48 protein-coding genes (1 of these 48 running past the window's edge) are annotated in these 57,671 nt (G+C 49.9%); 18 read left to right on the top strand and 30 right to left on the bottom strand.

Features of this window, described 5'->3' with window-relative positions:
• Nucleotides 1-251, bottom strand: the 5' portion of a protein-coding gene (yegQ, locus tag U868_RS0120155) for a tRNA 5-hydroxyuridine modification protein YegQ (RefSeq protein ID WP_025154851.1). 1,141 nt of this gene lie to the left of the window's left edge; the window shows 251 of its 1,392 coding nt (coding positions 1-251); the start codon lies at nt 249-251; its stop codon lies beyond the left edge, outside the window.
• A gap of 218 nt (nt 252-469) precedes the next feature.
• On the opposite strand from yegQ, the gene U868_RS0120150 reads away from it, so the two are divergent.
• Nucleotides 470-1,231: a hypothetical protein gene (locus U868_RS0120150; protein ID WP_025154850.1), complete on the top strand. Its 762-nt coding sequence runs from the start codon at nt 470-472 to the stop codon at nt 1,229-1,231.
• A 71-nt stretch (nt 1,232-1,302) separates the two neighbouring features.
• Here U868_RS0120150 and baeR read toward each other — a convergent pair whose 3' ends face one another.
• From baeR to U868_RS0120125, 5 genes are read right to left on the bottom strand one after another with little or no spacing between them, the layout of a single operon-like run.
• Nucleotides 1,303-2,022 (bottom strand): two-component system response regulator BaeR, encoded by a 720-nt coding sequence (baeR, locus tag U868_RS0120145; RefSeq protein ID WP_025154849.1) that lies wholly within the window; start codon nt 2,020-2,022, stop codon nt 1,303-1,305.
• 4 nt (nt 2,023-2,026) lie between these two features.
• Complete coding sequence (baeS, locus tag U868_RS0120140) at nt 2,027-3,397, bottom strand: two-component system sensor histidine kinase BaeS (RefSeq protein WP_025154848.1); 1,371 nt, start codon at nt 3,395-3,397, stop codon at nt 2,027-2,029.
• Nucleotides 3,394-6,486, bottom strand: a complete 3,093-nt coding sequence (gene mdtC, locus U868_RS0120135) for a multidrug efflux RND transporter permease subunit MdtC (protein ID WP_025154847.1) — start codon at nt 6,484-6,486, stop codon at nt 3,394-3,396. Before mdtC ends, baeS begins: the two co-directional genes overlap by 4 nt.
• Entirely contained in the window at nt 6,483-9,623 is a 3,141-nt protein-coding gene (locus U868_RS0120130) for an MdtB/MuxB family multidrug efflux RND transporter permease subunit (protein ID WP_025154846.1), read from the bottom strand. The genes mdtC and U868_RS0120130 overlap by 4 nt, the downstream gene beginning before the upstream one ends.
• Nucleotides 9,623-10,840, bottom strand: a complete 1,218-nt coding sequence (locus tag U868_RS0120125; protein ID WP_025154845.1) for an MdtA/MuxA family multidrug efflux RND transporter periplasmic adaptor subunit — start codon at nt 10,838-10,840, stop codon at nt 9,623-9,625. The genes U868_RS0120130 and U868_RS0120125 overlap by 1 nt, the downstream gene beginning before the upstream one ends.
• A 286-nt stretch (nt 10,841-11,126) precedes the next feature.
• Between U868_RS0120125 and U868_RS0120120 the strand changes: the two genes are divergently transcribed.
• Entirely contained in the window at nt 11,127-11,486 is a 360-nt protein-coding gene (locus U868_RS0120120; protein ID WP_025154844.1) for a hypothetical protein, read from the top strand.
• A gap of 48 nt (nt 11,487-11,534) precedes the next feature.
• On the opposite strand, the gene phoC is transcribed toward U868_RS0120120, so the two are convergent.
• Nucleotides 11,535-12,284 carry an acid phosphatase PhoC gene (phoC, locus tag U868_RS0120115; RefSeq protein ID WP_025154843.1) on the bottom strand — a complete coding sequence of 250 codons (750 nt, stop codon included), beginning with the start codon at nt 12,282-12,284 and terminating at the stop codon, nt 11,535-11,537.
• A gap of 402 nt (nt 12,285-12,686) precedes the next feature.
• Between phoC and U868_RS0120105 the strand changes: the two genes are divergently transcribed.
• Nucleotides 12,687-13,109, top strand: coding sequence for a DoxX family protein (locus tag U868_RS0120105; RefSeq protein WP_025154842.1), 423 nt, complete (start codon nt 12,687-12,689; stop codon nt 13,107-13,109).
• A gap of 64 nt (nt 13,110-13,173) precedes the next feature.
• Here U868_RS0120105 and U868_RS0120100 read toward each other — a convergent pair whose 3' ends face one another.
• From U868_RS0120100 to speG, 5 genes are all read right to left on the bottom strand, one after another.
• Complete coding sequence (locus U868_RS0120100; protein ID WP_025154841.1) at nt 13,174-14,523, bottom strand: MFS transporter; 1,350 nt, start codon at nt 14,521-14,523, stop codon at nt 13,174-13,176.
• A gap of 670 nt (nt 14,524-15,193) precedes the next feature.
• Nucleotides 15,194-16,657 (bottom strand): magnesium transporter, encoded by a 1,464-nt coding sequence (mgtE, locus tag U868_RS0120095; RefSeq protein WP_025154840.1) that lies wholly within the window; start codon nt 16,655-16,657, stop codon nt 15,194-15,196.
• A 58-nt stretch (nt 16,658-16,715) separates the two neighbouring features.
• Nucleotides 16,716-18,248 carry an exopolyphosphatase gene (gene ppx, locus U868_RS0120090; RefSeq protein ID WP_025154839.1) on the bottom strand — a complete coding sequence of 511 codons (1,533 nt, stop codon included), beginning with the start codon at nt 18,246-18,248 and terminating at the stop codon, nt 16,716-16,718.
• 11 nt (nt 18,249-18,259) lie between these two features.
• A complete protein-coding gene (gene ppk1, locus U868_RS0120085; RefSeq protein ID WP_025154838.1) occupies nt 18,260-20,332 on the bottom strand; it encodes a polyphosphate kinase 1 in 2,073 nt (690 codons plus the stop codon).
• A gap of 65 nt (nt 20,333-20,397) precedes the next feature.
• Complete coding sequence (gene speG, locus U868_RS0120080; RefSeq protein ID WP_025154837.1) at nt 20,398-20,988, bottom strand: spermidine N1-acetyltransferase; 591 nt, start codon at nt 20,986-20,988, stop codon at nt 20,398-20,400.
• Nucleotides 20,989-21,193: 205 nt separating this feature from the next.
• Here speG and U868_RS0120075 point away from each other — a divergent pair, with 205 nt between their 5' ends.
• Complete coding sequence (locus tag U868_RS0120075) at nt 21,194-21,496, top strand: helix-hairpin-helix domain-containing protein (protein ID WP_025154836.1); 303 nt, start codon at nt 21,194-21,196, stop codon at nt 21,494-21,496.
• Nucleotides 21,497-21,534: 38 nt separating this feature from the next.
• On the opposite strand, the gene purN is transcribed toward U868_RS0120075, so the two are convergent.
• Both purN and purM read right to left on the bottom strand, forming a co-directional pair.
• Nucleotides 21,535-22,167 (bottom strand): phosphoribosylglycinamide formyltransferase, encoded by a 633-nt coding sequence (purN, locus tag U868_RS0120070; RefSeq protein WP_025154835.1) that lies wholly within the window; start codon nt 22,165-22,167, stop codon nt 21,535-21,537.
• A complete protein-coding gene (purM, locus tag U868_RS0120065; protein WP_025154834.1) occupies nt 22,167-23,207 on the bottom strand; it encodes a phosphoribosylformylglycinamidine cyclo-ligase in 1,041 nt (346 codons plus the stop codon). The genes purN and purM overlap by 1 nt, the downstream gene beginning before the upstream one ends.
• A 253-nt stretch (nt 23,208-23,460) precedes the next feature.
• On the opposite strand from purM, the gene upp reads away from it, so the two are divergent.
• A complete protein-coding gene (upp, locus tag U868_RS0120060) occupies nt 23,461-24,087 on the top strand; it encodes a uracil phosphoribosyltransferase (RefSeq protein WP_025154833.1) in 627 nt (208 codons plus the stop codon).
• A gap of 68 nt (nt 24,088-24,155) precedes the next feature.
• Nucleotides 24,156-25,448, top strand: a complete 1,293-nt coding sequence (gene uraA, locus U868_RS0120055) for a uracil permease (RefSeq protein ID WP_025154832.1) — start codon at nt 24,156-24,158, stop codon at nt 25,446-25,448.
• Nucleotides 25,449-25,493: 45 nt separating this feature from the next.
• Here the strand turns inward: uraA and U868_RS0120050 are convergent, their stop codons facing one another.
• The 3 genes from U868_RS0120050 to U868_RS24195 all read right to left on the bottom strand — a co-directional run bounded on the left by U868_RS0120050 (nt 25,494) and on the right by U868_RS24195 (nt 29,111).
• Entirely contained in the window at nt 25,494-26,417 is a 924-nt protein-coding gene (locus U868_RS0120050; RefSeq protein WP_025154831.1) for a filamentous hemagglutinin N-terminal domain-containing protein, read from the bottom strand.
• A 123-nt stretch (nt 26,418-26,540) separates the two neighbouring features.
• A complete protein-coding gene (locus tag U868_RS0120045; RefSeq protein ID WP_025154830.1) occupies nt 26,541-27,311 on the bottom strand; it encodes a filamentous hemagglutinin N-terminal domain-containing protein in 771 nt (256 codons plus the stop codon).
• Between the two features lie 495 nt (nt 27,312-27,806).
• Nucleotides 27,807-29,111: a filamentous hemagglutinin N-terminal domain-containing protein gene (locus U868_RS24195; RefSeq protein WP_025154829.1), complete on the bottom strand. Its 1,305-nt coding sequence runs from the start codon at nt 29,109-29,111 to the stop codon at nt 27,807-27,809.
• Nucleotides 29,112-29,364: 253 nt separating this feature from the next.
• Between U868_RS24195 and hda the strand changes: the two genes are divergently transcribed.
• Entirely contained in the window at nt 29,365-30,081 is a 717-nt protein-coding gene (gene hda / locus U868_RS0120035; RefSeq protein WP_004239923.1) for a DnaA inactivator Hda, read from the top strand.
• Between the two features lie 3 nt (nt 30,082-30,084).
• Here hda and U868_RS0120030 read toward each other — a convergent pair whose 3' ends face one another.
• From U868_RS0120030 to U868_RS0120010, 5 genes are all read right to left on the bottom strand, one after another.
• Nucleotides 30,085-30,477: a hypothetical protein gene (locus U868_RS0120030; protein WP_025154828.1), complete on the bottom strand. Its 393-nt coding sequence runs from the start codon at nt 30,475-30,477 to the stop codon at nt 30,085-30,087.
• Nucleotides 30,470-31,801: a dual specificity protein phosphatase family protein gene (locus tag U868_RS0120025; protein ID WP_025154827.1), complete on the bottom strand. Its 1,332-nt coding sequence runs from the start codon at nt 31,799-31,801 to the stop codon at nt 30,470-30,472. Before U868_RS0120025 ends, U868_RS0120030 begins: the two co-directional genes overlap by 8 nt.
• A gap of 65 nt (nt 31,802-31,866) precedes the next feature.
• Complete coding sequence (locus U868_RS0120020; protein WP_025154826.1) at nt 31,867-33,633, bottom strand: bifunctional alpha/beta hydrolase/class I SAM-dependent methyltransferase; 1,767 nt, start codon at nt 33,631-33,633, stop codon at nt 31,867-31,869.
• A 2-nt stretch (nt 33,634-33,635) separates the two neighbouring features.
• The gene (locus U868_RS0120015; protein ID WP_025154825.1) at nt 33,636-34,265 is read right to left on the bottom strand and encodes a CDP-alcohol phosphatidyltransferase family protein; all 630 of its coding nucleotides are present in this window, start codon (nt 34,263-34,265) and stop codon (nt 33,636-33,638) included.
• Between the two features lie 190 nt (nt 34,266-34,455).
• Nucleotides 34,456-35,013 carry a filamentous hemagglutinin N-terminal domain-containing protein gene (locus tag U868_RS0120010; RefSeq protein WP_025154824.1) on the bottom strand — a complete coding sequence of 186 codons (558 nt, stop codon included), beginning with the start codon at nt 35,011-35,013 and terminating at the stop codon, nt 34,456-34,458.
• Nucleotides 35,014-35,274: 261 nt separating this feature from the next.
• Here U868_RS0120010 and U868_RS0120005 point away from each other — a divergent pair, with 261 nt between their 5' ends.
• Together U868_RS0120005 and U868_RS0120000 are read left to right on the top strand one after the other, a co-directional pair.
• Nucleotides 35,275-40,566: a DUF637 domain-containing protein gene (locus U868_RS0120005; RefSeq protein ID WP_025154823.1), complete on the top strand. Its 5,292-nt coding sequence runs from the start codon at nt 35,275-35,277 to the stop codon at nt 40,564-40,566.
• Nucleotides 40,567-40,568: 2 nt separating this feature from the next.
• A complete protein-coding gene (locus tag U868_RS0120000; RefSeq protein ID WP_025154822.1) occupies nt 40,569-41,075 on the top strand; it encodes a contact-dependent growth inhibition system immunity protein in 507 nt (168 codons plus the stop codon).
• 39 nt (nt 41,076-41,114) lie between these two features.
• Here the strand turns inward: U868_RS0120000 and arsC are convergent, their stop codons facing one another.
• Together arsC and U868_RS0119990 are read right to left on the bottom strand one after the other, a co-directional pair.
• Nucleotides 41,115-41,468, bottom strand: coding sequence for an arsenate reductase (glutaredoxin) (gene arsC / locus U868_RS0119995; RefSeq protein WP_025154821.1), 354 nt, complete (start codon nt 41,466-41,468; stop codon nt 41,115-41,117).
• Between the two features lie 11 nt (nt 41,469-41,479).
• Nucleotides 41,480-42,943: a tetratricopeptide repeat protein gene (locus U868_RS0119990; RefSeq protein ID WP_025154820.1), complete on the bottom strand. Its 1,464-nt coding sequence runs from the start codon at nt 42,941-42,943 to the stop codon at nt 41,480-41,482.
• A gap of 134 nt (nt 42,944-43,077) precedes the next feature.
• On the opposite strand from U868_RS0119990, the gene U868_RS0119985 reads away from it, so the two are divergent.
• Nucleotides 43,078-44,202, top strand: coding sequence for an AI-2E family transporter (locus tag U868_RS0119985; protein ID WP_025154819.1), 1,125 nt, complete (start codon nt 43,078-43,080; stop codon nt 44,200-44,202).
• A gap of 113 nt (nt 44,203-44,315) precedes the next feature.
• On the opposite strand, the gene bcp is transcribed toward U868_RS0119985, so the two are convergent.
• Nucleotides 44,316-44,786: a thioredoxin-dependent thiol peroxidase gene (gene bcp, locus U868_RS0119980; RefSeq protein ID WP_025154818.1), complete on the bottom strand. Its 471-nt coding sequence runs from the start codon at nt 44,784-44,786 to the stop codon at nt 44,316-44,318.
• A 37-nt stretch (nt 44,787-44,823) separates the two neighbouring features.
• The gene (locus U868_RS0119975; protein ID WP_025154817.1) at nt 44,824-45,366 is read right to left on the bottom strand and encodes an ACT domain-containing protein; all 543 of its coding nucleotides are present in this window, start codon (nt 45,364-45,366) and stop codon (nt 44,824-44,826) included.
• A 317-nt stretch (nt 45,367-45,683) separates the two neighbouring features.
• On the opposite strand from U868_RS0119975, the gene dapA reads away from it, so the two are divergent.
• From dapA to U868_RS0119950, 3 genes are all read left to right on the top strand, one after another.
• A complete protein-coding gene (gene dapA, locus U868_RS0119965) occupies nt 45,684-46,583 on the top strand; it encodes a 4-hydroxy-tetrahydrodipicolinate synthase (protein WP_025154816.1) in 900 nt (299 codons plus the stop codon).
• A gap of 17 nt (nt 46,584-46,600) precedes the next feature.
• Complete coding sequence (bamC, locus tag U868_RS0119960; protein WP_025154815.1) at nt 46,601-47,650, top strand: outer membrane protein assembly factor BamC; 1,050 nt, start codon at nt 46,601-46,603, stop codon at nt 47,648-47,650.
• A 264-nt stretch (nt 47,651-47,914) separates the two neighbouring features.
• Complete coding sequence (locus U868_RS0119950; protein WP_025154813.1) at nt 47,915-48,943, top strand: glycosyltransferase; 1,029 nt, start codon at nt 47,915-47,917, stop codon at nt 48,941-48,943.
• A 21-nt stretch (nt 48,944-48,964) separates the two neighbouring features.
• On the opposite strand, the gene U868_RS0119945 is transcribed toward U868_RS0119950, so the two are convergent.
• Nucleotides 48,965-50,119 (bottom strand): MFS transporter, encoded by a 1,155-nt coding sequence (locus U868_RS0119945; protein WP_025154812.1) that lies wholly within the window; start codon nt 50,117-50,119, stop codon nt 48,965-48,967.
• A gap of 134 nt (nt 50,120-50,253) precedes the next feature.
• Between U868_RS0119945 and U868_RS0119940 the strand changes: the two genes are divergently transcribed.
• The 5 genes from U868_RS0119940 to U868_RS0119920 all read left to right on the top strand — a co-directional run bounded on the left by U868_RS0119940 (nt 50,254) and on the right by U868_RS0119920 (nt 55,572).
• A complete protein-coding gene (locus U868_RS0119940) occupies nt 50,254-51,084 on the top strand; it encodes a YwqG family protein (RefSeq protein WP_025154811.1) in 831 nt (276 codons plus the stop codon).
• A 153-nt stretch (nt 51,085-51,237) separates the two neighbouring features.
• Nucleotides 51,238-51,951 (top strand): phosphoribosylaminoimidazolesuccinocarboxamide synthase, encoded by a 714-nt coding sequence (purC, locus tag U868_RS0119935; RefSeq protein WP_025154810.1) that lies wholly within the window; start codon nt 51,238-51,240, stop codon nt 51,949-51,951.
• A 161-nt stretch (nt 51,952-52,112) separates the two neighbouring features.
• Nucleotides 52,113-53,000 carry a KPN_02809 family neutral zinc metallopeptidase gene (gene ypfJ, locus U868_RS0119930; protein ID WP_025154809.1) on the top strand — a complete coding sequence of 296 codons (888 nt, stop codon included), beginning with the start codon at nt 52,113-52,115 and terminating at the stop codon, nt 52,998-53,000.
• A 103-nt stretch (nt 53,001-53,103) separates the two neighbouring features.
• A complete protein-coding gene (locus U868_RS0119925; protein WP_025154808.1) occupies nt 53,104-53,556 on the top strand; it encodes a DUF441 domain-containing protein in 453 nt (150 codons plus the stop codon).
• 9 nt (nt 53,557-53,565) lie between these two features.
• Nucleotides 53,566-55,572: a tRNA(Met) cytidine acetyltransferase TmcA gene (locus U868_RS0119920; RefSeq protein WP_025154807.1), complete on the top strand. Its 2,007-nt coding sequence runs from the start codon at nt 53,566-53,568 to the stop codon at nt 55,570-55,572.
• Here U868_RS0119920 and U868_RS0119915 read toward each other — a convergent pair.
• The 3 genes from U868_RS0119915 to U868_RS24815 all read right to left on the bottom strand — a co-directional run bounded on the left by U868_RS0119915 (nt 55,559) and on the right by U868_RS24815 (nt 57,052).
• Nucleotides 55,559-55,756 carry a YpfN family protein gene (locus U868_RS0119915; protein WP_004239956.1) on the bottom strand — a complete coding sequence of 66 codons (198 nt, stop codon included), beginning with the start codon at nt 55,754-55,756 and terminating at the stop codon, nt 55,559-55,561. The genes U868_RS0119920 and U868_RS0119915 overlap by 14 nt on opposite strands.
• Before the next feature lie 80 nt (nt 55,757-55,836).
• Nucleotides 55,837-56,901, bottom strand: a complete 1,065-nt coding sequence (locus U868_RS0119910) for a site-specific integrase (RefSeq protein WP_025154806.1) — start codon at nt 56,899-56,901, stop codon at nt 55,837-55,839.
• Nucleotides 56,858-57,052, bottom strand: coding sequence for an excisionase (locus U868_RS24815; protein WP_240182747.1), 195 nt, complete (start codon nt 57,050-57,052; stop codon nt 56,858-56,860). Before U868_RS24815 ends, U868_RS0119910 begins: the two co-directional genes overlap by 44 nt.
• Between the last annotated feature and the right edge of the window lie 619 nt (nt 57,053-57,671).

Here is a 57,671-nt window from a genome sequence, read left to right as displayed (position 1 = left end):
GGTTCCAGATCACGGATAAAGGTTTTCAGTTTGGCGTTATGCGGAGCGATATTGACCACGACATAGAATTTTTTACCCAGTTCGTGGGCTTCCTGAATGCCTTTGGCGAGGTTTTCGTGGTTAAATTCGTTGTTACGGACACGCAGGCTGTAACGCGGCTGTCCGGCATAGACGGCATCCGCACCATAGGCGAACGCATAGCGCATATTCTTCAGCGAGCCTGCCGGAGAGAGTAATTCGGGTGTAAACATAATGTATTCCGATCTGAGTTCAAGTCAGAACCTTCCCCGGAGGGGGAGGCGTAATCAAGGCGTTGGATTCTAGCGCGTCGTCCGCCCGGTATCAAATGAATTACTGAAAATGGCATGAATATCGGATAACGATTTGATATAGTTTCGTTAAATTCAGTGGCGCGGCGGATAATCACCGTTGCGTTATCATTTACTATAGCCTGTTACAGCGTGGACACATGGAAAAACGTCATATTGCAGTCTGGATTGGTCTGGTTCTTAACCTGATTTTCCTGGGAATTATCGCTTATATTCCGGCGGCACTTGAGCCGTACCGGGATGAACTGGATTATCAGACACAGCAGATGATTGAAATCTTACCTTACGTGAAAATTCTGATGACCGGCGGGATAGCGGCTCAGCTGGCCAGCCTGGCATTTTTGCGTAACCAGCCGAAACTGGGTCTGGTTCTCGCCATGATCGGCGGTATTATTTTTATTCCGCTGGGCTTTATCTTTATCGTCGGTTACCTCTACGACTACAACCGTGTGATCTACCGTTCACTGAAAACAGTACCGAAACTGGCACAACTGCCATTTGAGGTTCTGCTGAAATTCAATAAACAGCGCCAGATCAATATGGTGATGCTGTACGGTGCGATCGGTGTGGTACTGCTGGTGATGGGGATGGATATCGGCGGGATCATGGTTGCTATGAGTATTGTCCTGCTGATTAACGCACGGCGTATCCAGTATTATCCGATGCTGGCAATTGCCGGTGATAACCTGCTGTTTACCCCGGGGCAGTATGCGGTCTGCTATGAAGCGCCGCTGAGTGCTTTCACCGTGATGACAAACAGCCGCTCTGTGCTGAAACTGCATATTAAGACCGGCGAACTGAACCGCGTCTTCCGTATTGCCAAATCCGATCTGGCAGAAGATGAAAATAACACGCTGGATAAAATCCTGGCACGGCTGGAACGTTCCACGCTGATACAGTAATCAGGAACCATAAATAAAAAACGGCGGTCACGTCAGTTTCCGCCGTTTTTTACATCTCACCTCAGTCAGATTCAGATAATCGTGGCGGCAATAATCTCAGCCGGTCCGCCTTCCCAGCGGTAACCCAGCCCGTAGACAGAATGAATAAAATCGCGGTCACCATCTAACTGCCCGAGCTTGCGGCGCAGATTTTTGATATGGCTGTCAATCGTGCGGTCAGTCACCACACGGTAATCGTCATACAGATTATCCAGCAACTGATTGCGTGACAGCACGGTGCCCGGCTGTGATACCATGGTGCGCAGCAGACGGAATTCAACCTGGGTGAGATCCAGACTCTGTGCCCCGAAACGCACCTGATAATTCACCTCATCAATAATCAGGGTGTCACGTCTATCCTCTGCGGTATCGTTACTGCGCTGACAACGGCGCAGAATAGTTTTGATCCGCGCCACAACCTCACGCGGGCTGTAAGGCTTGCAGACATAATCATCCGCCCCGATTTCCAGCCCCAGCAGACGGTCAATCTCTTCGGTTTTGGCCGTGACTATCATGACGGGCACATCACTGAACTGACGGATTTCGCGGCAGAGTGTCAGGCCGTCTTTCTCCGGCAGCATCAGATCCAGCAAAATCAGATCCGGTCTGTTTTCCTGCACCCAGGCCGTCACCTCACCGCCGCGTGCCAGCCAGTGCGTACGGTAATGGGCTGCGTGCAGATAATCTGTCAGTAACTGAGCCAGTTTCGGCTCATCTTCCACAATAAGGATCAATTCAGCATGTTGTTCCATGCAGTCAACTCCTGTCAGTCAGGCGGGGCAGGATCAGAGTAATGGTCACGCCGCCGAGCGGGGACGCTGATGCACTTATCTGCCCGTGATGTGCTTCCGCGATTTTATCACAAATCGCGAGGCCGAGTCCGGATCCGCCGCTGGCCCGGTTGCGGGAGGATTCGCTGCGGTAGAAACGCTCAAAAATCTGTGAAAACTGCGCTTCGGTCAGCCCCGGTGCACTGTCTGACCAGTCAATCCGGATCTGTGTTTCATCCTGCTGCCCGCGTACCACAATCTGTCCGCCGCTGTCGGTGTAGCGCAGGCTGTTTTCCAGCAGATTATGGAACAGCTGACCGAGCCGCGCGTCATCCCCGAAAACCATCAGGGTGTCCGGCAGTTCTGCCGTAACAGCGATATTTTTTTCCTGTAACCGGTGGCGGAATACACCGATTGACCGGCTGATCACATCGCTCAGGTTACATAATTCTTTGCGGTAAGAGAGTGAACCGCGATCGGATAATGAAAGCTGATGCAGGTCACTGACCAGTTTTGTCAGGGTCTGCACTTCCGCCAGCAAAGACGCCAGCGTTTCCGGTGTCGGCTGACGTATTCCGTCCTGAAGGGCTTCAAGCTCACCCTGTAACACCGCCAGCGGGGTGCGCAGCTCGTGTGAGACATCCGCCATATAATCGCGGCGCATCAGCTCATTTTTTTCCAGCGTGGAGGCGAGCTGATTAAAATCATCAGCCAGCCGGGCAATTTCATCTTTGCCGTGAACCGGCACGCGGCTGCTGAAGTTACCTGCTGCCAGCTGGTGTGTGCCTTCCGCCAGCCGTTTGACCGGACGCAGGAAGCCGCGCGTCAGCAGCCAGGTGACCACCAGAGTGACCAGCAGCACCAGCGCCGAGACTATCCAGCTGGTGCGTGCCTGCTGATGTGAAAAGCTTTGGTCGGCGGCACGGTTGATCTTGTCATCCGCCGGCATCACCACCCAGCCGACGATATTATCATTGTATTTTACCGGTTTGCGGTAGAGCTCGCCGGGTGGTACCGGACCGTGCCCGAACAGGCGGCGGTCATCCTCATCCAGCAGCCAGAAGCGCATTTTCCAGCCGCGTTCCATATGCTGCATATGGCGGTCGGTATCCAGCGCCCGCAGTGCCTGCATAAAACCGCGCTGATTATTACGCAGAAAAGACCAGCTGCCGTAATCGGCATACTGCTCAGCGACAACATCGGCGATCATCTCCGTCCGGTCTTCGGCGGAACGCTGAAGATAGCCGAGAAAACCCTGTTCAAAGCTGAAACGGATAGCCAGATGCATGGTCAGTACCACCAGCATACAGGTGGCAAAAATAGCAAGAAACAGTTTGTGACCTATGCCGGTTTTCATACATTTCCCTCCGTACTGATAACGGATTGTCCGGCGGATTCGCCGGTTTTTTTGCGGCGCAGCCGGTCAAAGAACAGGTAAATCACCGGCGTGGTATAGAGTGTCAGAATCTGGCTGACCAGCAGCCCGCCGACTACGGTTATCCCGAGCGGCTGTCGCAGTTCCGCGCCGTCTCCGCTGCCGAGCGCCAGCGGCAGCGCACCGAACAGGGCGGCCAGGGTAGTCATCAGAATCGGACGAAAGCGCAGCAGACAGGCCCGGAAAATGGCATCCCGCGCACTCTGCCCGCCGCGCTGGGCGGCAATGGCGAAGTCCACCATAATAATGGCGTTTTTCTTCACAATCCCGATCAGCAGCATAATCCCTATCAGGGCGATCAGACTGAACGGCGTATCAAAGAAGCGCAGCGCCAGCAGTGCGCCGACCCCCGCTGAGGGCAGGGTGGATAAGATGGTCAGCGGATGAATAAAGCTCTCATACAGCATACCGAGCACCAGATACACCGTGATAATGGCAGCGATAATCAGCAGCACCTGAGACTGTAATGTCTCCTGGAACAGCTGTGCGGTCCCGGCAAAAGTGCCGCGAACTCCGGACGGCACACCCAGCTCCACCATGGTGCGTTCGACCGCAGTTACCGCATCTGACAGAGAATACCCCTGTGCCACGTCAAAGCCGATTGTTGAAGCCGCCGACAGCCCCTGATGGTTAACACTCAGCGGTGCATTCGCCGGGCGCCATTGTGCGAAATACGCCAGCGGAACCGGTTGTCCCTCTTTATTGATGACAAACATTTTGTCCAGCGCGCTGACATCCTGTGTATATTGAGGCGCGACTTCCATCACTACTTTATACTGGTTCAGCGGCTCATAAATGGTGGAGATCTGCCGCTGACCGAAGGCGTTATTCAGCAGGTTATTGGCATCATTAACACTGATCCCGAGCTGCGCCATCACATCGCGGTCATAAGTCAGCGCCATCTCCGCGCCTTTATCTTCTTTATCCGAGTTTACATCGGTCAGCTGAGGCAGTTCACCAAGGGCTTTGCGGATTTTCGGTTCCCATTCACGCAGCAGGGATAAATCGTCTGCGAGCAGGGAATACTGATAACTCGAGTTGGACTGACGACCACCCGCCCGCACATCCTGAACCGGGATCAGGAACAGATTAGCGCCCGGTTCATCCGCGAGAGTAACACGCAGCCGGTTGATCACATCCTGGGCGCTGTCTGTCCGTTCATCCAGCGGATTGAGCGAGATAAACATAAACCCGCTGTTAACCCGGCCGCCGCCGGTAAAGCCGGTGACACTGGCAACATCTTTATCACTGTGAATGCGCTGCATAAAGGTGCGCATTTTCTGCTCCATCGACTGGAACGAAATGCTCTGATCAGCGCGGACAAAGCCCAGTAACCGCCCGGTATCCTGATCCGGGAAAAAGGTTTTCGGCACAGAGATATAGAGCCAGACCGCGAGAGCAATGGTGCCGGTGAAAATCAGCAGTACCCAGCGGCTGTGTGCCAGCACCACGGTCAGGCTGCGCCCGTACCATTGCTGGATGCGGAACAGGATCCGGCCTGCGCCGCGTTTGCGCTCCCGTGCCGGTGCCGCGCGGTTTTTCAGCAGATGAGCACAAAGCATCGGGGTGAGTGTCAGGGAGATCACCAGCGAGATAGCAATGGCGGTGGTCAGGGTGATGGCAAATTCGCGGAACAGCCGCCCGACGAGGCCATCCATCAGCAGGAGCGGGATAAACACCGCCACCAGGGAGATGCTCATGGAAAGCACGGTAAACCCGACTTCGCTGACCCCTTTGAGCGCGGCTTCTTTCGGTTTCAGGCCGTTTTCAATATGGCGGGCGATATTCTCCAGCACCACAATCGCATCATCCACCACAAAGCCGGTGGCGACGGTCAGCGCCATCAGTGACAGGTTATTGAGGCTGAACCCGCACAGATACATAGCACTGAAGGTGCCGATAAGAGAAACCGGCACGGCCAGCGCCGGGATAATGGTGGCGCGTCCGGAACGCAGAAACAGGAACACCACCAGGATCACCAGCCCCACTGCAATGGTCAGTGCGCGTTCCACTTCGGTCAGTGAGGCGCGGATGGTCGGTGTGCGATCCTGCGCGACCTGCAAATCCACACTGGCGGGAATGGCATCCTGTAATACCGGCAGCTGTTCGCGGATACGGGCCACGGTGGCGATAATATTGGCACCGGCTTCACGGCGGATCACCAGCAGGATCGCAGGCTTGCCGTTGCTCATCCCGGCGGCACGGACGTTTTGTACCGAGTCTTTCACAGTGGCGACATCCGCGAGCCGTACCGCCGCGCCGTCATTGTAATGCACAATCAGCGGACGATAATCCTCCGCCGTTTTCAGTTCACTGTTACTGTCAATCTGCCAGCGGCGTTCATTGTCAGACAGCGAGCCCTGCGGACGCAGTACGTTGGCATCAGTAATCGCTTTGCGCACGCTGTCGAGGGAAACCCCCTGGTTAAACAGCTGTGACGGATTAAGCTCCACACGCACGGCAGGCAGCGAGCCGCCGCCGACTGAAACCTCACTGACGCCCTCAATCTGTGACAGGCGCTGTGCCAGCCGGGTGGAGGCGATATCATAGAGTTTGCCGGTATCGAGGGTGTCCGATGTCAGCGTCAGGATCATAATCGGTGCATCGGACGGGTTGGATTTATAGTAGCGCGGGCGTGACGGCATTCCGGACGGCAGCAGGTTCTGCGCAGCATTGAGAGCCGCCTGCACATCGCGGGCGGCACCGTTGATGTCGCGGTTAAGCTCAAATTCCAGGGTAATACTGGTACTGCCGAGCGAGCTGGAGGATGTCATTTCCGACACCCCGGCTATCTGCCCGAGTGAGCGCTCCAGCGGCGTGGCGACAGAGGAGGCCATGGTTTCCGGCGAAGCACCCGGCAGTGATGCCGTGATATTAATCACCGGATAATCCACCTGCGGCAGCGGTGCCACCGGCAGGAACAGGAAGCTGATCGCCCCGCACAGGGTGATGGCGAGGCTTATCAGCGTCGTCGCCACCGGGCGGGCGATAAACAGGGCGAACAGCCTCATGATGAGGCTCCTGTGTTGTCACTTTCCGGGGTAAACCGGGCGTTATCGCGCCAGTGAGACAGGCGGTCAAACAGCAGATAAATTACCGGAGTGGTAAAGAGGGTCAGGATCTGGCTCATAATCAGTCCGCCGACCATACAGACCCCCAGCGGCTGGCGCAGCTCGGCACCGACCCCGGTACTGAGCATCAGCGGCACCGCACCGAACAGCGCGGCCATGGTGGTCATCAGGATCGGGCGGAAACGCAGAAGACACGCCTGATAGATCGCATCATACGGTGACAGCCCCTGTTCGCGTTCTGCGGCGAGGGCGAAGTCAATCATCATAATGGCGTTTTTCTTCACTATCCCGATCAGCAGAATAATACCGATAATCGCAATCACATCCAGCTCATTACCCGCCATCATCAGCGCCAGCAGGGCACCGACTCCGGCGGTGGGCAGGGTGGAGAGGATAGTAATCGGGTGAATAAAACTTTCATACAGAATGCCGAGCACAATATACATCGCCACGACAGCGGCAAGGATCAGCCACAGGGTGTTGGACAGGGCATTTTCAAAGGCGAGAGTCGCGCCCTGGAATTGTGTGGTGATATCTTTCGGCAGGCCGATACGCTGCTCCGCTGATTTCACCGCATTAACAGCCGCTTCCAGCGACCCGCCCACCGGGATATTAAAGGAGAAGGTAGCGGACGGGAACTGAGCCAGATGATTAATCGCCAGCGGCCCGAAGCGCTGCGAGACAGTGGCAAAAGCTGACAACGGCACGGAATTGCCGTCTTTGTTGGTCAGACGGATGCTGCTGAGCGCATCCGCGCCCGGTGTCAGCGCGGTGTTATTTTCCAGCACCACGCGGTACTGGCTGGCCTGGGTATAAATTGTGGAGATCAGACGCTGACCGAACGCATTGTACAGCGCGTTATCAATGTTGGTCATGGTCAGCCCCAGCCGTGACGCAGTGTCGCGGTCAATATCAATATAAGCCACCAGTCCCTTGTTCTGCCAGTCATTGCCGGTGTCGGTCAGGGCATCGCTGCTCTCTAATTCCGTCATCAGACGCGGTACCCACAGATCAAGCTCCTCAAGGGAATTCGCCTGTAAGGTAAACTGATACTGAGTACGGGACGTCTGGGTATCAATTGTCAGATCCTGAGACGGCTGGAGATACAGTTTCACGCCGGGCAGGGTACCGGCTTTTTCCTGTAACCGGGTGATGATAGCTTCCGCGCGGTCAGCCCGCTCAGATAACGGTTTCAGAGTGATTTGCAGGCGTCCGGTATTCAGTGTGGCATTGCTGCCGTCGATACCGGCAAACGCGGCGATATTGGCGACTGCCGGGTCATCCGCCAGCAGACGGCTGACCGCCTGTTGTTTTTCACTCATGGCCTGAAACGACACGGACTGCGGCGCTTCCAGAGTGCCCTGAATCAGTCCGTTATCCTGGATCGGGAAAAAGCCTTTCGGAATAAACAGATAGAGGATGACGGTGAGTGCCATGGTACTGAACGCAACCCCGAGTGTCAGCCACTGATGGCGCAGCACCCATGTCAGCCAGCGGCCGTAACCGGCAATCACCCGCTCAAAAAAGCGTTCAGTGGCGCGGTTAAAGCGGTTATGACGGTGAGCGGATTCGGGTTTCAGGAACCGGGCGCACATCATCGGTGTCAGTGTCAGTGACACGATACCGGAAATCAGGATCGCCACCGCAAGGGTGATGGCAAACTCACGGAACAGGCGGCCGACAATATCCCCCATAAATAACAGAGGGATTAACACGGCAATCAGCGAGAAGGTCAGAGAGATAATGGTAAAACCAATCTCACCGGCACCTTTCAGGGCAGCGGTCAGCGGTTTGTCGCCTTTTTCCAGATAGCGGGCGATGTTTTCCACCACCACAATTGCATCATCCACCACAAACCCGGTGGCGATAGTCAGCGCCATCAGTGTCAGGTTATTGACGGAAAAACCGCAGAAATACATCACCGCGAACGTACCGACCAGTGAGAGCGGCACCGCCACGCCCGGGATCAGGGTCGCGGCCATATTGCGCAGGAACAGGTACATCACCATGATCACCAGCGCAATCGCCAGGAACAGTTCAAACTGCACATCTTTGACCGAGGCGCGGATAGCATCTGTCCGGTCAGTCAGAACCGTCACGGTCACGGATTCCGGCAGGGTTTCCACCAGCTCCGGGATCAGGGCGCGGATGGTATCGGTGGTGGCAATCACGTTCGCGCCGGGCTGGCGCTGTACATTGATGACAATGGCCTGTTTATCATTAACCCAGGCACCGAGCTGGGTGTTTTCCGGCCCTTCCTGTACGGTTGCCACATCCCGCAGACGGATCGGGGCATTGTTTTTGTAGCTGACAATCAGGTTCTGATAATCTTCCGCCGATTTCATCTGGTCGTTGGCGGACAGGGTTACCGAGCGCGCCGGGCCGTCAAGGCTCCCTTTGGCGGAGTTGACGTTGGCATTGTTAATCGCGGTGCGGATAGTTTCACTGTCCAGCCCGTAAGCGGCAACCGCATTGGCATTTAACTGCACCCGCACGGCAGGACGCTGACCGCCCGCGAGTGTCACCAGACCGACCCCTTCCACCTGGGAGATTTTCTGTGCGATACGGTTCTCCACCATGTCCTGTAACCGCGTCATCGGCATGGCATCAGAGGTGACGGCAAGAGTCAGCACCGGCGGATCTGCCGGGTTCACTTTGCTGTAAATCGGCGGATAAGGCAGGTCATTCGGCAGCAGATTGGTTGCTGCGTTGATGGATGCCTGCACTTCCTGCACCGCCACATCAAGCGGCAGGGAGAGCTGGAACATCAGGGTAATCACAGAGGCACCGCCCGAGCTTTGCGATGACATCTGTTTCAGACCGGACATCTGCCCGAACTGACGCTCCAGCGGTGCGGTCACGGCGGAGGTCATCACATCCGGACTGGCGCCGGGATAGAGCGTGACTACGCGGATAGTCGGGTAATCCACTTCCGGCAGCGACGAGACCGGCAGCATGCGGTAGCCGACAATCCCTGCCAGCAGGATCGCCAGCATAAACAGGCTGGTGGCAACCGGACGCAGAATAAACAGGCGGGACGGGCCGCCTGCACGGGTTTCAGGATTATGTCCGGACATCAGGCCTTATCTCCGGCTGCGGCTTTTTTTTCACCGGATACGACTTCCACCTGTGCGCCGTCAGTCAGGCGGTCGATTCCGTCGGTCACCAGGGTATCACCGGCGCTGACGCCGCTTTTGATCACCACGCGCTCCGGGGTCTGTAATTCCACATCCACAATCTGTTTGCGGACTTTATTTCCGGCTTCAAGCAGCCAGACATAGTTGCCTTCGGTGCCCATCTGCAGTGCGGCATTCGGGATCGCCACGGCATTTTCCAGCTGGCCGACCTGCAGCAGTACATTGACAAACTGGTTCGGGAACAGCAGGTCATCATCATTGGCAAACCGCGCTTTGGCTTTTACTGTGCCGGTGGCGGCATCTATCTGGTTATCCAGTGTCAGCAGTTTGCCCTGTGCCAGGCGGACGCTGTTATCTTTGCTCAGTGCGGTGACGGTAAGTGCCGGCAGGGTGCGCTGCGCCATGCGGATCAGCGGGATATCATTTTCCGGAACAGTAAACAGTACATCGGCAGGTGCGGTCTGGTTGATCACCACCAGCGGCATGGCGGTTCCGGCAGTAATAAAGTTGCCGGTATCCACCTGACGCAGTCCCATTTTTCCGCTGATAGGCGCGGTGATTCGGCTGTAGGTCAGTTGCAGTTTCGCGCTGTCGATAGCCGCCTGATCCACCTTGATACCGGCTTCTGCCGATTTGACGGTCGCCTGCTGGGTATCCAGCTCCTGTTGTGAAATGACATTGGTGGCCGCGAGTTTCTGATAGCGGCTCAGATCACGGCGGGCATTGGCGAGCGTGGCCTGGTCTTTGGCGAGCTGTCCCTGTGCCTGGGCCAGCTGGATCTCAAACGGACGCGGGTCGATAGTGAACAGCAGATCACCGGCATTCACTTTCTGACCTTCCTCAAAATGGATCTGCATCAGCTGGCCTTCCACGCGGCTGGTCACTGTCACGGAATTTGCCGCCTGTACCGTACCGAGTGCTGACAAGGTGCGGGGAATGGTCTCCGAAACGGCGTTGGCTACCTGCACCGGTGCCAGCGGCGGCCGGCCGGGACGGTTGCTGTTTTTGCCTGCGGAAGCCCCCGGCTTGCCGGCAGCAGGCGGGGTAGCCGGTGCCGCAGAGTGAAAGTAATGATAGGTGCCGTAACCGGCTGCGCCCAGAAGGAGAACGGCTATCGTAATGCCTGTGCGTTTCTTTCTCTTTTGTACATTATTCATTTTGGGATTACTCATCATTCCTTTTTACCCGGTGCTGCCGGGGTACACGTAAGGGCGCAAAACAGCCTGAATTATGATAGGGATAGTGTACTGGTAAATCTGATTGTAAAAATGGAAGAATTGTGAAAATAACGTTGATACAGGTAAATATATGTGGTTTCAGCGGAGTCTGTCTTTATGTCAGTCGCTTTATCATCCCTTAAGGAAATATTACCGGTGCGGTTTACTCAATTTATGATGTGCAGTAATATTACGCATTCTTAACAAACTTATAATACGCACCATAATGATGAAAAACAGGCTTATTCTTATCTCTGCGCTGCTGCTTTCCGGCTGTTCTTCTGTCTGGGTGGAAGTTCCGGGCGGATCCGAATACACACGGGCAGAGGCAAATGCCTTCTGTGAACCGGAATCACACAAGCTTTATCCGGTCAAAAATGAAGTTGCCCAGCGCAGCGTGATGCGGGATGTGGAGAAACGCTGCAAAAAGGATGATGACTGCGGTAACAGCAAAACCTACAAAGAGCAGACCCCGGTAACGGAAAGTTATGTGATGGATGTGAATGAAGACAGCCGCAACCGCTATTTCTACAGCTGCATGAAAACAAAAGGCTGGGATCGGGAAGACCGCTGGATGTGGGAATAACAGGGATTTCAGGGCAGATATTGCGCTGCCCTGACCAAATATCACCGCTTATTTCTGTGATTTTTGTGCAAATTCCTGTTTGGCTTTCGCTAACTGTGCCTGAAATGCCGGGTCGGAATGTAATGTCGCGACAGCGGCTGAACCGACAATCCGCGCGGCATCCACATCACTCTGCCAGTGATAGCCGCAAATCACACGGCTCTGTCCGAGCTGATAGCCCCGTTCCAGAATCGCATCCTGATTTGCCGGATTGACTTCCGCCAGCACTAATGCCGTTGCCCAGCCGATAGACGTATGACCGGACGGGTAAGATCCGTTGGCGGAGAGTTTTTTCTGATCTTTGGTATTACAGGTTTCTGTGCCGTAAAACGCAAACGGCCGGATGCGCATGTAATGCTCTTTGGCGGAGCGGGTGGCAAGATCACCGGCATCCTCAATCATATTGGTCAGCAGTTTATACAGCTCCGGAGAGTCTTTTTCGGTTATCGGATAGCCGAATGCCCCTGAAAATGCGGTTGCCACACCTCCGGCCGCCAGGTCAGCATCTGCCTGTGCCTGTTTTCCTCGCTCTGTATTGCGCAGCATACGGCCTTTCTCATACATTGCCTGATCATTTAAAAACTGAATACTGCCGACTTCCGGTGGCGGCGGTAACAGTTTCAGACTGTCGATAGCCTGTTCATTTTTCAGATAATATAAATCCGGCTTGGTGGTGGCATCGTTGCCCGGCGGGATCGCGGCCAGTGCGGAAAGGGAAAACAGTGAGAACAGACAACCGGCGATAATATTCTTCTTCATGACATCTCCTTATCAGATACAACAGTATTACTCAGAAACCTGCCTGCCAGTGTAGGGCGGAGAGATGCAAATTGATGTTAACTCTTTCAAAAAAGTGTGACGAAACAGACGGAAGGCAGGTAAGTATTTTTGATGATGATTTTCAGATAATTTGACAGAAACAGCATGGTTTTTGTTAACGAACTGATAAATAAGACCCGGGTGATAGCATTAAAAAAAGATAACACACAGATATTATAAGAAAATATAAAGAATTGGGTTTTGTTTTTGCCGGCATATTCTTAACAATTAAAATAAAGGACGTTTTCCGGTTTTCACCGTCACGGAATGTTACCGCTACCGCTTCGCGTATCACTGCGTATACTCACAATGAGTAAGATTCTCATTCAACAGGGGTATATTATGACAGGTGTAATCAACAGGCTGTTATCACACGACGATGCCGGGAAATTATTACTGCGGCTGGCGGTCGGCGGATTAATGTTGTTTCACGGTATCGGTAAATTACTCACCGGTGCAGCGGGGATAAAAGGGTTGCTGGCTTCTTTCGGGTTACCGGAATTTATCGCTTACGGTACTTATCTCGGGGAAATTGTCGCACCGGTCTTTATTATTCTCGGCATTCTGACGCGGCCGTCCGCATTGCTGGTGTCTTTTACCATGGTGGTCGCCTGGCTGATGATAGGTGTGAATAAGACCTTTATGCTGGATCCGACAGGGGCGTGGGCGATTGAAAGCCTGATGTATTTCTTTATCAGCGGTATTGCGCTGGCCTTTATTGGTCCGGGTAAATATTCGGTGATAAAAAACCCGGCCTGGCGCTGATTCAGAAGACGGAAAGAAAAAGGGCGGATCATGATGATCCGCCCTTGCTGTTTTATCGGTTTCGTTAAGACGGCTGTGCCGCGACCGTTTTCGTACTTTGAGCTTTACGCGCTGTCCAGCCTTTGTGTGCCAGCGGTAAGAAGCCGATGACAATCGCCAGTACGGACACACCTGCCACATAATACGCCGGTGCCATTGCACTTTTCTGCAACCAGGCGCCGGTCAGCATCGGCGTTAAGCCGCCGAATACCGCGTAAGCCATGTTGTAGGCAAAAGATAAGCCGGAGAAACGGATTGCCGGCGGAAATGCCCGCGTACTGATAATTGGTGTGGTGGCAATCGCGCCGACAAAAAAGCCCATCACTGCATAGTTAATCACCAGTGAAGCCGCTGCGATATCCGGTGACAGTGCACTGTAGAAGTGAAATGCGGTGATCGCTAATCCGCCCCAGGACAATGCGAGTGTCACACGGCTGCCGATCTTATCTTCCAGCCAGCCCCAGAAAATACAGCCGAGGGTTAAGGTCAGCGTAGCCACGCAGTTTGCCTGTAATGACAATGTGCGATCAATACCGTACATCTTTTCCACCACAACGGACGGGGTCATCAGAATGATCACCACGATAGCGGTGGATAATGACCAGGTCAGCCCGGCGGTGACAAAACAGGCCATTTTGTGGTTTTTCAGAACCGTTTTTACCGGCATCTCTTCGGACAATGCCCGTTTGGCGGCCATCTCTTTAAAGATCGGGGTTTCCTGCAAAAAGCGGCGCAGATACACAGAAACCAGGCCGAACACCCCACCGAGGATAAACGGAATACGCCATGCCCACGCAGTGACTTCAGCCGCAGTATAAGAGGCCTGAACTGCGATAGCGACCAGCGAACCCAGCAAAATACCGCCGGTGATCCCGGAGGTCAGCGTACCGACACCCAGCCCGTAGCGCTGTTCCGGTGTGTGCTCCGCGATAAATACCCAGGCGCCCGGCATCTCACCGCCGATCGCCGCGCCCTGTAAAATACGCATCAGCAGTAACAGGACGGGTGCTGCCACACCGATGCTTTCGTAGGTCGGCAGCATACCGATGACCAGTGTCGGCACCGCCATCAGGAAAATACTCAGGGTAAACATGCGCTTGCGGCCGATAATATCGCCGAAATGCGCCATAATGATCCCGCCGAGCGGACGTGCCAGGTAACCGGCGGCGAAAATTCCCAGCGTTTTCATCTGGGCGATAAATTCGTTATCACCCGGGAAAAACAGGTGGGTTAGCGTACCGGTAAAAAACACAAATATGACAAAATCATAGAATTCAAGCGTGCCGCCGAGGGAGGATAATCCCAGTGTTTTATAATCGTTTTTATTTAATGGCCTTGCCTGAGGCTGACTTAATGGCGATGTATCGGTTGTCATAATTATGTCCTTTTATTTACTCATTTATTCAATGACGGGGGTCGTGTCATTTTTTTTCTCATTTGTGTTTCCCAAAAGAGAGGTGGCGGCAACACAATCCCGGTTATCACAGGGATAACCGGAAATAAAAAACGGGAATTGTCTGTTACCGGAGGGTATGCTTTGTTATAGCAAGAAATTCCGTATATTGTAAACAGCACCCGCTAAAACAAGATGAATATTCTAATTGCATATCATAGGTTGAACTATTGAACTAAATATGATTTGTGTCACGGATGATAACGTTAAGGAATCCGGAATGACAGCATATTATGAAAACCGGAACGGATAATTAACGGAATAATGAAAGGTTCAGCCCTTATTATTATTTACCGGGAATACGGGTTTATAAAATACGATTAATGCCATTATATGAATAAGGCTTATCAATATACTCACGAATGAACAGCAGTAAATAAATATAAATAAGTGTGAGCGGCATGATGATTATTTCAGAGCAGCAGTAAAGAAGTGATCATATTCACCGGATATTGTCAGTCCGGCATCATAATCCTCTGTGGCGGGGTAATGGCAAGAGGAGAGAAACGCAGCGGGAAGAGACAAAAACGGCCACGGAGAGCAGAAGGAAAACTTCTCTTTCCGTGGCCGCAGAGGATTATCTGAGCAAAAATCAGACCAGGAACAGGGTGGCGAGACCTAAAAAGATGAAAAATCCGCCGGTATCGGTGATGGCGGTGATCATCACACTGGAGCCGAGTGCCGGGTCGCGTCCGAGTTTCATCATCGTCAGCGGGATCAGTACTCCCATGATGGCGGCCATCAGCAGGTTAAGCACCATAGCCAGCGTCATTACCGCACCCATGGCGATATCGCCGTAGAGCAGGTACGTGACGACCCCCATAATCCCGCCCCAGACCACGCCGTTGATAAAGGCAACGCCCAGCTCACGCAGCAGCAGGAAGGAAAAACTGCCTTTCTGGATCTGGTGAAGTGCCAGGGCGCGGACAATCATGGTGATGGTCTGGTTACCGGTGTTACCGCCGATACCGGCGACAATCGGCATCAGGGTGGCAAGTGCAACCAGCTGGGAAATAGTATGCTCAAACACCCCAATCACGCGGGAAGCGACAAATGCGGTACAGAGGTTAATCGCCAGCCACGCCCAGCGGTTTTTCACCGCCTGACCGACCGGGGCAAACACATCCTCTTCCGGGCTTAAGCCCCCCATACGACGGATGTTTTCTTCACTCTCTTCATTCAGGTTATCAACGATATCCTCAACGGTGAGCCGTCCGAGCAGCCGCCCGTTATTATCGACAACCGCGGCAGAGATTAAGTCATAACGTTCGAACGCACCGGAGGCATCTTCGCCTTTTTCATCCGGCAGGAAGGTGACCGGCTCGGTTTTCATCACATCAGAGACCAGTTTGTCCGGTGACTGGGTGAGAATGGTGGTCAGCGGCAGCTCGCCCTGCAAAATATTATTGCTGTCGATAACAAAGATTTTATCGGTGGCTTCCGGAATATTGCTGCGGTAGCGCAGAAAACGCTGAACCGTTTTCAGCGGGACATTACCGCGCACCGTAACAAACTCAAAGTCCATCATCTGGCCGATACTGTCCGCCGGATACTGAAGAACCGTGCGGATGCGGTTACGCAGACTCGGTTCCAGATAGGTCAGCAGGCGGCGCATGGTATCGCGCGGCAGGTGCTCGGCGATATACGCCTGCTCATCCACATGCAGGGTGGCAACGGCGCGCAGCAGCTCTTTGTCTGACATATCTTTAATCAGGCTGTCCCACACGGAGACAGAGGCTTCCACCAGCACTTCCCCGCGCTGGTGGTTATCAATCAGATGCCAGAGCGCGAGACGTTCATCATAGGGCAGGGCTTCCAGCATATCCGCAAGGTCAGCGGCGTGGAGGTCAGTCAGCAGATTTTTGACTAACTTCGATTTTGAATGCAGTTCATCATCACTGAGCCTGGCATGTTCATCGGCGGTGCCCAGAATGGTTTCCACAAACTGCGAGTCGTTGAGGAACAGGGGCAAAACCTGCTGACGAATGTGAGCCAGCCGCTGGGAGTGCGGATTGACCGGTGATGAGTTATCAATGGCGAAAGTGTGTTCAGACATGATTTTCCTTTACACATAAAACTTTTAAACAAATAAGACTGGCCGGGGATTCTCCCTGTTAGACGTCTTCTTCTTTTATACCGAGGTGCCAGCCGGGCACATCATCCCAGTAAGCCTGCTCTTTTTCCAGATCAAGCTGCATTAATGTGTTGATAGTCAGATAGCGGCGCGGAAAAAACAGTGTCCAGTGTCCCTCATTGGTTTCCAGACGCAGTGAGGAGCGTTTGGTGGTGGACTGACGCTGATTATTCAGTAAGACCGCGAGGCGCAGGATCTGTATCAGGGGGATGACCTGTTTACGTTTAAACAGTGTGAATTTCGGGATATCGTCACTTTTTACCGCTTTGCGGTGGTAGCGCACCAGTGTGGCGAGCAGCAGCTGCTGTTCCTGGGTGAATCCCGGTAAATTGGTGTTCTGCAGAATATAGGCCGAATGACGGTGCAGGCCGGAGAGGTTGATGCTCAGCCCGACTTCATGCAGCCAGACCGCCCAGACCAGAATGGCTTCCAGCTGCGGATCAACCAGGGACGGATTCTGCTCCGCCCATTGCCGGTACAGGTTTTTCATGGTGGTGAGGACACGCAGTACCTGGGCGTTGTCCACATTATAGTGCTCCACCAGACTTTGTGCGGTGCGCTGGCGGATGTCCTGATGACGGAAACGGCCTTCCATCTCATACAGTACGCCTTCGCGCAGGGCACCGGCAGACAGGCGCAGTCCGGTGATTTCCAGTGCGTCAAACAGACCGCACAGAATCGCCAGACCCGGCACAAACACTTTTTTGCGATCGTCAGACAGCCCCGGTAAATTCAGGGCATCAAACCGTTTGTAACGCAGCACCTGTTTGACCAGCATTTCCAGGCGGACAGGGGTGATAATGCCGTCCCGCTCCCCCAGTTCACGCAGGATTTCACAGGCCGCTTTGATGGTGCCGGAGGCACCGAGACACACATCCCAGCCCTGCACGCGGAAAGCAATCGCCAGATTTTCCAGTTTGGAAACGGCCATCAGCCGGGCGCGGTTAAAGTTGGCTTCGGTGATTTTACCGTCCGGAAAAAACTGACGGCTGAAACTGACACAGCCCATACGGCGGCTTTCAATTAAAATCGGCTCAAAACGCTCACCGATCACCAGCTCAGTCGAGCCGCCGCCGATATCGATCACCAGTTTACGGCCTTTTTCCGGTTGTGTGTGCTCAACACCCATAAAAATCAGGCGTGCTTCCTCATGACCGGAAATAATTTCAATCGGATAGGGGATAACAGACGCGGCGCGTTCGAGAAACTCGTGCGCATTGACCGCTTCACGCAGACTGTGTGTCCCGACAATCGTGACCTGTGCGGCGGGAAAACCCTGAAGGCGCTCGGCAAACAGCGCCAGGCAGGCCAGCCCGCGTTCCATGGCGTCTTCACTCAGCTCATTCTGATCATTTAAGCCTTCAGCCAGATACACCCGCTGTTTCAGGCGGCTGAGAACCTGGAGTGCGCCGTTGACAATACGGGCAATCACCATATGAAAGCTGTTCGACCCGAGGTCGATGGCTGCGATTTCCAGCGGACGATCTTTTTCCGTGATCAGTGATAATGGCATGAACGGGCCTTTTAATTATCCGGTTGTTCCAGGGAACGAATATAGTCATAAACCGCCATCTGCGAGCGGACTTTCCGCTTGTTGCCGCGCGGCACATAATGGTTGGACATCTCTTTATCGAGATAACGCGCCTTCTCATTATCACTGAACTGAATATCCAGAATATCGAGCACCCGGCGGCGCAGCACCGGATCCAGCAGGCGAACCGCCACTTCAATCCGGTAATCGATATTACGGGTCATCCAGTCCGCAGAGGAGAGATAGACTTTTTCATCCCCTTTATTGGTAAATACATACACCCGGTCATGCTCCAGGAACCGGTCAACGATACTGGTTACCTGGATATTTTCACTGTACGGCACCTGTCCCGGTACCAGCGCGCACATGCCGCGCACCAGCAGACGGATTTTCACCCCGGCTTCTGAGGCATCATAGAGGCGTTCGCTCAGCTGTTTATCCACCAGATTGTTGATTTTCAGCGTGATCCCGGCCTCATAGCCGGCCAGCGCATTGGCGATTTCATCATCAATCAGCTGATTCAGCATTGCCCGTGAATTCTGCGGTGACACCATCAGGTTATCAAAGGAAACCGGGCGGTACGGGTTCTCAATAAAGTTGAACACGCGCCGGACTTCATTGGTGATCTCTTCGTTGGCGGTCAGCAGCGAGTAATCCGTGTAGATGCGCGCGGTTTTTTCGTTGAAGTTACCCGTACCGATATGGGCATAACGGCGGATCACATCCCCGTCTTCCAGCCGCGAGATAATAAACAGTTTGGCGTGAATTTTCAGCCCCGGCGCGGAGAAAATAACATGCACCCCGGCGGCGGTCAGGTGCCGCGCCCAGTGAATATTGGCTTCTTCATCAAAGCGCGCCTGTAACTCAACCACCACGGTCACTTTTTTGCCGTTGTGTGCCGCGTGGATCATGGAGTCGATAATGCGGGAGTCCTTGGCGACACGGTAGATATTCATCTTGATAGAAATCACGCTCGGGTCAAAGGAAGCCTGGCGCAGCAGTTCCAGCACATGCTCAAAGGTGTGGTACGGGTAATAGAGCAGTACATCCCGCTCACGGATAGCATCAAAGCCGTTGCGGTGATGATCAAACCAGACGTGCCGCAGACGCGGCAGCGGTTTGTTTAACAAATTCTTATTGCCTTCATTCGGGAAACGGATGAAGTCCTTGAAATTATGATAGCGCCCGCCGGCAATGACAGAGTCATCATTGGTCAGGCCGAGTTTTTCACGCAGCAGTGTCACCATTTCATCCGGCATATCGCGCTGATAGACAAAACGGACCGGCTCGGCGGTCAGGCGCTGTTTCAGGGTCGAAGACATCATCTCCAGCATACCCGATTCCATTTCGGTGGCGAGGTCATATTCGGCATCGCGCGTCATTTTCATGGAATAGGCGTTGAGGGCATCGAAATCAAAGAAACCCTTGAAGATTTCATCCAGGCAGTAGCGCAGAATATTGTCGATAAGGATCATCGACTGGCGGCGGCGGCCGTTTTCAGTCGGCAGATTGACAAAACGCGGGACTTTATCGGACGGAATTTCCAGCAGTGCATAGCGGGTTTCACGGCCGGACTTGACAATCTCCACCACCAGATAGGTGTAATCGTCTTTGAGGAATTCAACCAGATCGGTACTGGTCTGGATCATAATCGGCGTGATGTGCTGGCGCAGATGCTGGCGGAAATACTGCCGCAGCCAGATTTGTTGTTTCGGTGAAATCTGGCGCTCGTTGATCAGGAAAATCTGATTACGCGCCATTTCCAGCAGCAGGTCATTATACAGGGTATCAAATGCCTGATCCTGTTTTGCCACTTTGGTTTCAATTTTGCGCAGCAGATGGCGCGCACTGGCGCCGGAACCACGCTGTTCCTCATTAATCAGGATTCGGCGTTTAACATCCGCATAGCGGACTTTATAAAACTCATCCAGGTTATTTGAGTAAATGCCCAGAAAACGCATGCGTTCAATCAGCGGGTTGCGTTTGTCGGCGGCCTCCTGAAGAACCCGTTCGTTGAACGACAGCCAACTGAGTTCTTTTTCCATATAGAGCCTATCTTGGGACATTGTTACTCCGGAACGGGTTACGCTGAATCTGGGTTAAACACAGTGTACAGTTTACTAAAAAAACATTACAGGTTCTGCTTTACGCGGGCATTTTTTTCAACGTAGCTTTCCGCATCCGCTGATTTATTTTTCATCACCAGATATTCCGGCTGAAAAATACACATCCGGATGGCGGTGCGGTATTCTCCGTTGACGAAAAACTCATCAATTAACTGGCCTTCGGTATGGAAGCCGAGCTTTTTATAAATATGGATCGCTTTTTCGTTTTCGATATCCACAATCAGATACAGTTTATATAAGTTGAGGACAGAAAACGCATAATCCATGGCCAGACGGGCGGCGCGGGAGGCAAATCCGTGACCCTGATGTGAAGGGGCGATAATGATCTGGAATTCAGCGCGGCGGTGTACATGATTAATTTCCACCAGTTCCACCAGCCCGACTTTGGTGCCGTCACTTTCCACGATGAAGCGGCGTTCTGACTGATCGTGAATATGTTTGTCGTACAAATCACTTAATTCAATAAAGGCTTCATACGGTTCCTCAAACCAATAACGCATAATGCTGGCGTTATTATCCATCTGATGAACAAACGCTAAATCTTCACGCTCAAGCGGGCGCAGTTTTACAGGCGGAACAGCAGTGCCACCGGACATAAATCACCTCGGTATTGGTTGTATTTTATCAGACAGTGTAACACATAACAGAAACGGAATTATCCGGGGATCCGCTTTTCGGCATCATTGCAGGGGGGCGTGTGTAAAATTATAACAATTACCAGTTATTTGAGTACCGGTCGCGGCAAACTGATGATAAAGTATGTGATAATACGCATGCCATTAATAAATACCGGATATTTCTATGAACCCGACAAAAGTGTGCCGCACCCGTCTTAATACGCTTACTGACCTGCCGAATATCGGCGAAGCGATGGCGGAAGATCTGCGTTTGCTGGGGTATGAGACACCGCAGGATATTGCCGGTTCAGACCCGGTGATTATGTATGAAATGCTCTGCGCGGTAACCGGTATCCGTCAGGATCCCTGCGTTATTGATGTGTTCTGGTCAGTGACCGATTTTCTCTCCGGACAACCGGCACAGCCGTGGTGGAACTATACCGGACAGCGCAAAGCGTATCTTAATGAGATGGCAAAACTGCGGTAGTGATGAAAAAACGCCCGGGAAAAACCGGGCGCAGATAATCAGATAGTATTGTGATAGTGTAATTTCCCGTCCAGATACACACCTTCTTCCTTCAACACCAGACGCCCCTGCACAAACCAGTTAACCACCTGCGGATAGATGCGGTGTTCTTCCTGTTGTATCCGTGCGGTGAGGGTGTCTTCGGTGTCATCCGGCAGAACGGCAATGCGTGCCTGCAAAATGACCGGGCCGCCGTCCAGTTCTTCCGTGACGAAATGCACAGAGGTACCGTGTTCGGCATCGCCGTTTTCCAGCGCTTTGCGGTGAGTATGCAGACCCGGATATTTCGGCAGCAGAGACGGGTGGATATTCAGCATTCTGCCGTGGTAATGGCGGACAAAGGCCGGTGTCAGAATCCGCATATATCCGGCGAGAATGATTAAGTCCGGCTGATACTCATTAATCTGCATCTGCAATGCGGCATCAAAATCATCCCGTGAAGGAAACTCCGCAGGACTGAGTGCCAGTGCGGGAATACCGGCCTGTTGTGCGCGGATTAACCCGTAAGCGTCCGCTTTATTACTGAATACCGCGACAATTTCTGCATTGAGGGCTTGTGCATTGCAGGCGTCAATTAACGCCTGCAGATTACTGCCGCTGCCGGAAATCAGGACAACAAGGCGTTTTTTCATCAGCGGATGATGACCTGCGGTTCATCTTCACGGCACACCGCGATATCACCAATCAGCCATGCATTCTCACCCGCTTCTGTCAGCAGGGCGAGGGCGGCTGGTACAGATGCTGCCGGCAGTGCAATCACCATACCGACACCACAGTTGAAGGTGCGGTACATTTCATAGTCTTCCACATTCCCGGCATTTTTCAGCCAGTTAAAGACAGACGGCCACTGCCAGGATGAGGCATCAATCCGTGCCTGGGTACAGGCCGGTAATACACGCGGGATATTTTCCCAGAAACCGCCGCCGGTCAGGTGGGCAATGGCGTGAACATCGGTATTTTCGATCAGTTTCAGCACAGATTTAACATAAATTTTGGTCGGTGCCAGCAGATGATCCGCCAGGGATTTGCCGTCAAGCTCTATCGCTGCCGGGTCAGTTTTGCTGACTTCCAGGATTTTGCGGATCAAAGAATAGCCGTTGGAGTGCGGGCCGCTGGATGCCAGCGCGATCAGCACATCACCGGCGCGGACTTTGCTGCCGTCGATGATTTCTGATTTTTCCGCCACGCCGACACAGAACCCGGCAACATCATAATCATCACCGTGATACATGCCCGGCATTTCAGCGGTTTCACCGCCGACCAGCGCACAGCCTGCCTGTTTGCAGCCTTCGGCAATACCGGTGACCACACGGGCGGCAGTATCAACATCCAGTTTGCCGGTCGCGTAATAGTCGAGGAAGAAGAGAGGCTCAGCACCGGCGACCACCAGGTCGTTCACACACATGGCGACGAGGTCGATACCGATAGTGTCATGACGTGCCAGATCCATCGCCAGGCGCAGCTTGGTGCCGACGCCGTCAGTGCCGGAAACCAGCACCGGCTCTTTATATTTCTGCGGTACCGCACACAGCGCACCGAAACCACCCAGCCCGCCCATCACTTCAGGACGGCGTGTCTCTTTGACAACATGCTTAATACGGGAAACTAAGGCATTACCGGCATCAATATCAACACCGGCATCTTTGTAACTCAGGGAAGTTTTGTCAGTCACTGCGGCCCCCAACGGCGATTGCAAGTAAGTGGGTGTATCGAAAACGCGGCTATTCTAACAGGCCACGCAAACGTTTGCGAGAGGATTTATGCCGGTTTTTGTCAAAATGCGTCAGATCACACTTATTCATGTAACGAACATGAAACTCGTGATAATTGACTATAATCAACAAATCCGGGGTGGCGCTGCGAAAGAAAAGCGGTATAATCTCGCGATTTTTTTGTCCGCCAGGGCTTACACAGTAGGAGAACCCATGAAAGTCACCGAGGTAAAACACCCGCTCGTTAAACACAAACTTGGCCTGATGCGAGATCATGATATAAGCACAAAACGCTTTCGTGAACTGGCCTCAGAAGTCGGTAGCCTGCTGACCTATGAAGCAACTTCAGACTTAGAAACTGAGAAAGTGACAATTGACGGCTGGTGTGGTCCGGTCGAAATTGAACAAATCAAGGGTAAAAAGATTACCGTTGTGCCAATCCTGCGTGCGGGTATCGGTATGATGAACGGTGTGCTGGAAAGTATCCCGAGCGCCCGTATCAGTGTTGTCGGTGTTTACCGTGATGAGGAAACACTGGAGCCTGTCCCGTACTTCCAGAAATTAGCCTCTAATATAGAAGAGCGTATGGCGCTGGTGGTTGACCCGATGCTGGCAACCGGCGGCTCGATGATCGCCACTATTGATCTGCTGAAAAAAGCAGGCTGTACCGCGATTAAAATCCTCGTGCTGGTTGCGGCACCTGAAGGCCTGAAAGCACTGGAAAAAGCCCATCCGGATGTTGAGCTGTACACCGCATCCATCGACGATCACCTTAACGAACACGGTTACATTGTACCGGGCCTGGGTGATGCGGGCGATAAAATATTTGGTACGAAATAAGTTAATGAGCCGACTTGATAGTCGGCTTTTTTTTGGCATATCCCTGAGTAATCATTAAGAGGTTTAAGATGACGCGCCGCGTTATTGAAGTCGATGAACGCCCACCACTGCTGGTCACCATTCCGTTAAGTTTACAGCACCTGTTTGCGATGTTCGGTGCCACTGTTCTGGTGCCGATCCTGTTTCAGGTAAACCCGGCCACGATCCTGCTATTTAACGGTATCGGGACGCTGTTGTATCTGTTTATCTGTAAAGGAAAAATCCCGGCGTACCTGGGCTCCAGCTTTGCCTTTATTTCACCGGTGCTGATTTTACTGCCGCTCGGTTATGAACTCGCTCTCGGCGGGTTTATCGTCTGCGGGCTGTTATTTATGCTGGTGGCGGGGATTGTCAAAATCGCCGGACGCGGCTGGATCAATGTGTTGTTCCCGCCTGCGGCCATGGGGGCGATTGTGGCGGTCATCGGTCTTGAGCTGGCCGGTACCGCTGCCGGTATGGCAGGGCTGAAATTCGAGAACGGCGCAACACCGGACAGCACCACGCTGATTATCTCTCTGACCACACTCGGGGTAACGATTCTCGGCTCTGTGGTATTCCGCGGCTTCCTGGCGATTATCCCGATCCTTATCGGGGTACTGACCGGGTATGCACTGGCCTTCTTTATGGGCGCAGTGGATTTAACCCCGGTAAGTGAAGCGCCGTGGTTTGCACTGCCGACATTCTACACACCCCGTTTTGAGTGGTTCGCCATTCTGACCATTTTACCGGCTGCGCTGGTGGTGATTGCCGAGCACGTTGGTCACCTGGTGGTCACCGCGAATATTGTCAAACGTGATCTGATGAAAGACCCGGGTCTGCACCGCTCTATGTTTGCCAACGGTTTTTCAACGGTGTTATCCGGCTTCTTTGGTTCCACACCAAACACCACGTACGGCGAAAACATCGGCGTAATGGCAATCACCAAAGTCTACAGCTCCTGGGTTATCGGCGGGGCAGCGGTACTGGCGATTCTGCTCTCCTGTGTCGGTAAACTGGCTGCCGCGATTGCCGCTGTCCCGGTGCCGGTGATGGGCGGGGTTTCTCTGCTGTTGTACGGGGTTATCGGTGCATCCGGTATCCGTGTGCTGATTGATTCCAAAGTGGATTATAACAAGCCGCAGAACCTGATCCTGACAGCGGTTATCCTGATTATCGGTGTGAGCGGCGCGACCATTCATATCGGCGCGGCTGAGCTGAAAGGGATGGCACTGGCAACGGTTGTCGGGATTGGTCTGGCACTGGTGTTCCGTCTGGTGAATATTATCCGTCCGGAAGAGCGGGTAGTGGATGTGAACCTGGATGAAGTGAAAAAAGACAGTTAATACGATACCGGTGAAGCCGTTGCGGCTTCACCGGTATTATCTGTGCTATTCAATACTGACTGTATTAAGTCCTGTATCGAAAAAACTGTGCTCGTCAATTGAATAAAAAATATCACTGTTGTTGTATTTTATATTGCTTTTTCCGTTAAAAAACATATTTCCCTGATATGCTATTTTTCCTGTATCTCCGCTAATGGTTCCTGTGTTTTCTATTGATGTATCCGCTGTCTGAAAATCAAGGTTACCTGTTATTGTTCCGAAATTCTTAAAATTGACACCGATTAATTCAGCGCTTAATAAACCGGCATGTATTTGGGTATCCTTACTGATTGTGATTTTCGGGGAGCGGGAATATCCGTCATAACGCTTCAAGAGTGTTTTAATATAAAGATTATTGGCATATAATTTACTTTTACGCATCCGGATATTACTGCTGATTAACGTAGTGTTATTAAAATTACCACGACGGTTTGCACCGGATATGGTTAATTTTCCGCCATTATGTTCGAACTGACCGGGCCGGATGTCATTCCAGTCATTAACCGGGCTTTTCATCCGTCCGGTAATAAGATGGTTATGTATCGTGCCTGATATCTTAAATTTTCTGTTTATAGTGATGCCATTAGGATTAATAATAAAAAAATGAGCCGGATTATGAGTGATCCGGATATCGCCTTCCAGACGGGAAATATTATCTGAGATAACTTCAGTAATGATATGGCTGGCATTAATTTTATTATTAATATTTAATCCATTACGGCCTACATTAAACTGACTGAAAGTCGCATGAGACTCATTGTCAGAACCTTTTTGTTTCAGTATCAGTTCCGGCCTTTTATCACCAGAAATAATTTCTGCTACGTTATTTTTTGGTTTTATTTCATGACCTGACGGATAAGTATACCCGGAGTTTGCTGTTACTTCACAGGTAAATAATATGGTAGTAAATAGTAATGTTGTTTTATTCATTATATTATCTAATATAATAAAAAGAGGGGGATCCCCTCTTTTACAATTATTTTATAAATACTATAGTGTCATATAGAAACGGTTAATGTAATTAACCTATTTAAAGGTAAATAAAAGATCTGATTAAAAAGGTTTAGAGTCTGTATGAACAATAAAGCCATTATTTACAACTGTTGATTTTGAGCTAACACCGCGTATTTTTCCCTCAATTCTGCCATTATTCGTCATATCAGTTTCCATCAGGTGCAGGTCGATATCTCCGGCCTTTATTACTGACGGTTTGTCAATCACTATATTGCTTCTTTCCGGTGATTCATACGTAACCTGAGAAATGCTATCAAACCGGAAGTGGTCAGCAGTGACATGACTGTTGGTAATCTCAATATTCTTACTGCTGATTCTTAATTTTTCAGCGATTTTGTTTTTTATATTTTTGATTGTTAATTTACTGTTACCGGCAGAACGTCCGACAATGTGGTCTTCAGAAAGTTCTTCTATTCCGACAGTCAGATTGACAGAGGTTGTATTTGAGAAGCTGCAACCGGATTGACAAACAATACCGTTAGGATTGACCAATGTAAATTTTGCCTCTTTTCCTTCAATATGAACCTCGCCATTCAGTTCAGAGGCCGACTGAGATATAACCTCATTGACTATAGTATCAGCTCCGATATGGTTATTGAAAATGACACCTTCACTGCCAACGTTAAATTTGTCATATTGAATATGTGACAAATCTGAATTGTTTTTTTCTAAAACAGTGATAACACGTTGCTCTCCGTTATGATTAAGTTTTGCAACATCATTCACAATACTGATATCTGTTGTATTTGCCAGAGCGAATGATAACGGTGATAAAATTAACATTGAAAGTAACAGTCCATTTTTTTTCATTGTATATCCTTTTGGTTGCTTGTTGGTTTGAGTGTATTTTTACCATAAAAAGTCATTTGATCATCATTAAATGATAAGAATATAAATGATATGGTTGTTATTTTAAATTTTAAGGTATGGTGAATCTTTTTTGCGTTGGTGCTATTAATTACATTCAGTGAGGTTGTGATTTTTCTTGGTTTATCTATAGATATAGATCGCTATCCAGGGGTGTCAAAGCTATAGATAATCAGATAGTTATCACTGAAATTAATATTAATACCGGTTCAGAGGAGAGGTGTCATAAATGATATAGGGAATGGTATATTTAGCACCAAATTTGTGATTGATATCTAAACTGTAAATAAAATGATTGAATTAAACAGGATTTATATAAAGGTCAGGTCATAATATCCTATTCTGATATTATCTTTGGATAACCACCCGCATTGCGGGTGGTTATGATTAAATCAGGAAGGTTTATTTTTTACTTTAAATAAGGCAGTATTTTCGTGTTCAGAAAACGTCACTGGTATCATGGTCAGGATTATTTGATTTTTCGCTGTTATTAAATTCGAACGGAAGCAGCGGATGGTCGTCTGGATTGTGTTCACTGAAGTCAGTTAAATTATAGTATTTGAAATCTAATGAACCATTGTTGATATATTTTCCGCCTGCGATATTCGTAATTAGTAAATCATCACTTTTCATTTCACCATTATTTATGAATGTACCTTGATCAAAAGTGATTGCCGTTTTCTTATTGTGATAGCTTCCATAGTTATGGATATTTCCATAGTTAATGAATGTACTTCTGTCCACATTAACATCCATCTTCATTATAGCGTTAATTTCACCATGATTTTCCATATGGCTTCTGTCATGGGCAACTATTTCGATATTTTTTCCTTTGATAGACCCGGTATTATTCATATTGGTAATATCACCATTATTTACAATAGTATAATTTCCTTCATTTTGTTTTTTTGAGGTGATGCGCACATTTTTCCGGCCATAGATTGAACCTTTGTTATTGAATTTAGATTCAAGAAGATTAATGTTAACATCATTTGCTGTTACTTCGGAGTCAGCAGAAATATATAATTCTGATGGTTTTCGATTTAGGTTGGTTGCCTTTATTTTATCGACGCCAGTAGGGCCATACGCATCCACATAGATATCAATATCTGAAAGTGTTTTTTTGCTTTTGGATGAGGTTAATAAATTGAAATTTAATTCATCAGAATTTAATTTGCTTTTTTTTATGGAAATTTTATTAGAGATTAATGATAACTTATCAAGTTTGGCATCAGGAGTGATATTAGTACGTGTAATACGTAATTCACCGTCATTACTGTTAATCATTTTGATGTTATCTTTATTTGATGCGTCAGCAATTTTTGCTGTTGCTAATTCAAGATTTTGTATATTAGAAACACTAAAACCTGAATTTGTTGTAATACCATTGGGATTGGCAATAATCAGAGTGCCCAGTTTACCGATTATATCAATATTACCGTGCAGCAATGACGGAGAATGGCTGACCACTTCGGTGATAATGGTATTGGCACCTTTTTGGTTACCAATATACATACCTTCTTTACCGACATTAAACTCATCAAAGTAATTATGCGAAATTTTGCCTTTATCAGGAGATGAGATAGCCAGAACCGGCTTGCCGTTATATATACGTAAGTCAGAACCGGTGCTTTTTTCATTAAGCTTAATTTTTAAACCATCAGAAAATGTCTGTTCAGTTGCAGAGAAAGCCGTGGCAGAAAGTGCAGTCAGAATAACTGCAGATAATAACTTAAACTTCATTATATACGTCCTTATATAAGTATTGTTGCGTCATGCGGGGATTAAGTTAGCAGAGCGGAATCAAATAAAATATCAATAATCGTTGGGTACTTCAGACAGGGATGTTTTATGCAATTATTGGTATTTTGAATTATTGATGGTGAAACCTAACAGGGAGTAACTGTTGTAATTTTCTGCATCCGGTGAGGTTTTGCCGGGAACAGGTTCATTTAGCTGGTGAATTTATGTTAAACTAACGGCGTTTGTTCACCCGTTGGCCGAGGTAACTCTGAACACGCCATCTCAGCTGTCACTGCCGCTTTCTCTCCCTGATGATGAGACTTTCAACAGTTTCTATGCGGGGGAAAACGCATCCCTGTTATCCGCCATTCAGGCGGCGATCAATCAGCCGCACGGCAGCTATCTCTATTTCTGGTCCCGTGACGGTGGCGGAAAAAGTCATCTGTTACATGCCGCCTGTGCGGAAGTCTCTTCCAAAGACCGGGCAGTCGGCTATGTGCCGCTGGATAAACGTGCCTGGTTTGTGCCGGATGTGCTGGAAGGTATGGAGCATTTGTCGCTGGTCTGTATTGACAATGTGCAGTGCATTGCGGGGGATGAAGAGTGGGAAATGGCGCTGTTTAATCTTTACAACCGCATTCTTGAGACCGGCAAGACTTGTCTGCTGATCACCGGGGACAGACCACCGCGTCAGATCCCGCTGCAATTACCGGATCTCGCCTCCCGGCTGGACTGGGGGCAGATTTATAAACTTCATCCGCTCAGTGATGATGAAAAAATTCAGGCGCTGCAACTGCGGGCAAAGCTGCGCGGGTTTGAGCTGCCGGAAGATGTCGGGCGCTTTATTTTAAAGCGCCTCGACCGTCAGATGCGCACTCTGTTTGATATGCTGGACAGGCTCGATCATGCGTCGATTGTCGCGCAGCGCAAGCTGACCATTCCCTTTGTCAAAGATATTCTGCGGCTGTGACCGTCAGTTAAGCAGGGCAGTCACTGTTATCCCCCACTGAAGCACCATGCAGAGCGCTCCCTGCTGAAACAGCCGTTTTGTGCCGTGCCAGCGTTGTGAGAAGTGGGTGTGCTGTGCTCTGCCGGGAAACAGGGTGGTCAGGGATTCATCAAAAATATCCGTGTCGGACGATTGCGCCAGGCGGCGGAACAGATGGTGATCCAGCCACAGCCGGAAGATAAAGTACGCAGCACACAGGAAGAACAGGATCCCCGCCGCCATCGGATACTCACCGGAAAATCCGGAAAGATAAAGCAGAAACTGCGTCAGGAAAGCCATCACCGATAAGGCAGCCAGAAAACGCCAGCCCGCCGTGAAAATCACAATAATCTGTTCGTCATGAGGTCTGTTATTCATCGTTTTTTCCGTAACGGGCTGCCCAGCGGGTCAGGGCGGCAATTGTCTGTTCCCGCAGGACAATCTGCGGCCGGGCCTGTCTGACAGCTGCCAGCGCCTGCTCCACATCGTCTGCCAGCCCGGCGCGTATCAGCCATGCGACCACAACGGTTGTGCTGCGGGTATAACCCAGTTTACAGTGTACATAAACCTGACCGGATTGCGCCAGGCGGCTGAGAGAATTTACCGCTGATTCAATCTGCATTTCTGTCAGCGGAAACAGATCCGGCTGCGGCTGACAGTGATAAGCCAGCCCGGCGGTATAGCGGCTGCGGGGAAATTCCCCGGTCATATCCAGTACAGCGGCGGCGGTCAGCGGCGCTGCGGGGTAACCGCCCAGCGCGATATGTTCATTGATCACACTGGTATGACGGCACTGTTTTGCATACCAGTAATAGCTGATTTGTGCTGCAATCCGGTAAGGCAGCAGCAGGAGTGCTGCAGACGGTGAAATGCGGCCTGCACTGTCTTTCTGAAATACCGATGCGCCGGCGCCGAGATAACCCGCCGTGATGCATAAAAATGCCAGCCCGGGCCACAGCAGCCACCAGCCCTGACCGCCAGTCACGACAGCAGCCGTTATCAGCACCAGCGAAATAACGGCGTACCGTCCGGCCAGCTGATAGCCGCGGCGGATACGGTGCGGAGCCCACTGCCAGCGTGTTTTTACCGGCAGCAGGTAGCTTATCATCACACCGGTGGCGGCACCGGTGATCACATCAATAAAATGGTGCTGCCAGGTCGTCAGCACAGAAATTAAGATCAGAATTGACCACAGATGCAGAAACCAGTGCCATTTCTGCGGTGTGTGCGTCCGGAAACGCAGCCACAGCAACCACAGCAGAATGATATGCAGAGAAGGAGCCTGGTTAAACGGCAGATCAAACATTTCCAGCCGGTCAAACATCCAGCCGGCGGTGCCGTCCGTCTGCGGGCGGGGAAAACTGAATTTCAGCGGAAACAGCAGAAAACCGGCACAGGCTGCCAGTGATGCAACTGCCAGCCGCAGGCCGTGAATACACTGTTCGCGCAGAGAAGTGCAGATAAACAGGGATAATCCGTAAAAGAGATCGATGCTCCAGTACGGGATGATTGTCCACGGCAGAAACGGGATACGGGTTTCCCAGCTGAACGCAAAAGAAGGGACGGACGGCAGCGAAGCGGTATAGGTATTGACCTGTCCGTAAGTCAGAAAAAAGAACGGTGCCAGAAACAGCAGCCAGAGCAGGGCAAATCCCCACCGTTTACGGCGGGAAACAGGCAGCGGCAGTGCGGCATCAGTCATCGTTTTTCGTTCCCTGTAAAACAGGAGATGCGCGGAAAGGCGCATCTTCATCAGTATGATAACAATCAGCGGCGTCTGGCGACTGAGACACTGAAAATGCCCCAGTTATCAATGAGCTGATCCAGCTTTTCAAACCCGGCGTCATCCACCAGCGCATCCATTTCTCCTTGACTGCGGCAGCGCATCACCCACGCTTTGCCGCCCTGATGGCTTGGCAGAACGCGGGCTATCATCTCTACCTGCGGGTGCCACGGCTGACAGGTGTAGACAAGATAACCACCGCTTTCAATCGCCTGTGCCAGTCCGGCAAGGGAATCGCGCAGCAGATGGTTTTCCGGAAACAGTTCATATAACCCGCTCACCACGCCGAGAGTCGGTTTCGGGGTGATCGCCGCGAGATCGGCGGTATCAAAGGCATTGCCTTCTTCAAAACGGATTTTGTCTTCCAGGAAGCGCTCTTTGATCTGCAAACGGCCCTGTTCCACATTGATGGTGCTGTAATCGCGCATCAGAACAGATTCTATCCGGCTGTAATCATTAATCGCATCAAAGAGATAGCGCCCCTGACCGGCGGCGATATCCATGATCCGCACCGGCCGGCCTTCTTCCTGTAATGCGCGGATGGTGCGGCGCAGAATTTTTTCGATATTAACTTTGCGCTGGCGGATCCCCTGCCAGCCGATACTGCTGAGATACTGACGGTCAATAATGCGGCCGAAAATGCCTTTACCCTGAGCCTGATTGCGGTAGACATAATCGAGTGTGGAGCCGGAATCAAAGCCTTTGTCATAGCCGATACTGACGCCTTCCGAGGCTTTGCCGAGAGTGGACATCGCTTTGCTGAGCAGTTTGTAGCCGATATTTTTCGGGCAGTAGTCAGGCAGCGGAGCCTGCAATTCACGATAAGCATCGGCACCGGCGCTGCACACATCCTCAAACCGGTAGTCGTGCTGATAGCGCGGCTGTTCAAACAGGGTGGTGACAAAGCGGCGGATTTCCGCCAGCGGAATATGACGATCTTTTTCACCCAGCGTATCGTGGTAGAATCCCGGCAGAATATGTTTTTCTTTATACGGCGTGTTAAGCCGCGCATAGAACTGATTCTGCGGCTTCCGGTGTACCACATGGTCGCTGCCGGAGATAAACAGCTGAGTCGGCACCGTAATGGCGGCAGCATCCGCCACCAGGCGGTCGGCGGTTTTGTAGAGTTCCAGCAGGATATTGACGGCAATCGGGCGTGTGATCAGCGGATCCCGCTCAAATGAGGCGATACGCACCGGGTCATGGGTCAGAAATTTGGCTTTAACGTAGGAATTAACATAAAACAGCCCGCGTATTTTCTGCATCAGGGCCAGTCCGCTGCGGGCAAACGGGACATAGAGTTTGACTTTAAAGGCCGGTGAGGCCAGTACCAGACCCCGGATTTTCGGTGCGAAATCATGTACCCAGCCGGTCAGGATGACAGCACCGACACTTTGTCCGAGTACGACCATGTTTTCGGCCGGAATTTCATATTCGGATGAAATGAAATTAATAAATTCATTGATGTCACTGATGGATGTACCCATCGACGGACTGTAGCCTCTTGGCCCGTCATTACGGCCGTGACCCCGGGCATCCCAGGCAAATACAGCGAAATCAGGCAGCGCCAGCTCATCCGCCAGATGCGCCACCCGTCCGGAATGCTCATGTCCCCGGTGAAACAGCACAATAGCTTTCTTTTCCGCCGTTGCGGAAGGCCAGTGGCGGAAAAACAGCTGCTGCTGGTCACTGGTGGTAAAGTGAGATTCAATGCATTCACGCTGAGTCGGATAATCAGAAGATACACTCATAATCAGTCCTTTTGAGATGCGCTTTGTTGCGCAGATTCCTGCAACGCACGCCGGATACGGTGATAGCAGGTCAGAAACAGCAGGGCGGTAAAGACCGCAAACAGCACCGGAAACAGGACGGAGTCAAGGGATGCAGGAAAAACCGCCGCCCACAGACCCAGTGCGCCGAACAAAAAGGCGCGGTCACTTTTTCCGGCAGGGCCGTCATAGCGGCGTGATGCCCCGATAGTTTGTGCCAGTACACCAATAAATTCAGTCAGTACCGAGAGAAACAGGATCAGCAGTATCCAGGTGGCGGCTCCCGGAAACAGCAGGACAAACGGGAAATAAAGAAAGGTATCGGATACCACATCGCCCAGTTCATTGAGGATCGCGCCGAAGCGGCTTTTCTGGTCATATTCACGCGCCAGCATGCCGTCAATGGCATTCAGCGCCATCCGGATAAACAGTACCGGCGGCAGCAGCAGAAACAGGCGCGGATCAGGAAACAGGATCAGGATGAAACCGGTGAGCAGGGAAAGGAACATTGCCGCCAGGGTGACCTGGTTGGCCGTGATCCCGGCATTAAACAGGCGGACTACCACGGGACGCAGCACATTCTGAAACTTCGGTTTTAGATCATAAATGGTCATTTTTTTCCCTGATGATACACAGTCAGTTATCTGCATTATCAATACGTTATTCTGTGATCACCGCAATAAGAGTTTTCTTAAGTTAATACGGTGTGGTCACAGGGCTGTGTTGTTACAGGTATGACAGTCAGGGATGGGGAAAGTTTCTGATAAAAGTAATACCGCCGTAAAAACGGCGGTATTACAGGGGTCAGCGTGGTGAATTTACAGAAATATTATGGCGGATATCCGTCAGACGGTTTGATTTACCCATTTGTTCTCGGGCATCAAAAACCACATCGTTATTCTGTGCGGTATTGATAATCACCGGCAGTGTTTTGCGGTGAGAATAGAGAGATGTATTGGTTGACGTACAGCTCTGACAGACCACACCATTCGGGTTAACAATCAGCAGACTGGCTTTACCGCCTGCAACCAGGGTATTGCCGCGCAGACGGGTTTTATTGTCACCGATCACTTCATTAATAATGGTCTTGGCATTTTCTTTATTATGAATAACCAATCCTTTTTTACCGACATTATAGTCTGAGAAGATATTGTGAGAGATCCCGCGACCATCAGGTGAATTAATGATCAGAACCGGTTTCCCTGTTTCATCTTTAAACAGTTTGGTTTGGACTTCCGGGCTGGTCACCCGGATTTTATCGCCATTACGGTAGGTGTATTCAGTGTTTCCCGGCCCGGCAACAGCGTGTACGGAAAATAATGCAGCAGAAATTAATGATAATGCAGCTAATGTCTTTTTCATGATTTATTCCTTTAATCATTATGTTAAGTGTAAATAACCAAACGAACTTTACCACTTGAAATAAATGACGATTTCATAAAAAGAACATGAGCATAAAATAAAATTTAATTATTAATAAATATAACCATATACAGGATTGTTATTTTAAAAATGAATAAATCATTATTGATAAGGTCATCATGAGTATCAGCAACGATTGTTCATAGGATATCTTCCGGGGAGTGTATTACTGTGTTTCTCAATTAACACGCCGGAGGTGTTATGTGCTTTGCCAGCCAGGTAAAAAAATTATTCATTATATTATTTTCTGTTTTTTACTGTGATCTATATGCATCGGAAATAATTCAGTCTGATAACCGTTTAAAGGTAAATGTCAAAGGAGATGTAACTATTATTAATATTTCAACGCCAGATGGAAATGGATTATCACATAATCAATACAGTAAATTTAATGTTTCTGAAATCGGCGTGGTATTAAATAACGGAACAGAAGACAGTCAATCTTATCTGGTAGGTAAAATAGAGAAAAATATAAATTTACGGGGGAGTAGTGCCAGTTTAATTATTAATGAGGTAATCAGTGGGGCTACTTCTGACTTATCGGGGATTATGGAGATTTCCGGTAATCCAGCTTCAATTATTATTGCTAATCCTAATGGCATTACCTGTGATAGTTGTAATTTTATTAACGCGCCAGATATTACACTTGCCACGGGGAATGTGAATTTTAATCCTAAAAATAAATTTTCATCTCTCAATGTAAGAAATGGAACAATCACGATAAATAAAAAAGGGATGGATACATATGCACAAAAAAACACTAATCTTATCAGCGCTGATACGAAAATAAATGGAAAGATAAATGCAAAAAATCTTGTTATTATAAATGGTGCAAATAAAATTAATTACCAGGATGGCATTCAGGAATCTATATCCGGTTTTATGGTAAATCAATCATCATCAGTAAATATGACTGAGGGTGGTGGAATTTCGGCTGAAAAAATCCACATTATTAATACAAGCAGTGATGGAAATGTACAACTAAATAATATTGAGTCTGTTAATAATGGTATAAGTGTAACAGCAAAAAAATCGGTATTATTATCAGGAGATATAACGTCAAAAGAAAGAATAAGAGTAATAGCCGACAATGTTATTATAAAAGATAAAGTAAAGGTTGCTTTCGGTCGTGATACTACTCTTATATCAAATGATATTTTAAATGCCGGAGAGGTTATATCAAAAGGTAATTTACGTGTTTTTTCTGATGTTGTTAATAATCAGGGCCACGAAGCAATTATACAGGCAGAGGAAAATTTATGGATACAAAAAAATCCGGAAGGTGATTTTAGCAGGAGTGTTGTTAATAAATCAGCTTTACTAAAGTCTGAACGTGGTAATTTAATTATAAAAGCGAAGACATTAACTAACGTCAGTAACTCTGAGCCTGTTGAGTTTTTTAAAATTCCGGCTGAATCTACCGAAGTGCGTAGCGTCGGGAATCAGTTACGTTATTTACCGATGTGGCGGCGAGATGGATTGCTGATTACATATCCGGAATTAAAAAACTTTAAATATGAAAAATGGTTTGAAGAAATAGATTTCTTAACTAATGACAGTGTTAATGTTGAAAAATATGCAGTGAGATATAAGAGTGATTATCATCCTGCGTATATAGATTCCGGTAAAAATTTATATATAAATGCGAATCATTTTGACAATAATGATTCATTTTTATCTGCCGGAGAAAATATAGTTTTAACCGGCAAGAATATCAATATTAAAAATCATGATCTGGGTATTTTAAAACTATGGGAAAGATATGAGCCGGAAGATATTAACAGTGAATGGCTGCGTTTTTCTGTTGAGCCGGATACCATTCCTCCCGGGGTAATGGTTAATGATATTAAAATTCCCTTTCAGAAAAAGGAGCAATTTTATACATGGATTAGCCATGGTGCGGCTGACAGTCCATCTGTAAGTTCAGAAAATCTGATTATAGATTATAGCAATAAAATTAATATAGAGAGTAAGATCCCTGAAAAACACTATCCGGTAAATGAGATTGTCAGAGATAGTTTTAGTCATCATTTGGCTGCAGAAAACATATTGTTAAACTCTTCATCAATAGATTTGAAGTCAAAAATAGGTGCAATTAATAACTTAAATGTTAAGGCTAAAGAGAAAATATATTCACGTGAAAGTACATTGGTCGCGGGTAAGTCATTATCATTAACAGCAGATAGTATTGAACTTGAAAATACAAATATAAAGTCCGGTGAACTGTCTCTTATTGCAAAGAAAGGCGATATAATATACTCAACAGGAATCCGACCTGTATTTACATCTAACATTTCTGCTCTGCCTCTGTTACATGCACCTGGTGGTATTTATGCAGATGCAGGAGGGGATATTACATTCAGAAATATAGCATTTACGTTAAATAGTCATGTGGATTTATCTTCCCGTAAAAATATACTGATTGATTTTGACCAGAAAGCGATATCAGGAATATCGACAAAAAGGACGGATTATGAAATAAAATCACTGTCAGATAAATTTCAGGAATGGGCGCTTTCAGATTATATAACCCTGAATGCCGGAAGTGATATTGCTATTAACGGTACAGATATCAGCAGCAAAAATAATATAGGTCTTTATTCCGGAGGAAATGTAGATATTACCTTTGATAAAAAATGGGAAGGCCGCAGTGATATCTATGCAAGATATTTAAGGCCTAAAATACGCATTCATTCAGAAAGATACTTTATTATTAACTCTGCCGGAGATGTGAATTTATTGAATGCAGGCCTGCATGCCGATGAATCTTTATTGTTGTTTTCTGGCGGGGGATTTAACCTGACAGGAATTCCCTATTCAGCAATAAGGTATTCTTATGATGATTACATTGATAATCGCTATGTAAGTTCTTATCTTACAGCAAAGAAAAATATCACATTAGTGGCGGAAGGTGATGTTAATCTGCATGCAGCAATACTCTCCTCTGATGATGATATATATATTCATAGCAGTGGAAATATTCAGTTGGGATCTGAAAAAATACACTATCGTCAGAAAAAACGTGATTATCTGGAAGATACATATCGCCATGTCAGCACACTGGTAAAAAGCAAGAATAAATTAACACTATTATCTGAAGGCGGTATTTTATTTCAGGGTGCTGAACTTATCTCAGATGGAGTAATGGATATCTCGGCAAAGGGCGGATATTTATATGCACAGGCAATGGAAGAAACGAGTCATTATGAAGATAAGAGAAAGAAATGTAATCGTTGGACATTCTGTATAACAAAAAAAGAGGTTACAAAGGTAAAACATGAAGTAAAAAATAAAACGACAGAATTTACATCGAAAGAAGATATTAATTTAATCGCCCTGGATGATATCACACTTGAAGCTGCAAAAATTTCAGCAGCTAAAAATGCCAGGCTGAAAAGTATCTCAGGAAAAATTAATTTTAAAGCCATTAACGACTCACTTTATGAGCAAACCATCAGCCATTCAAAGGGTTTCTACATTACCCGCCGGGATCAGGGTCACTCGCTTAGCCGCTGGCGGTTGCCGCAGATTTATTACGGCGGAAATTTATCTGTTGATGCAGCAAAAGGCATAACCGCAGATAGTAAAACATTCAGCATTCCTGAATTTAAAGAATCCGCAATGATGCTGAGCAGCCATACCGGAACCGGTTGGCTGAAAGAACTGATAACCCGTGATGATGTTCAGTGGAACCGGGTCGCTGATGCCTATCAGCGCTGGGACTATAAAGAGCAGCACCTTAATCCGGTTGCATCGGCTGTTCTGGCTGTCGCCGTCACCGCTGCGACATCGGGCTCCGGGCTGGCCGTATGGGCGGGGAGTACCGCATCTTCCGCAGCCACAGGAACGGCTGCCGCTGTTATTTCCGGAGCCGCGCATTCCGGAATGATAGCACTGACAACACAGGCTGCGGTTGCACTGGCAGAGAATAAAGGCGATTTATCTGAAACATTTAAGTCACTGGGACGTAGTGAAAGTATTAAATCTGTTATTGGTCAGATGGTTGTCGGAGGGGCGTTCAATGGTCTGGATAAATCGATGGGCTGGCAGAACGGAAATCCGGCACAATCGCGGATCCCGTTACTGAGTGACGGAGACTGGCACAAGGTTGCACAACGTGTTTCCGCACAGTCCGTAATCAGCTCGGCGGTGGGCTCGGCAGTATCAGAAACAAGCTTCAGGGAGAACTTTATTACTGCGCTTCTCAGTAACACGGGAAATCAGTTTAGTGCTGAGGGCGCAAAATTAATTGGTGACCACGGTGAAATATTAACGGAGCCGGGCAAAGCAATTACGCATGCTGCGGTTGCCGCTGTCAGAGCCGAGCTGACCAACCGGAGTGTCAGGGGAGCGGTTACAGGAGCGCTGGCGGCGTCGGCAGCCGGTATTATATTAGGCGATTCTTTAGATCAGACAGTGCAGGAACACGAACAACAGGCACAGCTGGCCCGGATGACAGGTGCTGTTGCCGGATTGATTGCAACAGGCCATATCAACGGGCTGACCACTGCGGCGGATGCTGCTGAGATCGTTGAACGTTATAACCGTCAGTTTCATTTGCAGGAATTAAAGGCGATAGATGAACTGGCTGACGGTGATAATTTTAAAAAAGAGCGCCTGCTTGCAGCAGGTTGCCGTCTGATCAACTGTACTGTACAGGAATCTGTAAATTCACCGGATAAATTACGTTTTGATGCGTTAATGACAAAATATCCGGAGACGTATCTTGAAGATAATTTACTGACAAATTACTGGGTGACAAAAGCGGATGACGGCATTCGTTATTATCCCTGGTCAGTTGCATCTGAAAAAGTACTGCTTTTTACTTACAGTGAAACTGAACGACATGATGATATTGATGATTTTGTCCGTAATCAATATGCGGAATATATAGCAGATTTTACCGGTCTGGAAAAAGCAACTGCCGAAATTATTATCGACAGTATCCTGATGTCATCTGTGAATGGCAGGAGAGGTAATCCTGCCAGAATGCATAAACACATCAGAAAAGTCAGTTATGCAGATTTAAATCAAATCTATACCACCGATAAAAAGGGCAATAAAATCCCGATGAAATGGTATCAGTCAGGTTCCTCTGTCAACCAGCAGGGTATGCCGTTTGAGCATTATATCGGTACACAATTACCGGCAGGCTCAAAACTTCCGGATGGATTCAAAACCTTTGATTATTATGACAGTAAAGATAAAATAGCGATTAGCGTAAAAACTATTAACACTCAAACAGATAGTAGACTAAATAAACCTGATGCCATAAAATATACCATTAATAGCTATGTTAATAAGATGACTCAGTTCTCCGAAGACGATAAGGGAGGGGTATCTTTAAAACCTAATATGATAAATAAAAAAATATTATACATTGGCCTCCCAGAGAAAACTACGTCAGAGCAATGGAATTCAATTAATAGCTCAGTAAAGAATGCGAATGATAAGAATATAGAGATTAAAATAACCATTATAAAAGGTGAATAAAGATGGACCAAAGTACTGAACAGGGGTTAAATGCCAAAATAGGTTTTAATGGCGATTTTTATCACGTTGATACCATGTCCGGGCATGGTATTTTAATTGTGGATAATTTATTTGAGTCTTGTCTGTTATCAAAAGATGTAACGCCGGAAATGCTCGGTTCATGTTTAAAGAAAAGCCTAAAACAAAGCCGGATAGTAGATCCGGGAAATTATGATTTCTTTGACTATAAAAAAGTAAAAGAAAGATATGAAGGATGGATAAAAAATATCATCAAATTACGTGGATACAAAAATAAAAAATCAGTTTTTAAACAAATGAATAAATGCAGTATAGTACAACTTGACGATCTTATTACAATAAGACCTCTAAATCACGTTAAGCTTGAATCCTGGAGCGGTGATGGTATATCAGAAACTGATTATGTCATTATTCCGGTATCGGCTTCAGATGACGAGTTGGGCTATGCCGTTATCGAGGCGTTTTCCCGCTGTAAGGGAAGGCAATTCTGAGCTCTGTCCCCGGCGGTCACCGGGGACAGATGATCAGGCTCAGATAATCTCCAGTACCTGCTCCGGCGGACGGCCGAGACGGGCTTGTTTGCCTTTAATGACAACAGGGCGCTCAATCAGTTTCGGGTTATCATGCATTGCCTGAATCAGTGTTTCCTGATCAGTGACCGCCGCGAGCCCCAGCTCACTGTAAAGCGCTTCTTTGGTGCGCATCAGTTTGCGGGCATCGTCAAATTTCAGTTCGCGGAGTACGGTTTTGATTTCCGCTACTGACGGCGGGGTGTCCAGATAGAGCATTACTGCCGGAGACACGCAGTGTTCTTCCAGCAGTGCCAGGGTTTCACGGCTCTTGGAGCAGCGCGGATTGTGCCAGATGGTGACCGTGTCAGTCATGGTTTTCCTCATTATTTAAATTGTTTGAATTGCAGCTGTAACTGGCGGATCTGGTCTATCCGCGCATCATAACGGGCCTGATCATAACTGCCGGGTTTCGCCTGCCGGGCGGCTTCGGTCAGGCTGCGGATAGCACCGTCAAAGTTACCCATTAAGTTCTGATATTCCGCCCGGGCGGCCAGTTCATCCGTGCGGCGGCCGGCTTTTCCGCCTGCTTCTGCCAGCAGATCCCAGCCACTCGGGTCAGCCGGATGATCAAAGGTATAATTACGCAGGATCTTCGTTGCTTTATCATACTGTTTATTCTGAATATAGGCGTTGCCGAGGTTTATCTGATACACCGAATTCCCCGGTTCCCGTTTCAGGGCATTTTCCAGCCGGGTTACCGCCTGAGAGGTTCTGTTCAGGCCGATATCCACATCAGTCATCACATCGATAAACCAGACATTGTCCGGATCGGCAGCCAGCAATTTCGTCAGAATTTGTGAGGCCGGTTCATATTTGTTATCGCGGTAGAGCAGAATGGCACGGGCATAATCTGCCGCCATCTGCTCCTTATTGTTGCCTTTGCTGTAGTTTTCAATCATCTGGTCAGTTGCATTGCGCAGCGGCTGTCCGCCGTACATTGCCATTGCCCGCGCGCGCGCCAGCAGGAAATCAAAGGATTGCGGCGGGTTTTTACGCGGCATCTGACTGGCGCGGTTACGCGCATCCGCCAGACGGCTGTCCGGCAGGGGGTGGGTCAGCAGCATTTCCGGCGGTTTGGAGCTGTAACGGGACATATCCACCATGATGGTCATAAAGTCCGGCATACCCTGCGGGTCAAACCCGGCGCGGCTCAGTGTGCCCATGCCGATGCGGTCCGCTTCCTGCTCGTTGGATTGTGTAAAGCTGATCATGTTCTGCTGGATCCCGGCCATGGTCGAGGTCATGGCGGCGGCACCGACCGGCGTGCCGGTCATCAGCAGCAGGATAGAACCGAGTGTTGCAGCCCAGGCCAGCGGCGCTTTGTTCTGCTGATCTTCCATCATCCGCGCGAGGTGGCGCTGGGTGACGTGAGCGATTTCGTGCGCCATGACAGAAGCGAGCTCACTTTCTGTCAGACTGTAGCGGAACAGAGAGGTGTGCAGCACCACATTGCCGCCGAAGAAGGCAAAGGCGTTAATATTCGGGTTGGCAATCAGGAAAAAATTAAACGGGGTTTTGACCGAGTCAGCGTTTGAGACCAGGCGCTGGCCGAGATTATTGATATATTGCAGTAAAACAGGATCATAGACCATCGGGGAGCTGCTGCGGATCATCCGCAGATAAAAATCACCCATCAGGTTTTCCTGTCCGATACTGAGTGTACCACCGGCGGTGGTGCCGATTTCCGGTAACGCATCCTCAACGGCAGCCTGTGCGGCAGGCAGCACCGGGAAGGTCAGAGCAAGGCTCAGTAAGACGGCTAACGGTTTTTTCAGAAACGTATTCATAGGATGACGCTTTCCCCGTTGATTATCACTGGTAATAATTCGTGTATCATAGCAAACACTCAAGTAAAATCCTCACACAGTCTGCCCGGTGGGCAGGATTTGTCATATTTTGCCGTTAATCCCGGGAGCAGGTCATGTTAGATTTAATTATTCAGTGGTACCGGCGACGTTTTGCCGATCCGCAGGCAGTTGCTTTGACCGTTATTTTACTGGCGGGTTTCGGAATTATTTATTTTTTCAGCGGTATCTTAGCGCCGCTGCTGGTGGCGATTGTGCTGGCGTATCTGCTGGAGTGGCCGATTCATCAGATGGAAAAGCGCGGCTGTTCGCGTAAGCTGGCGATTATGCTGATCCTGACGCTGTTTATCGGGGTCAGTGTACTGGTGATCTTTATCCTCGCGCCGACGGTTTGGGGACAGGGGCGCAACCTGCTGCTGGATATGCCGAATATGTTCAGCCGTTTCAATGAGTTCGCCCGCGAACTGCCGAACCGTTTCCCGGCACTGATGGATGTCGGGCTGATGGATATGATCCTCGATAATGCCCGCAGCAAGCTGCTCTCGGTCGGGGATTCGGTGGTGAAAATGTCGCTGGCATCACTGGTGGGATTACTGGCGCTGACGATTTATCTGATTCTGGTGCCGCTGATGGTGTTCTTTTTACTGAAAGATAAAGAACAGCTGCTGCGCGGTTTTCAGCGTATTCTGCCGCGTAACCGCTCACTGGCCGGGAAAGTGTGGGTGGAGATGAATCAGCAGATTTCTAACTATATCCGCGGCAAAGTCACCGAGATGATTATTGTTGGTGTCTGTACGTATATCGTTTTCGCGGTGGTCGGCCTGAATTATGCTCTGCTGCTGGGTGTGCTGGTCGGATTGTCGGTCCTTATCCCGTATGTGGGGGCCGTGATTGTGACGGTGCCGGTGGTTCTGGTCGGGCTGTTCCAGTGGGGACTGGATTCGGATTTCTGGACGATGTTTATCGCCTATCTGGTGGTGCAGGGGCTGGACAGCAATATCCTGGTACCGATCCTCTTTTCTGAGGCGGTGAATCTGCATCCGCTGGTGATTATTCTGTCGATTATTATTTTCGGCGGATTGTGGGGATTCTGGGGCGTGTTTTTTGCTATCCCGCTGGCAACGCTGATTAAAGCCGTGATCCACTCCTGGCCGGAAGAGAAAGCGCCGGACGACACAATACCGGACAAAACCATACCGGACAAAACCGTACCGGATAACAATATGTCCGGGCAGGCGTAATCTGACACGATAAAAAAACACCGGTATGATGATGCCGGTGTTTTTATATCAGATAACAGCCATAAAAAAACACCATGGGTAAGATGGTGTTTATAGCGGGGCAGACTGATTAATCAGCTGTGAGCTTTGAGGTATTCAAGCACAACCTGGTCGTGGTCGCTGGTTTTGAATTTATCAAAAACATGCTCGATTTTACCGTCAGCACCGATTAAGAAGCTGATGCGGTGAATACCGTCATAGGTTTTCCCCATAAACTGTTTTTCACCCCAGACACCAAATGCCTGCGCAACCGCGTGGTCTTCATCTGACAGCAGAGTGAAATTCAGCAACTCTTTTTCCGCGAAACGGGACAGTTTTTCGGGTTTGTCTGTACTGATCCCCAGCACTTCAACATTGAACTGTTTCAGTTCATCCATATTGTCGCGCAGACCGCATGCCTGGACAGTACAGCCCGGCGTCATGGCTTTGGGATAAAAATATACCAGCACACGCTGACCGGCATAATCGGCCAGGCTGATTGATTCACCATCCTGGTCGGGAAGGCTGAACAGGGGCGCCTTATCACCGGCGTTCAATGGGCTCATTACACACTCTCCGTAAACGTAATAATAAACACAAACATTAATGATTCATCAGGGTAATAGTGCCTTCGGCCTGTAACTCAGCACAAAGGCGGTAAAACTGCTGCTGCAGCACCGCGTTGTTTTCCCCTGTCGGGTGATGCGCGGTGATCTGAATCTCCAGCAGTACGGCGTCTGTTTCCTCCTCCGGCCGGGTTTTGGACACCAGTTCAGCCAGGGTGTAATCCAGTCTCATAAACAGATTAGTAAAGCGTTCCACCAGCCCGGCGGCATCAGGTACGGTGACCTGTGCACTGACACCGGTGGTGGCCGCAGGCTGATGCCCGCGCTGTGTCCGTTTCATGACCGTCAGCAGGTCAAGCTCCGCTGCCAGTACCGGCAGAGTCGCCTCCAGCATGGCGATAGCATTCCAGCTGCCTGACAGCATCATAATAAACGTGAACTCCTCACCGAAAATCGCCAGGCGGCTGTCTTCGATATTACAGTCACACTCGCCGGCATGACGGGTAATCGCATTCACAATCCCTGCGCGATCCCGTCCCAGTGCAGTGATAACCAGATATTGCTGATCGCGTTGCGGCAAACCCACATTCCTCTTCATGACACCGTGAATCTGTTAAACATAAAGAAAGATAAGGCCGATAGCAATAACCTGTTGTGTACTCTGCGGTAATAATCAAATGATTGCGGCATATCAAACCTGCCGGATACAGACACGTTATCATGTGTTCCGCCGTTTTACCGGTGAAAAAAGCGGGCATTATTACTTCTTTTTAAGGTGCGCCGCCGGGTATTAACAAAATTCATTAAAAACGTACAGTTAGGGTGTTTTTTTCTGCGCTCCGAACAAGTACCATTAAAATGTTGTCCTATATTTATCCGATTATGAGGGTTTCGTCCATGTCACACATAAATGATGTTTTAAAAGGCAGTATTGTTGCGATGGTTACACCACTGGACACACAGGGTCGTGTTGATAAGGCGGGGCTCCGGAAATTAGTGGATTACCATGTCGCGGCAGGTACGTCCGCCATTGTGGCTGTCGGAACCACCGGGGAGTCCGCCACCCTGTCACATCAGGAACATGTTGATGTGGTGCTGGCGACACTGGCGTTCGCGGAAGGCCGTATTCCGGTGATTGCCGGTACCGGCGCGAACGCAACCAACGAAGCCGTCTGGTTTACGGAACAATTTGAAAACAGCGGTGTGGCGGCATGTCTGACCGTCACCCCGTATTACAACCGTCCGTCACAGGAAGGTCTGTATCAGCACTTTAAAGTGATTTCAGAGAATACCGCATTACCGCAAATTCTGTATAATGTGCCAACGCGCACCGGCTGTGATATGTTACCTGCAACTGTTGCCCGGCTGGCAAAACTGGACAATATTGTCGCAATTAAAGAAGCGACCGGGAACTTAAGCCGTGTGAATGAAATCAAAACCCTGGTGAATGATGAAAACTTCATTCTGCTCAGCGGTGATGACGCGTCAGCACTGGATTTCACCCTCCTGGGCGGCAAAGGTGTGATTTCTGTGACAGCCAACGTGGCTGCGGCAGAAATGGCACAGATGTTTGATCTTGCCCTGCGCGGGGATTTTGATCGTGCGCGTGTGATTAATAATCAACTGATGGACCTGCATCACACATTATTCTGTGAGCCAAGCCCGTCACCGGTAAAATGGGCCTGTCATCAGCTCGGTCTGATCGCAGAGCAGACACTGCGTCTGCCGCTGTTACCGCTCACGGAAGCGGGGCAGAATACGGTCGGCCGTGCCATGAAGACGGCGGGCATACGATAATATTTTAGGGAATCTGAATGGCAACACTACTGCAAAAATCAAAGGTTACGAAGCTCGCTGGTCTTTCCGTGGTTTTATTACTGGCAGCCTGCTCCGGCGATCAGCACTACAAGCGTCAGGTCAGCGGCGATACTTCGTACCTGGATGCGCCGCAGTTACAGGCGCTGAATGTTCCTCAGGGGATGATCCTGCCGTTGCAGAGCGGTCAGTATGATATTCCTCAGGTTAAGCAGGATGGTGCGACCGGTCTGGCGCTGGACATCCGTCCGCCGGTACAGACTGTCAGCCTGTTAGCAGGTTCCCGTACTGAAACAGCAGGGGACGCAAGCCGTCTTCTGCTGGAGAATTCAGCGGAAAACAGAACGCTGTGGGCACAGATCAACCGCGTTCTGGCCGATCGCTCAGTGCCGGTCAGCCAGCGTGATGAAGCCGGTGGCGTGATTGTCACTGACTGGATTGTCTGGCAGCGTGCGGATGAAGATCTGCCGTTACAGTCGCGCCAGCGCATCAAAATCGAACCGGCCGGTTCACAGGTGGCGGTTATCGTGACCAGCGAGGGTCTGAAGCAGGGTGAAAACCCGGTGACAGACAAAACGGAAATCACCCGTTATAACAACCTGACACTTAATGAGCTGGTGGACGGCCTTGACCGTATGCGTAATGCCGCGCGTCAGGAAACCAATGCGTCACAGTATACCGCGCCGGATGTTCAGAGCGGCAGTGATAAGACCGGTCTGCCACAGATTATTGTCCGTGCGCCGTTTGATGTGGTCTGGTCCCGTCTGCCTGTTGTGCTGGAAAGTGTCGGCATGAAAGTGGGTGACCGTACCCGTTCCACCGGGAACATTGAAGTGACATACAAAGGGCTGAGTTCTGCAGAGTGGAGCAGCCTGGGTATGGATGATCCGTCAGTGGCCGAAGGTGATTACACCTTACAGGTCGGTGATCTCGATAACCGCAGCAGCCTGCAGTTTATCAGTGCCAAAGGGAAACCGCTGACACAGAAAGAAAACGATGAAATGGTGAAAGCACTGGAAGCGGCATTCAGCAAATCATCTGTAAAATAATATATTTACACGACATATAAGTGTGCAGATATAATTACTGATACCGGTCATTGTTAATGGCCGGTATTTTTTTATTCTGTAATGAATTGATACATAAACTGATAATTTATAAGATAAATTATTATTCTCTGCCTGTCATTCCGCATTATCAGCCACGTTTATATCAGACTGTCCGGTTATATTTAAAAATTATAACTATTTTATTGCCGTATTCAGCCGCACAGTCTGCTGAATATCAGGCTACTTGTAACTGACCGGGCTGCCATGAACGTATTTTCAGACTCTTCACAACCTTTACTGAGCATTGTTGTTGCGGTCTATAACGGGGAAAAATTTCTTCCTCAGTTTTTTGACTGCCTGCTGAAACAAACACTTCCTTCCTGCGAGCTGATCCTGGTTAATGACGGCTCCAAAGATAATACGGATGCTGTACTGCGCGAATGGCAGGATAAATTTCCCTCAGTCACTGTCCTGGAGCAGGAAAATCAGGGCGTTTCTGTGGCACGGAATACCGGTTTTGCCGCCGCAAAAGGAAAGTACGTCACTTTTCCGGACATTGATGATGTTATTCACCCGCAGATGTACGGTCGTCTGCTGGACATTGCCCTTGCCGGAAAGCTGGATGTGGTAACCTGCAACGGTTCCTATATTTATGAAGACGGACGTGAACCGCAACCGATTTTCCCGCCGGATCGTCTGCGTTCCACCGGCGTTATTTCCGGACCGGACTGGCTGAAACGGGCACTTAACTCCCGGAAATTTTTGCATGTCACCTGGCTGAACCTGTACCGCACTGATTTTCTGCGTGAGCACGGCTATTACTTTGAGCCGGGCCTGCACCATCAGGACATTCCGTGGACAACTGAACTGCTGCTGACCGCTGAACGGGTGGAATATATTGATGAACGCTATTACGATTATCTGATCCATTCCGAATCGGTATCGCATACACCGCCGGATGATAAAATCCGGGTACGGACAATTCACAATTACATGAAAATTCTGGAAATGCTGAACGATATCAATCAGCGTCATGCAGATATTGTGAAGCAGATCCCGGCCTGTTACTGGCAGATTTCCAAAGAAGGGCTGGGGATCCTGCACACCATCTGTGATATAGAATCGCCGGAGGTGAAGCAGGAGATTGTGCGCGAACTGTTTGATCGCGGGATCTGGTCACTGATTTGGGATAACGCCAAAGATTTGCGGCTGCGCTGGCGGCTGGCACGCCGTTATCCGCGCCTGAAAGCGATTCTGAAAGACGCTGCGGAGAACACAGCAACACCGGTCTGACGACCGGTGTTTTGCTATCCGTTACATCCTGACTTTGCGCGACAGCAATGCGACCAGCAATAACAGCGCCACCACAGCCAGCAGTGCGGCGGGCAGGGTGAAGCGGTAAGCAATCAGCCCGACAGACGCCGGTCCTGCCAGAATACCGAGATAACCCAGAGTGGTTACCGCCGGAACGGCAACGGCCTGCGGCATACTGGTCTGGCGGCCGATAGCGGAAAACATCACCGGTACCACGTTGGCACACCCCAGGCCGATCAGCCCGTAACCGGTAAGTGCCAACAGCCAGTTGTCACTCAGCACACTCAGCAAAAGACCACCGGCAGCCAGCAGAGCGCCCCACAGTACCACCTGTGGCCGTCCGAGTACGGCAACAATTTTGTCGCCGGTCAGCCGCCCGAGGGACATCAGCACCGCGAAGCAGGCAAAGCCCAGTCCGCCCATGCTTTCCGGCACATGACGATACTCTGTCAGGAAAACCGCACTCCAGTCCAGCACACTGCCTTCGGCCAGAAAGGTGGCAAAGCAGATAACCCCTATCAGTAATACCGCACCGCGAGGCACAGCAAATGCCGGGCCTTCTGACGGCCAGGCGTAATCCAGCAAGCCTTTATAACTGAGAGCCAGCAGCAGAAGACAAATCGCCGTCACGGCAGCGGCGGCCTGTAATACGCCCATTCCCGCCAGCATAAAGCCGCTCATGGCTCCCGCACCGGCAATGCCGCCGACACTGTAGAATCCGTGAAAGCCGGACATCATCGGTTTTGGTGCGGCTTTTTCAACAATAATGGCCTGAATATTCATGGCACAGTCGGTGATCCCGATCCCCATACCGAAGATGATCAGAGTCAGAGCCAGTAATCCGGTGTGATCAATGACCGCCAGCAGCGGCAGGGTAATACTGAGCAGGATAACGGAAACGGTCATCACCGGGCGGCAGCCGAAACGGGTGGTCAGTACACCGGTCAGCGGCATAGCCACCAGCGCACCGCCACCGAGGCAGAGCAGCAATAACCCGAGAACGCCGTCATTCACGCCGGTGTTCAGTTTGGCAAACGGCACCAGCGCCGCCCAGGCCGCAGAGGCAAAACCGGCAACAAAAAAGAGGGCACGGGTGGCCATCTGTTCCCGCCGGGCCGGTACGGCAGGCGATATGACTGCAATTACATCACTCATTCACAATAACCTTTACTATATTCATTTATAACCTGAATCATTATAGGATGATTAATCATTTTTTTTCAGACGGAAGTTACCCTCATTATGGTGTAAACGGGCTGAATAATATACTAACGGAGTGAAGTATCCCTATGGCTGATTTTAACCGTTTACCTCCGGCTCTGGCGCCTTATGCTGACGCCATCCGTGCCACGGAAAAACCGGTGGCAGAGATGACGCTGACACCGGCTGATGATTTATCGCTGCGGGAAAGCCATGTCGGCGGGAAACCTTATCTGCCGCTGACCGAAAGCTATCCGCTGGACAGTGAAGGTGTTCCGCTCAGTCTGCTTATCCAGATTAACTTTGCACAGATGCCGCCGCTGCCGGATTATCCGCGTAACGGTATTTTGCAGATTTATCACGGCGGTGATGATTTGTATGGTGCTGACTTTGACAATCCGCAGGAACAGACGGATTTCCGTGTCCTTTATTTCCCTGAGATCACGGAAGACCCGGCACAATTGCATCAGGATTTCAGTGCTGTGCAGGCGGCCCGCGAAGATGAAAACTATTTCTCGCCGGTAACCGGACAGTACCGCATCCGTTTTACGCCGTCGGTGCAGTATATCAGCACCGGAGACACCGCATTTGGCCGCACCATTTTCAACCGTGATGAACTATATGATTTTGAGGATGAGTTCGAAGGCGAAGATTTCTATGAGGAATGGGTTGAGCCGTATGATGAGCATTTCCCGGGAGAAGGGCACCATATCGGCGGTTATCCGGCATTTACCCAGACCGATCCGCGAGAATACCGTGACGAACTGAAGCCGTATGTTTTGTTACTGCAGCTCGATTCCGGCAGTGGTGATGTCGATATCCTGTGGGGTGACTGCGGTATCGGTAACTTCTTTATCCGTCCGGACGATCTGAAAAAAGCGGATTTCTCCCGTGTGGTTTATAACTGGGACTGCACCTGAGTATTGATAAGGTGTGCGGGATGTGCCGCACACCGGTCGCTTTCAGGGTCTGTATCTTTTCTTACGCAAACGATTGCTTATTGTGTCATTCTGAGGGAGAATATTCCGCGTCAGGCGATACGCCTATTATTAATCCTGTCTGGAGAGTGCAAGATGCAAAAACATGCTGAACTGTATCGTGGAAAAGCCAAAACGGTCTACACCACGGATAATCCTGATCTGCTGATTCTGGAATTTCGTAATGATACATCAGCACTGGATGGTGAGCGCATCGAGCAGTTTGACCGCAAGGGCATGGTCAATAATAAATTCAACCACTTTATTATGGGTAAACTGGAAGCAGCCGGTATCCCGACTCAGATGGAACGTCTGTTATCCGATACCGAAATTCTGGTGAAAAAACTGGATATGGTGCCGGTGGAGTGTGTGATCCGGAACCGTGCTGCCGGTTCGCTGGTGAAACGTCTGGGCGTGGAAGAGGGGATGGTACTGAATCCGCCCATCTTCGACCTGTTCCTGAAAAATGACGCCAAACATGACCCGATGATCAATGAATCCTACTGCGAAACCTTCGGCTGGGTCAGCCGGGAAAACCTCGCAGAAATGAAACGTCTGAGTTATATCGCCAATGACGTGTTATCCCGCCTGTTTGATGACGCCGGTCTGATTCTGGTGGATTTCAAGCTGGAATTCGGTCTGTATAAAGGTCAGGTCGTGCTCGGTGATGAGTTCTCACCGGACGGCAGCCGTCTGTGGGATAAAGAAACGCTGAATAAAATGGATAAAGACCGCTTCCGTCAGAGCCTGGGCGGCCTGATTGAAGCCTATGAGGAAGTGGCACGCCGTCTGGGTGTGGAGCTGGATTAATCATTCCTCTGCTGAATGTATTGCCGGTGATAACAAAACCCGCCTGTCACCGGCGTTAAGCTGATTTATCATTCCCCTGAAAGAAAGAAGCATTTTTCCTCACTTCATTTTCTCTGTACTATGTGGTTATCCGACTATTATCCGATAAGCAGAGAATCATTATGCGTTGGCAAGGGCGTCGCCAGAGCGACAATATTGAAGACCGCCGCAGTGCGGGGAGCAGAATTCCGGGCGGATCGGCGGGTGGTCCGCGTATTCCGCTGCCGCGCGGCAAAGCCGGACTGGTTGTGGTCGTTATCGTGGTCGTGGCCGGTTTTTACGGCATTGACCTGACCGGCCTGGTCACCGGTGACCCGGTCAATATCGGACAGACCACTTCACAGCAGCGTCCGGCACAGAGCAGTGCACAGGAACAGAAACAGGCGGAATTCACCGGCGTGATGCTGGCGGAAACCGAAGCGGTCTGGGGACAGAAATTCGCACAGATGAACCGGCAGTACCGTGAGCCGAAACTGGTACTGTACCGGGGCGCCACCCCGACGGGTTGTGGTGCGGGACAGGCGGTGATGGGGCCGTTTTATTGCCCGGCCGATCAGAAAGTCTATATCGACCTCTCTTTCTATGATGATATGCGCACCAAATTAGGGGCGGGCGGGGATTTTGCGCAGGGCTATGTGGTCGCTCATGAAGTGGGACACCATGTTCAGCATCTGCTCGGTATCGATCGTCAGGTGCGTGAGCGCCAGCAGCGCAGCAGTCAGAAAGAGGCAAACCGCCTGTCAGTGAAAATGGAATTGCAGGCTGACTGTTTTGCCGGGATCTGGGGTCATGAGATGGAAAAAGCCGGGATCCTCGAAAACGGTGATCTGGAAAATGCCCTGAATGCGGCGCAGGCTATCGGCGATGATCGTCTGCAAAAACAGAGTCAGGGACGGGTTATCCCGGACAGCTTCACACACGGAACATCCGCGCAGCGTTATGAGTGGTTCAAACGCGGTTTTGACAGCGGTGATATTGCGCAATGTGACACATTTTCTGCACTGAAATAAGCCTTTCTGCCGGTTTTCCCTGCAAAACCGGCAGAGTTTGATTATCATCGTATAACGGCATACTATTGGCGCCTTTCATTCCCCCCGACACGCAGGATCTGATATGAGTAATATTGACCCGACCCTGATTATCCTCCTGGTCTTAGCCGGGCTCGGGCTTATCAGTAATAATATGACAGTAACCCTGGCCATTCTTTTTCTGCTGGCGGTGCGCATCACCCCGCTCAACGGCTATTTCCCGTTTGTGGAAAAATATGGCCTGAAGCTGGGGATCCTCATTCTGACCGTGGGCGTGATGGCACCGATTGCCAGCGGTAAAATCAGCGCCAATGACGTTTTAGGCTCTTTTCTGAACTGGAAATCATTGCTGGCGATAGCGATTGGTATTCTGGTGTCCTGGCTCGGCAGCCGCGGAGTCACCCTGATGAGTAACCAGCCGTCCACCGTTGCCGGGTTGCTGGTGGGGACGATTATCGGTGTCGCGCTGTTCAGGGGCGTACCGGTCGGGCCGCTGATTGCGGCGGGGATCCTGTCCCTGCTTGTCGGTAAGATGTAGCGGTTTTCTATGTTACCCGCACTGTTTCACGCCTGCACAGAACAGCTCCGCATACAGGGTATCCGCCGTCTGTGGGTACTGAGCGGCAGCGACGACTGGTGTGAATCGCGGCTGCGGGAAATCAGGGACGCGGCTCCCGGCGACTGGCCGGTGATTTCCGCTCAGCAGCCCGGCGGCATACCGGCGGAAAAAGCCCGTCTGTTGCTGGGGCAGGAGTTCCGTCACGGCGTGTTTGATGCCCGGCGCGGGCTGCACAGCGAAGCACTGGCTATGCTGACAGGCACATTGCAGGCAGGCAGCTGGCTGATCCTGCTGCTGCCGCCGGAATCACAGTGGCAGACCCGGCCGGATGAGGACAGTCTGCGCTGGAATGACGGTGGTCAGATGATCCCCGCGCCGCACTTTATGCGTCACGTCGCCCGTACACTCAACAATCCTGCCCATCTCTGCCGGTATGAAGACCGGCCATTTGACATGACACTGCTGCCGCCGCAACCTGAATGGCTGCCGCCGGACGGCACACCGACAGCGGCACAGCAGCAGATACTGGCGCAACTCCGCTGCGCGGAACGCGGCATATTCTGTCTGACCGCTGCCAGAGGGCGGGGCAAATCCGCTGTGGCCGGTCTGTTCCTGGCAGAAGCGCCGGGCCGTCATTTATTGTGTGCCCCGGCGAAAGCCGCCGTTACAGTGATACAGCGCTATCTTCATGATCCACAACAAACGGAATTTATCGCTCCGGATAATTTACTGACACTGGCGGAAACGGCGGATGTCAGCACATACGGCTGGCTGGTGATTGATGAAGCGGCAATGATCCCGCTGCCGCTGCTTACCCGTTTTACGGCGGTATTTCCCCGTGTGCTGCTGCTGACCACTGTTCAGGGCTATGAAGGTACCGGGCGGGGATTTTTGCTTAAATTTTGTCATTCACTGCCGCAGTTTACCGCAATGACGCTGACGCAGCCGGTACGCTGGGCAGAGCATGATCCGGCGGAATCCTGGCTGGATGAAGCACTGCTGCTCACCGAGCCGGCGGAAAAGGTCACCCCGGCGGGCGGGTGTGAATATCAGGCGCTGACACAGCAGGCGTTATGTGATGACCCGGATTTACTGTCCGGGTTTTACGGCCTGCTGACGGCGGCACATTACCGGACGTCCCCGCTGGACTTACGGCGGCTGGCGGATGCGCCGGGACAGCATTTCGCGCTGTTCCGAAACCGGCAGCAGGTGACGGCGGCACTCTGGCTGACAGACGAAGGCGGCTTACCGGCGGAACTGACACAATCTGTCTGGGCGGGTACGCGGCGGCCGCGCGGAAACCTGCTGGCACAATCGCTGGCGGCGCACAGTTACTTCCCGCAGGCGGCACAACTGCGTTCGCGCCGTATCAGCCGTATTGCCGTCCATGCAGGCTACCGGCGTAACGCGCTGGGGCATCAGTTATTACAGCGGGCGGCTGAGGCGGCAAAAAACAGCGGTATGGACTATCTGTCCGTCAGCTTCGGCTATACTCCGGAACTGGCTGCATTCTGGACATCCTGCGGCTTTCGCTTTGCCCGCACGGGCACACATCCGGAAGCAGGCAGCGGATGTTACACCGCTATGCTGTTGCTGCCGCTGACGTCTGCCGGACAGACACTGGCAAATGCCGCAGAACAGCAGTTTGTCCGCGACTGCGCGGTTTTTTCTCAGATATGGGGATTTTCACCGGTACCGCCGGTTCAGGCTGAATCACTCAATGAACGCGAATGGCGGATGCTCGCCGGGTTTGCGTATGCTGCCAAACCACAGGCAGTGGCAGAGCCGGCACTGGTACTTCTGCAAAGGGCATATCCGGCACAGACCGGGGAATTGTCACAGTTGCTGTCCGGTCAGCCGGAGATACTGAAAGCGCGGCATATCAGCGGGAAAAAGGCATTACTTAATGCGCAGCGGCAGGAAACGGCAGTGATACTGCAGACACTGCGCCCTGAGTGGGCGCAGCAGACAGCAGCGGAAATCAGGGCTTTTTAGATTTATTATCCGGCCAGTCATCCTCATCATCCCACTGCGCGTTATTATCACGGTGAGGCGGCAGTTCCCTGCGGTTCTGCAGATATTTTTTGTGATCCACCCGTTTGAGATCTTTAATGGCATTCAGGATCACGCCGACGAACAGTACCAGGATGACCCACCAGTAGTCTGCTAACCAATGCATTGTTGTTACCTTTTTTTATTTATATTTATCAAATAATTAAAAATGATAATTCAATATCATTCAAAATTAGTTCAAAACCATTACTGAACCTTAACCCATTCACTGCCGCGATTGTCCTGATATTTGGCGGTCATCATAGCTGATTTGTGACCCAGTAAGCGCTGGGCGAACTCCCCGCCTTTTTCGTCGGTGTATAGTCTTGCCGCGAGACTTCTGATCTCGTGAAAGCTCGGCGGATTATCACCCCAGCCGATTGATGTGGACTCTCTTGCTTTCACGAACCCTCTGGAAACCGTCGTGGTCGATATCTCTTTCCCGAAAGAGGATGCTATAAGATTATCACACTCGCCATATACTGAATAACATTTCTTAATAACATCATCCAAAGATATACCACGGCATTCAAGCGTTACCGTCATGTCTATAGCAAGCTTATTCCCTGACTTTTGTTGTTCAACCCAAAGCATGCCATCTTTGATATCATCCCATTTCATCTTGCATATGTCGCTTATTCGTTGTCCGGTCAGTAGCGCTAATTCCATACTTAATGACATCCATGGCTGAAGAGATTTTGATGCCTCCAGTATTTTCATATAATCACTAATAGATAAGCGCGAGCGCTTAACTTCTGCTTTAGGGTTTCTGGTCGCCTCGACAGGGTTAAATGATATATGCCCTTCTGCAATGGCTTCTCTGAATATATCAAGTAAAGATATTCTTATTAACTTTGCCGTGGTTGTTTTTCCTCTGTCTGTGTATGAAGAAATAGCGCCAGCTATGTCTTTGGTAGTGATTGCATTAATAGGGATGTTATTAAAAATTGACTTAATTGCTTTTATTTTACCTTCGTACTCTCTGATCGATTTTTCTTTTAGACCTCTGGATAAAATAATTTTATTATAGCAGTTCAGCCAGTCATGAAATAAAACAATGTCAGTATTTGATATTCTGTCAATTAATTTCTCATTCTTCACATCCATTAATTTCATGTTAGCATCAATTGCCTGATTTACTGCGTCTCTTTTTATTCTTCCGAGACCATATTCTTTGCCCGTCCTTGGGTCTCTGTAACTATAATATCCGTTATTTCGGACATATAAATTAGGTGGCAGATCTCGTTTTTCTCGATTTCGTTTCCGTGCCATTATTTATTCGCTCCAACAAGTTATTACTTTTACTTTTATCAGGAACTCCACTGTGTTTAACTGCATTGTTTTCCACGAGGTACCTGTACCCATCAAATAATGGTGGAGGCCATATCTGACCATTTCTCACCCATCTTCGTATGGTTTCCATATTTCTCGGGATTGGTAATCTACTATTCCATTCTTCAAGAGTCAGCATTCTTTCTTCTCCTTCTCTATCATGCGAACGTACACATTCAGCCACAGTGCAGGCACCGATCGCTTAAAGTGATATTCAGTTAACATCCGGGTAAACTTTTCGAGGTAACTCTGTAGGATGGTGCGGCGTTTGTCGTCGTTAAGTGGTCGGTTCGCTTCAAGTTCGTGATAGCATTCCCTTGCTATTCGTCTGCGTCCGTTCTCTGCTTCCTGTGGTGTCATTGGTCACCTCAGAGTTGTGCTTCCAGCAGCCGGTTGCCGATGTCCATCATGATTAGGTAGCTGACTATCAGGGATACAGGAAATACCTCCAGCATATCCTGACTTATACACATAGCACGTCACATGTCGTTGGTCGTCATGGTATATATCGATAGCAGAACCTTCTTTGAGTTCAGTACAGCCTGATAAAAATAATATTGCAGCAGCAATAATTATTAACTTATTCATCTCTCATTTCCTTTTCATTTAATTTCTACGCTTCCGTCCACCTGATCCCCGTACACATCCCAGTCGCCGTATTTCTCCCTGGCAAACAGTTCAATGCGCGGGACATCGCCATATAACTCTTC

Source organism: Morganella morganii H1r (assembly GCF_000633515.1).
In the GTDB taxonomy this organism is placed as follows: Bacteria; Pseudomonadota; Gammaproteobacteria; order Enterobacterales; family Enterobacteriaceae; genus Morganella; species Morganella morganii_B.
This window is presented reverse-complemented; position numbering and strand designations above follow the sequence as displayed.

Excerpts from the sequence above, each read along its gene's own strand:
- U868_RS0120125 (WP_025154845.1), bottom strand. The coding sequence starts at position 10,840 with ATGAATAATGTACAAAAGAGAAAGAAACGCACAGGCATTACGATAGCC.
- U868_RS0120105 (WP_025154842.1), top strand. The coding sequence starts at position 12,687 with ATGACAGGTGTAATCAACAGGCTGTTATCACACGACGATGCCGGGAAA.
- U868_RS0119940 (WP_025154811.1), top strand. The coding sequence starts at position 50,254 with ATGGCTGATTTTAACCGTTTACCTCCGGCTCTGGCGCCTTATGCTGAC.
- U868_RS0119945 (WP_025154812.1), bottom strand. The coding sequence starts at position 50,119 with ATGAGTGATGTAATTGCAGTCATATCGCCTGCCGTACCGGCCCGGCGG.
- U868_RS0119925 (WP_025154808.1), top strand. The coding sequence starts at position 53,104 with ATGAGTAATATTGACCCGACCCTGATTATCCTCCTGGTCTTAGCCGGG.
- U868_RS0120130 (WP_025154846.1), bottom strand. The coding sequence starts at position 9,623 with ATGTCCGGACATAATCCTGAAACCCGTGCAGGCGGCCCGTCCCGCCTG.
- mgtE (WP_025154840.1), bottom strand. The coding sequence starts at position 16,657 with ATGTCTGAACACACTTTCGCCATTGATAACTCATCACCGGTCAATCCG.
- U868_RS0120020 (WP_025154826.1), bottom strand. The coding sequence starts at position 33,633 with ATGAGTGTATCTTCTGATTATCCGACTCAGCGTGAATGCATTGAATCT.
- U868_RS0120025 (WP_025154827.1), bottom strand. The coding sequence starts at position 31,801 with ATGACTGATGCCGCACTGCCGCTGCCTGTTTCCCGCCGTAAACGGTGG.
- baeR (WP_025154849.1), bottom strand. The coding sequence starts at position 2,022 with ATGGAACAACATGCTGAATTGATCCTTATTGTGGAAGATGAGCCGAAA.
- bamC (WP_025154815.1), top strand. The coding sequence starts at position 46,601 with ATGGCAACACTACTGCAAAAATCAAAGGTTACGAAGCTCGCTGGTCTT.
- U868_RS24815 (WP_240182747.1), bottom strand. The coding sequence starts at position 57,052 with ATGGAAACCATACGAAGATGGGTGAGAAATGGTCAGATATGGCCTCCA.
- ypfJ (WP_025154809.1), top strand. The coding sequence starts at position 52,113 with ATGCGTTGGCAAGGGCGTCGCCAGAGCGACAATATTGAAGACCGCCGC.
- upp (WP_025154833.1), top strand. The coding sequence starts at position 23,461 with ATGAAAGTCACCGAGGTAAAACACCCGCTCGTTAAACACAAACTTGGC.
- U868_RS0119910 (WP_025154806.1), bottom strand. The coding sequence starts at position 56,901 with ATGGCACGGAAACGAAATCGAGAAAAACGAGATCTGCCACCTAATTTA.
- phoC (WP_025154843.1), bottom strand. The coding sequence starts at position 12,284 with ATGAAGAAGAATATTATCGCCGGTTGTCTGTTCTCACTGTTTTCCCTT.
- U868_RS24195 (WP_025154829.1), bottom strand. The coding sequence starts at position 29,111 with ATGAAGTTTAAGTTATTATCTGCAGTTATTCTGACTGCACTTTCTGCC.
- U868_RS0120000 (WP_025154822.1), top strand. The coding sequence starts at position 40,569 with ATGGACCAAAGTACTGAACAGGGGTTAAATGCCAAAATAGGTTTTAAT.
- purC (WP_025154810.1), top strand. The coding sequence starts at position 51,238 with ATGCAAAAACATGCTGAACTGTATCGTGGAAAAGCCAAAACGGTCTAC.
- bcp (WP_025154818.1), bottom strand. The coding sequence starts at position 44,786 with ATGAGCCCATTGAACGCCGGTGATAAGGCGCCCCTGTTCAGCCTTCCC.
- dapA (WP_025154816.1), top strand. The coding sequence starts at position 45,684 with ATGTCACACATAAATGATGTTTTAAAAGGCAGTATTGTTGCGATGGTT.
- U868_RS0120005 (WP_025154823.1), top strand. The coding sequence starts at position 35,275 with ATGTGCTTTGCCAGCCAGGTAAAAAAATTATTCATTATATTATTTTCT.
- U868_RS0120150 (WP_025154850.1), top strand. The coding sequence starts at position 470 with ATGGAAAAACGTCATATTGCAGTCTGGATTGGTCTGGTTCTTAACCTG.
- U868_RS0120050 (WP_025154831.1), bottom strand. The coding sequence starts at position 26,417 with ATGAATAAAACAACATTACTATTTACTACCATATTATTTACCTGTGAA.
- U868_RS0119915 (WP_004239956.1), bottom strand. The coding sequence starts at position 55,756 with ATGCATTGGTTAGCAGACTACTGGTGGGTCATCCTGGTACTGTTCGTC.
- U868_RS0120075 (WP_025154836.1), top strand. The coding sequence starts at position 21,194 with ATGAACCCGACAAAAGTGTGCCGCACCCGTCTTAATACGCTTACTGAC.
- U868_RS0120100 (WP_025154841.1), bottom strand. The coding sequence starts at position 14,523 with ATGACAACCGATACATCGCCATTAAGTCAGCCTCAGGCAAGGCCATTA.
- U868_RS0119990 (WP_025154820.1), bottom strand. The coding sequence starts at position 42,943 with ATGAATACGTTTCTGAAAAAACCGTTAGCCGTCTTACTGAGCCTTGCT.
- U868_RS0120015 (WP_025154825.1), bottom strand. The coding sequence starts at position 34,265 with ATGACCATTTATGATCTAAAACCGAAGTTTCAGAATGTGCTGCGTCCC.
- purN (WP_025154835.1), bottom strand. The coding sequence starts at position 22,167 with ATGAAAAAACGCCTTGTTGTCCTGATTTCCGGCAGCGGCAGTAATCTG.
- U868_RS0119985 (WP_025154819.1), top strand. The coding sequence starts at position 43,078 with ATGTTAGATTTAATTATTCAGTGGTACCGGCGACGTTTTGCCGATCCG.
- ppk1 (WP_025154838.1), bottom strand. The coding sequence starts at position 20,332 with ATGTCCCAAGATAGGCTCTATATGGAAAAAGAACTCAGTTGGCTGTCG.
- baeS (WP_025154848.1), bottom strand. The coding sequence starts at position 3,397 with ATGAAAACCGGCATAGGTCACAAACTGTTTCTTGCTATTTTTGCCACC.
- ppx (WP_025154839.1), bottom strand. The coding sequence starts at position 18,248 with ATGCCATTATCACTGATCACGGAAAAAGATCGTCCGCTGGAAATCGCA.
- U868_RS0120120 (WP_025154844.1), top strand. The coding sequence starts at position 11,127 with ATGATGAAAAACAGGCTTATTCTTATCTCTGCGCTGCTGCTTTCCGGC.
- uraA (WP_025154832.1), top strand. The coding sequence starts at position 24,156 with ATGACGCGCCGCGTTATTGAAGTCGATGAACGCCCACCACTGCTGGTC.
- U868_RS0119950 (WP_025154813.1), top strand. The coding sequence starts at position 47,915 with ATGAACGTATTTTCAGACTCTTCACAACCTTTACTGAGCATTGTTGTT.
- U868_RS0120045 (WP_025154830.1), bottom strand. The coding sequence starts at position 27,311 with ATGAAAAAAAATGGACTGTTACTTTCAATGTTAATTTTATCACCGTTA.
- arsC (WP_025154821.1), bottom strand. The coding sequence starts at position 41,468 with ATGACTGACACGGTCACCATCTGGCACAATCCGCGCTGCTCCAAGAGC.
- U868_RS0120030 (WP_025154828.1), bottom strand. The coding sequence starts at position 30,477 with ATGAATAACAGACCTCATGACGAACAGATTATTGTGATTTTCACGGCG.
- speG (WP_025154837.1), bottom strand. The coding sequence starts at position 20,988 with ATGTCCGGTGGCACTGCTGTTCCGCCTGTAAAACTGCGCCCGCTTGAG.
- U868_RS0119920 (WP_025154807.1), top strand. The coding sequence starts at position 53,566 with ATGTTACCCGCACTGTTTCACGCCTGCACAGAACAGCTCCGCATACAG.
- mdtC (WP_025154847.1), bottom strand. The coding sequence starts at position 6,486 with ATGAGGCTGTTCGCCCTGTTTATCGCCCGCCCGGTGGCGACGACGCTG.
- U868_RS0120010 (WP_025154824.1), bottom strand. The coding sequence starts at position 35,013 with ATGAAAAAGACATTAGCTGCATTATCATTAATTTCTGCTGCATTATTT.